The 56,044-nt window shown below is 60.0% G+C and carries 49 protein-coding genes and 1 riboswitch (1 of these 50 cut by a window edge); of the genes, 25 read left to right on the forward strand and 24 right to left on the reverse strand.

Annotated elements, in window-relative coordinates; all coding sequences use genetic code 11:
• Nucleotides 1-166, reverse strand: the 5' portion of a protein-coding gene (locus AC2I9W_RS11015) for a DMT family transporter (RefSeq protein WP_486410005.1). Its footprint begins 749 nt before the window's first position; 166 of the gene's 915 nt are visible here — the first part of the coding sequence; it begins with the start codon at nucleotides 164-166; its stop codon lies beyond the left edge, outside the window.
• 83 nt (nucleotides 167-249) lie between these two features.
• Entirely contained in the window at nucleotides 250-1,389 is a 1,140-nt protein-coding gene (locus AC2I9W_RS11020; protein ID WP_486410006.1) for an aromatic ring-hydroxylating oxygenase subunit alpha, read from the reverse strand.
• Nucleotides 1,390-1,808: 419 nt separating this feature from the next.
• Here AC2I9W_RS11020 and xseB point away from each other — a divergent pair, with 419 nt between their 5' ends.
• From xseB to AC2I9W_RS11045, 5 genes are all read left to right on the forward strand, one after another.
• Nucleotides 1,809-2,048, forward strand: coding sequence for an exodeoxyribonuclease VII small subunit (xseB, locus tag AC2I9W_RS11025; RefSeq protein WP_158392731.1), 240 nt, complete (start codon nucleotides 1,809-1,811; stop codon nucleotides 2,046-2,048).
• Nucleotides 2,049-2,095: 47 nt separating this feature from the next.
• The gene (locus tag AC2I9W_RS11030; RefSeq protein ID WP_486410007.1) at nucleotides 2,096-3,037 is read left to right on the forward strand and encodes a polyprenyl synthetase family protein; all 942 of its coding nucleotides are present in this window, start codon (nucleotides 2,096-2,098) and stop codon (nucleotides 3,035-3,037) included.
• 65 nt (nucleotides 3,038-3,102) lie between these two features.
• Nucleotides 3,103-4,977, forward strand: coding sequence for a 1-deoxy-D-xylulose-5-phosphate synthase (gene dxs, locus AC2I9W_RS11035; protein ID WP_486410008.1), 1,875 nt, complete (start codon nucleotides 3,103-3,105; stop codon nucleotides 4,975-4,977).
• A 179-nt stretch (nucleotides 4,978-5,156) separates the two neighbouring features.
• Nucleotides 5,157-6,239, forward strand: a complete 1,083-nt coding sequence (locus tag AC2I9W_RS11040; RefSeq protein WP_486410009.1) for a type 2 periplasmic-binding domain-containing protein — start codon at nucleotides 5,157-5,159, stop codon at nucleotides 6,237-6,239.
• A 187-nt stretch (nucleotides 6,240-6,426) separates the two neighbouring features.
• Nucleotides 6,427-7,509 carry a TRAP transporter substrate-binding protein gene (locus tag AC2I9W_RS11045; RefSeq protein WP_486410010.1) on the forward strand — a complete coding sequence of 361 codons (1,083 nt, stop codon included), beginning with the start codon at nucleotides 6,427-6,429 and terminating at the stop codon, nucleotides 7,507-7,509.
• A gap of 78 nt (nucleotides 7,510-7,587) precedes the next feature.
• Here the strand turns inward: AC2I9W_RS11045 and AC2I9W_RS11050 are convergent, their stop codons facing one another.
• From AC2I9W_RS11050 to AC2I9W_RS11065, 4 genes are all read right to left on the reverse strand, one after another.
• Entirely contained in the window at nucleotides 7,588-8,163 is a 576-nt protein-coding gene (locus tag AC2I9W_RS11050) for a hypothetical protein (RefSeq protein WP_486410011.1), read from the reverse strand.
• Between the two features lie 105 nt (nucleotides 8,164-8,268).
• Nucleotides 8,269-10,113: a TRAP transporter large permease gene (locus AC2I9W_RS11055; protein WP_486410012.1), complete on the reverse strand. Its 1,845-nt coding sequence runs from the start codon at nucleotides 10,111-10,113 to the stop codon at nucleotides 8,269-8,271.
• A gap of 19 nt (nucleotides 10,114-10,132) precedes the next feature.
• Nucleotides 10,133-10,753: a TRAP transporter small permease subunit gene (locus AC2I9W_RS11060; protein ID WP_486410013.1), complete on the reverse strand. Its 621-nt coding sequence runs from the start codon at nucleotides 10,751-10,753 to the stop codon at nucleotides 10,133-10,135.
• 470 nt (nucleotides 10,754-11,223) lie between these two features.
• The gene (locus AC2I9W_RS11065; RefSeq protein ID WP_486410014.1) at nucleotides 11,224-11,607 is read right to left on the reverse strand and encodes a nuclear transport factor 2 family protein; all 384 of its coding nucleotides are present in this window, start codon (nucleotides 11,605-11,607) and stop codon (nucleotides 11,224-11,226) included.
• A gap of 286 nt (nucleotides 11,608-11,893) precedes the next feature.
• Here AC2I9W_RS11065 and AC2I9W_RS11070 point away from each other — a divergent pair, with 286 nt between their 5' ends.
• The 5 genes from AC2I9W_RS11070 to AC2I9W_RS11090 all read left to right on the forward strand — a co-directional run bounded on the left by AC2I9W_RS11070 (nucleotide 11,894) and on the right by AC2I9W_RS11090 (nucleotide 21,946).
• Nucleotides 11,894-13,591, forward strand: coding sequence for an MdtA/MuxA family multidrug efflux RND transporter periplasmic adaptor subunit (locus AC2I9W_RS11070; protein WP_486410015.1), 1,698 nt, complete (start codon nucleotides 11,894-11,896; stop codon nucleotides 13,589-13,591).
• Between the two features lie 24 nt (nucleotides 13,592-13,615).
• The gene (locus AC2I9W_RS11075; RefSeq protein WP_486410016.1) at nucleotides 13,616-16,816 is read left to right on the forward strand and encodes an MdtB/MuxB family multidrug efflux RND transporter permease subunit; all 3,201 of its coding nucleotides are present in this window, start codon (nucleotides 13,616-13,618) and stop codon (nucleotides 16,814-16,816) included.
• On the forward strand, nucleotides 16,813-19,995 hold the full coding sequence (locus AC2I9W_RS11080) for an efflux RND transporter permease subunit (protein ID WP_486410017.1): 3,183 nt from the start codon (nucleotides 16,813-16,815) through the stop codon (nucleotides 19,993-19,995). Before AC2I9W_RS11075 ends, AC2I9W_RS11080 begins: the two co-directional genes overlap by 4 nt.
• 97 nt (nucleotides 19,996-20,092) lie before the next feature.
• Nucleotides 20,093-21,559, forward strand: coding sequence for an efflux transporter outer membrane subunit (locus AC2I9W_RS11085; protein WP_486410018.1), 1,467 nt, complete (start codon nucleotides 20,093-20,095; stop codon nucleotides 21,557-21,559).
• Between the two features lie 63 nt (nucleotides 21,560-21,622).
• Nucleotides 21,623-21,946, forward strand: coding sequence for a hypothetical protein (locus AC2I9W_RS11090; RefSeq protein ID WP_486410019.1), 324 nt, complete (start codon nucleotides 21,623-21,625; stop codon nucleotides 21,944-21,946).
• A 27-nt stretch (nucleotides 21,947-21,973) separates the two neighbouring features.
• On the opposite strand, the gene AC2I9W_RS11095 is transcribed toward AC2I9W_RS11090, so the two are convergent.
• Nucleotides 21,974-22,339, reverse strand: coding sequence for a hypothetical protein (locus tag AC2I9W_RS11095; protein ID WP_486410020.1), 366 nt, complete (start codon nucleotides 22,337-22,339; stop codon nucleotides 21,974-21,976).
• A gap of 115 nt (nucleotides 22,340-22,454) precedes the next feature.
• Here AC2I9W_RS11095 and AC2I9W_RS11100 point away from each other — a divergent pair, with 115 nt between their 5' ends.
• Nucleotides 22,455-23,126 carry an ABC transporter ATP-binding protein gene (locus AC2I9W_RS11100; protein WP_486410021.1) on the forward strand — a complete coding sequence of 224 codons (672 nt, stop codon included), beginning with the start codon at nucleotides 22,455-22,457 and terminating at the stop codon, nucleotides 23,124-23,126.
• 73 nt (nucleotides 23,127-23,199) lie between these two features.
• Here the strand turns inward: AC2I9W_RS11100 and AC2I9W_RS11105 are convergent, their stop codons facing one another.
• Nucleotides 23,200-23,478, reverse strand: a complete 279-nt coding sequence (locus tag AC2I9W_RS11105) for a PsiF family protein (RefSeq protein WP_486410022.1) — start codon at nucleotides 23,476-23,478, stop codon at nucleotides 23,200-23,202.
• 213 nt (nucleotides 23,479-23,691) lie between these two features.
• Between AC2I9W_RS11105 and AC2I9W_RS11110 the strand changes: the two genes are divergently transcribed.
• On the forward strand, nucleotides 23,692-24,516 hold the full coding sequence (locus AC2I9W_RS11110) for an undecaprenyl-diphosphate phosphatase (RefSeq protein WP_486410023.1): 825 nt from the start codon (nucleotides 23,692-23,694) through the stop codon (nucleotides 24,514-24,516).
• 252 nt (nucleotides 24,517-24,768) lie between these two features.
• Here AC2I9W_RS11110 and AC2I9W_RS11115 read toward each other — a convergent pair whose 3' ends face one another.
• From AC2I9W_RS11115 to AC2I9W_RS11130, 4 genes are all read right to left on the reverse strand, one after another.
• Nucleotides 24,769-25,671 (reverse strand): alpha/beta fold hydrolase, encoded by a 903-nt coding sequence (locus AC2I9W_RS11115; protein ID WP_486410024.1) that lies wholly within the window; start codon nucleotides 25,669-25,671, stop codon nucleotides 24,769-24,771.
• Between the two features lie 72 nt (nucleotides 25,672-25,743).
• Nucleotides 25,744-26,724: a proteasome-type protease gene (locus AC2I9W_RS11120; RefSeq protein ID WP_486410025.1), complete on the reverse strand. Its 981-nt coding sequence runs from the start codon at nucleotides 26,722-26,724 to the stop codon at nucleotides 25,744-25,746.
• A gap of 49 nt (nucleotides 26,725-26,773) precedes the next feature.
• Nucleotides 26,774-29,392 carry a DNA mismatch repair protein MutS gene (gene mutS / locus AC2I9W_RS11125; protein WP_486410026.1) on the reverse strand — a complete coding sequence of 873 codons (2,619 nt, stop codon included), beginning with the start codon at nucleotides 29,390-29,392 and terminating at the stop codon, nucleotides 26,774-26,776.
• Nucleotides 29,393-29,829: 437 nt separating this feature from the next.
• Nucleotides 29,830-30,750: an inositol monophosphatase family protein gene (locus AC2I9W_RS11130; protein WP_486410027.1), complete on the reverse strand. Its 921-nt coding sequence runs from the start codon at nucleotides 30,748-30,750 to the stop codon at nucleotides 29,830-29,832.
• A 261-nt stretch (nucleotides 30,751-31,011) separates the two neighbouring features.
• Here AC2I9W_RS11130 and AC2I9W_RS11135 point away from each other — a divergent pair, with 261 nt between their 5' ends.
• From AC2I9W_RS11135 to thiC, 4 genes are all read left to right on the forward strand, one after another.
• On the forward strand, nucleotides 31,012-31,812 hold the full coding sequence (locus AC2I9W_RS11135; RefSeq protein ID WP_486410028.1) for an RNA methyltransferase: 801 nt from the start codon (nucleotides 31,012-31,014) through the stop codon (nucleotides 31,810-31,812).
• 38 nt (nucleotides 31,813-31,850) lie between these two features.
• Nucleotides 31,851-32,705, forward strand: coding sequence for a serine O-acetyltransferase (gene cysE, locus AC2I9W_RS11140; RefSeq protein WP_486410029.1), 855 nt, complete (start codon nucleotides 31,851-31,853; stop codon nucleotides 32,703-32,705).
• A 257-nt stretch (nucleotides 32,706-32,962) separates the two neighbouring features.
• Nucleotides 32,963-33,622, forward strand: coding sequence for a nitroreductase (locus AC2I9W_RS11145; protein ID WP_486410030.1), 660 nt, complete (start codon nucleotides 32,963-32,965; stop codon nucleotides 33,620-33,622).
• Nucleotides 33,623-33,692: 70 nt separating this feature from the next.
• A riboswitch (TPP riboswitch) is annotated at nucleotides 33,693-33,814 on the forward strand.
• A gap of 267 nt (nucleotides 33,815-34,081) precedes the next feature.
• Nucleotides 34,082-36,025, forward strand: a complete 1,944-nt coding sequence (thiC, locus tag AC2I9W_RS11150; protein WP_486410119.1) for a phosphomethylpyrimidine synthase ThiC — start codon at nucleotides 34,082-34,084, stop codon at nucleotides 36,023-36,025.
• A 145-nt stretch (nucleotides 36,026-36,170) separates the two neighbouring features.
• Here the strand turns inward: thiC and AC2I9W_RS11155 are convergent, their stop codons facing one another.
• On the reverse strand, nucleotides 36,171-37,646 hold the full coding sequence (locus AC2I9W_RS11155; protein WP_486410031.1) for an MBL fold metallo-hydrolase: 1,476 nt from the start codon (nucleotides 37,644-37,646) through the stop codon (nucleotides 36,171-36,173).
• A gap of 386 nt (nucleotides 37,647-38,032) precedes the next feature.
• Here AC2I9W_RS11155 and AC2I9W_RS11160 point away from each other — a divergent pair, with 386 nt between their 5' ends.
• Nucleotides 38,033-39,427 (forward strand): DUF1329 domain-containing protein, encoded by a 1,395-nt coding sequence (locus AC2I9W_RS11160; RefSeq protein WP_486410032.1) that lies wholly within the window; start codon nucleotides 38,033-38,035, stop codon nucleotides 39,425-39,427.
• A 104-nt stretch (nucleotides 39,428-39,531) separates the two neighbouring features.
• Here AC2I9W_RS11160 and AC2I9W_RS11165 read toward each other — a convergent pair whose 3' ends face one another.
• The 3 genes from AC2I9W_RS11165 to yjgA form a co-directional block, all read right to left on the reverse strand.
• Entirely contained in the window at nucleotides 39,532-40,740 is a 1,209-nt protein-coding gene (locus AC2I9W_RS11165; protein WP_486410033.1) for an ABC transporter substrate-binding protein, read from the reverse strand.
• Nucleotides 40,741-41,111: 371 nt separating this feature from the next.
• A complete protein-coding gene (gene mog / locus AC2I9W_RS11170; protein ID WP_486410034.1) occupies nucleotides 41,112-41,717 on the reverse strand; it encodes a molybdopterin adenylyltransferase in 606 nt (201 codons plus the stop codon).
• Nucleotides 41,710-42,396, reverse strand: coding sequence for a ribosome biogenesis factor YjgA (yjgA, locus tag AC2I9W_RS11175; protein WP_486410035.1), 687 nt, complete (start codon nucleotides 42,394-42,396; stop codon nucleotides 41,710-41,712). The genes mog and yjgA overlap by 8 nt, the downstream gene beginning before the upstream one ends.
• 65 nt (nucleotides 42,397-42,461) lie before the next feature.
• Between yjgA and pmbA the strand changes: the two genes are divergently transcribed.
• Nucleotides 42,462-43,883, forward strand: coding sequence for a metalloprotease PmbA (gene pmbA, locus AC2I9W_RS11180; protein WP_486410036.1), 1,422 nt, complete (start codon nucleotides 42,462-42,464; stop codon nucleotides 43,881-43,883).
• Nucleotides 43,884-44,106: 223 nt separating this feature from the next.
• On the opposite strand, the gene AC2I9W_RS11185 is transcribed toward pmbA, so the two are convergent.
• Nucleotides 44,107-44,460, reverse strand: a complete 354-nt coding sequence (locus tag AC2I9W_RS11185) for a winged helix-turn-helix domain-containing protein (protein ID WP_158392574.1) — start codon at nucleotides 44,458-44,460, stop codon at nucleotides 44,107-44,109.
• Between the two features lie 93 nt (nucleotides 44,461-44,553).
• Between AC2I9W_RS11185 and AC2I9W_RS11190 the strand changes: the two genes are divergently transcribed.
• From AC2I9W_RS11190 to AC2I9W_RS11205, 4 genes are all read left to right on the forward strand, one after another.
• Entirely contained in the window at nucleotides 44,554-45,108 is a 555-nt protein-coding gene (locus tag AC2I9W_RS11190; protein ID WP_486410037.1) for a hypothetical protein, read from the forward strand.
• A gap of 164 nt (nucleotides 45,109-45,272) precedes the next feature.
• Nucleotides 45,273-46,163 (forward strand): EamA family transporter, encoded by an 891-nt coding sequence (locus AC2I9W_RS11195; RefSeq protein ID WP_486410120.1) that lies wholly within the window; start codon nucleotides 45,273-45,275, stop codon nucleotides 46,161-46,163.
• Nucleotides 46,164-46,460: 297 nt separating this feature from the next.
• Entirely contained in the window at nucleotides 46,461-46,658 is a 198-nt protein-coding gene (locus AC2I9W_RS11200; RefSeq protein ID WP_486410038.1) for a YgaP family membrane protein, read from the forward strand.
• Nucleotides 46,659-46,736: 78 nt separating this feature from the next.
• Nucleotides 46,737-47,093, forward strand: coding sequence for a carboxymuconolactone decarboxylase family protein (locus tag AC2I9W_RS11205; protein WP_158392568.1), 357 nt, complete (start codon nucleotides 46,737-46,739; stop codon nucleotides 47,091-47,093).
• A 144-nt stretch (nucleotides 47,094-47,237) separates the two neighbouring features.
• Here AC2I9W_RS11205 and AC2I9W_RS11210 read toward each other — a convergent pair whose 3' ends face one another.
• A complete protein-coding gene (locus AC2I9W_RS11210) occupies nucleotides 47,238-48,338 on the reverse strand; it encodes a tartrate dehydrogenase (RefSeq protein WP_486410039.1) in 1,101 nt (366 codons plus the stop codon).
• A 104-nt stretch (nucleotides 48,339-48,442) separates the two neighbouring features.
• Here AC2I9W_RS11210 and AC2I9W_RS11215 point away from each other — a divergent pair, with 104 nt between their 5' ends.
• Complete coding sequence (locus tag AC2I9W_RS11215) at nucleotides 48,443-49,357, forward strand: LysR substrate-binding domain-containing protein (protein ID WP_486410121.1); 915 nt, start codon at nucleotides 48,443-48,445, stop codon at nucleotides 49,355-49,357.
• A 132-nt stretch (nucleotides 49,358-49,489) separates the two neighbouring features.
• On the opposite strand, the gene AC2I9W_RS11220 is transcribed toward AC2I9W_RS11215, so the two are convergent.
• From AC2I9W_RS11220 to AC2I9W_RS11235, 4 genes are all read right to left on the reverse strand, one after another.
• On the reverse strand, nucleotides 49,490-49,936 hold the full coding sequence (locus AC2I9W_RS11220; protein ID WP_486410040.1) for a GatB/YqeY domain-containing protein: 447 nt from the start codon (nucleotides 49,934-49,936) through the stop codon (nucleotides 49,490-49,492).
• Nucleotides 49,937-50,169: 233 nt separating this feature from the next.
• Nucleotides 50,170-50,382 carry a 30S ribosomal protein S21 gene (rpsU, locus tag AC2I9W_RS11225; RefSeq protein WP_003052999.1) on the reverse strand — a complete coding sequence of 71 codons (213 nt, stop codon included), beginning with the start codon at nucleotides 50,380-50,382 and terminating at the stop codon, nucleotides 50,170-50,172.
• Between the two features lie 183 nt (nucleotides 50,383-50,565).
• Entirely contained in the window at nucleotides 50,566-51,843 is a 1,278-nt protein-coding gene (locus AC2I9W_RS11230; RefSeq protein ID WP_486410041.1) for a BaiN/RdsA family NAD(P)/FAD-dependent oxidoreductase, read from the reverse strand.
• Between the two features lie 50 nt (nucleotides 51,844-51,893).
• Entirely contained in the window at nucleotides 51,894-52,496 is a 603-nt protein-coding gene (locus AC2I9W_RS11235) for an SMI1/KNR4 family protein (RefSeq protein WP_486410042.1), read from the reverse strand.
• Nucleotides 52,497-52,617: 121 nt separating this feature from the next.
• Here AC2I9W_RS11235 and AC2I9W_RS11240 point away from each other — a divergent pair, with 121 nt between their 5' ends.
• On the forward strand, nucleotides 52,618-53,100 hold the full coding sequence (locus AC2I9W_RS11240; RefSeq protein WP_158392558.1) for an acyl-CoA thioesterase: 483 nt from the start codon (nucleotides 52,618-52,620) through the stop codon (nucleotides 53,098-53,100).
• 159 nt (nucleotides 53,101-53,259) lie between these two features.
• On the opposite strand, the gene cobA is transcribed toward AC2I9W_RS11240, so the two are convergent.
• Nucleotides 53,260-54,051 carry a uroporphyrinogen-III C-methyltransferase gene (gene cobA / locus AC2I9W_RS11245; protein WP_486410043.1) on the reverse strand — a complete coding sequence of 264 codons (792 nt, stop codon included), beginning with the start codon at nucleotides 54,049-54,051 and terminating at the stop codon, nucleotides 53,260-53,262.
• 9 nt (nucleotides 54,052-54,060) lie between these two features.
• Nucleotides 54,061-55,065: a DNA-binding protein YbiB gene (ybiB, locus tag AC2I9W_RS11250; RefSeq protein ID WP_486410044.1), complete on the reverse strand. Its 1,005-nt coding sequence runs from the start codon at nucleotides 55,063-55,065 to the stop codon at nucleotides 54,061-54,063.
• 185 nt (nucleotides 55,066-55,250) lie between these two features.
• Between ybiB and AC2I9W_RS11255 the strand changes: the two genes are divergently transcribed.
• A complete protein-coding gene (locus tag AC2I9W_RS11255) occupies nucleotides 55,251-55,961 on the forward strand; it encodes a DUF937 domain-containing protein (RefSeq protein ID WP_486410045.1) in 711 nt (236 codons plus the stop codon).
• Nucleotides 55,962-56,044 lie beyond the last annotated feature (83 nt).

Consider the following 56,044-nt stretch of genomic DNA (forward strand, 5'->3'; position numbering starts at 1 on the left):
CCAGCGTCACGCCGCTGCGCTTGGCCAGCCAGGCCAGCAAGGCCATGCTGACTAGGCCACGGTAAAAAATGATTTCTGCTGCATTGAAGTCCTGGGAGGCAAACTTCACACACACACTCATGGCCGCAAAAATCAACGCGGCCAATACCATCCACAGGGCTTGCATATCTCACTCAATTCAGCATAAAAAATAGCTGCTGCGCTTGTGGGGTAAGCGCTAGCAGCTATCAATTTTGAGGGTTTCCTCGTTCAGCGTTGGGGGACGCTGTCACCCATGATGCGGCGATACCACTCATGAAAGTGCTGCATGCCGTCTTCCATGGGGCTTTGATAGGGGCCGACTTCGTTGTCGCCACGCTCGTACAAGGCCTTGCGGCCGCCATCCATGCGCTCGGCAATCTCGTCGTCCTCGATGCAGGTTTCCATGTAGGCGGCCTTCTGGGCCTGTACGAACTCGGGCTCAAATGCCGCGATCTCTTCGGGGTAGAAAAATTCCACCACGTTCAACGTCTTGTCCACGGCCAGGGGGTGCAGGGTCGAGACCGTTAGCACATGCGGATACCACTCCACCATGATGTGCGGGTAGTAGGTCAGCCAGATGGCCCCGCGCTCGGGCATCTCGCCATTGCGGTAGGCCAGCAAAACGTCATGCCACTTCTTGTAGATGTCCGAGCCTGGGTTGGCAAAAGTGGGGGCAACACCCACGGTCTGCACCGAGTACTCGCTGGAGAACTCCCACTTCAGGTCGTCACAGGTGACGAAGTTGCCCAGTCCCGGGTGGAAGGGGCCGACGTGGTAGTCCTCCAGATAGACCTCGATAAAGGTCTTCCAGTTGTAGTTGCACTCGTGCATCTCGACATGGTCGAGCACAAAGCCGTCGAACTGGAGCTGCTCGCGCAGCTTCATGCCGGCCAGATCTGCCTCAATGTCCCGGCCATTGTCTTCAAACAGCAAACCATTCCATTCGCGCAGCTTGTAGTTGTTGAGGTTCAGGCAAGGGTCGTGGCTGAAGTGCGGTGCGCCCAGCAGTTCGCCACTGGTGCTGTAGGTCCAGCGGTGCAGGGGGCAGACGATGTTGCCGCCTGCGTGGCCCTTGCCTTCAGCCAGCAGATTGCCACGGCCCTTGAGCATGATGGCCTGACGGTGGCGGCAGACATTGGAGATCAGCTCTATCTCGCCCTTGGCGTTGCGAACCAGTGCACGGCCTTCTTTTTCCTGAGGCAGTGCGTAGTAGTCGCCTATCTCGGGGACGGCTAGCTGGTGACCCACATAGCGCGGGCCGTGCTTGAAAATGGTTTCCAACTCGCGCTGAAACAGCGCTTCGTCGAAATAACTTGAAACTGGTAGTTGGCTTGCGGCCTGCTGCAGTTGAAGACTTAAATCAGTCATGGATGACTTGACCTAAAGACTCCCCACAGGGAGGGTGCACGTGCGCACACGGTAAAAAACGAAACCGGCCTTGTCTGGACACGGGCTTCAGGCAAAGAGCAGGCAGTCGGATGACGGAGCGGCTCGCTTGCCCGACCAGAATGACCAGGCACGGGGCCGGCTTGACGGGAATGGGATTATAGGCTGTGGGGTTATTTCCGTTTTTCTGGTACGTGTATTGATTTGCCTGGCTTTCGGCAAGGCAAAGAGCCTTGTCAGCAAGCTGTTATCAAGGCCAAAGCCAGCGAGGGCATTGATGCGCTAGGGCGAGTCAGTACGTCGTACGGCGCTAAGCGTGACAGGGCTTTGCGGGCATTGCACGCTGCTGGTGCAGGGGCGCCTAAAATCGTCGCTTCCATCCAACATAGCCAACACCATCCATGCCCAAGGCCGCTGCCGCGAAAAAATCTGAACAGCCTGCCAGCTATGAAGCTGCATTGCAGGAGCTGGAACAACTGACTGCTCAGATTGAGTCGGGCCAGTTGCCGCTGCAGCAAATGCTCAGTGGCTATCAGCGTGCGGCCGAACTGCTGGGTTTTTGCCGCGCACAGCTGGAAGCCGTGCAAGAGCAGGTCAAGGTGCTGGACGAAGGCAAGTTGTCTGCCTGGACTCAGGACTGACGGAATGCCTGCGCTCTTGCACTTGCCTTGTGTTGAATACCCAGCCCATGAATGAATCAATGATTGCCGAACCTGCGACTCTTTTGAACGAGGGCAAGTCTGCCCTGGATTTCTCTGCCTGGATGACGGACCGCCTGGCGCGCACCGAAGCCGCGCTTTCGCGCTGGGTGGGGATCAATGCGCCTGCAGGGCTGGGAGAGTCCATGCGTTATGCCGTTCTTGACGGCGGCAAGCGACTGCGCCCCTTGCTGGTCTGGGCGGCGGCCGAGGCGGTGGGCGGTCATGCTGAGGCGACCTTGCGTGCGGGCTGCTCAGTGGAGTTGATTCACGCCTACTCGCTGGTGCACGACGACATGCCTTGCATGGACAACGACATTCTGCGTCGTGGCAAGCCCACCGTGCATGTGCAGTTTGGCGAGGCCTCGGCCTTGCTGGCGGGCGACGCGCTGCAGGCCCTGGCCTTTGAGCTGCTGCTGCCCGAGGATGAAGACATTCCATGCTCCATGCAGGCCAAGCTGTGCCGCCTGCTGGGCGCTGCCGCCGGCAGCCAGGGCATGGCTGGCGGTCAGGCGATTGACCTGGCCAGCGTGGGCAAGCAGCTCAATGAGACCCAGCTGCGCGAAATGCACCGCCTCAAGACGGGCGCTTTGTTGCTGGGTAGCGTGCTCATGGGGGCGGCCTGCAATGCGAACACGGATGCCAAGGCGCTGGCTGCGCTCAAGGACTACGGCCAGGCGCTGGGCGTGGCTTTTCAGGTCGTAGACGATATTTTGGATGTGGTGGCCGATTCGGCGACACTGGGCAAAACGGCCGGCAAGGACGCTGCCAACGACAAGCCGACCTATGTTTCTCTGCTGGGGCTGGAGGCTGCCCGTGCACATGCCGAGGAGCTGCGTCAACAAGCCCATGCAGCGCTGGCGTGCAGTGGCTTGCCTGATACACAGGCACTGGCGGCATTGGCCGACATGGTGGTGCAGCGTACGCACTGAATATCAGTCAAAACGCCCTCAAACCCAATGCTGGCAAGTGCGAGCAGCTACTAAAAATATAGATCATGTCCACGAACACTTACTCTTTGCTGCAGAACATTGACGATCCGCAAGCCATGCGAAGCCTGTCGCGTGCCCAGCTCAAGACCCTGGCGGCAGAGCTGCGAGCCTATGTGATCGACAGCGTTTCCAAGACCGGTGGTCACCTCAGCTCCAATCTGGGAACGGTGGAATTGACGGTAGCACTGCACACCGTGTTCAACACGCCTTATGACCGCATCGTCTGGGACGTGGGCCATCAGACCTATCCGCACAAGATTCTGACGGGGCGGCGCGAGCGCATGTCCTCGCTGCGTCAGTTGGGCGGGCTGTCGGGTTTCCCGCAGCGCGTGGAAAGTGAGTACGACACCTTTGGCACGGCCCACTCGTCCACCAGCATCTCGGCAGCTTTGGGCATGGCGCTGGCAGCCAAGCAAAAAGGCGAAGACCGCCGCGCCATTGCCGTGATCGGCGACGGCGCGATGACGGCCGGCATGGCTTTCGAGGCACTGAACAATGGCGGCGTTCATGACGCGAATCTGCTGGTCATCCTCAACGACAACGACATGAGCATCAGCCCGCCCGTGGGCGCGCTCAACCGCTATCTTGCGCAGCTGATGAGCGGCCAGTTCTACGCCAAGGCCCGCGATGTGGGCAAGAGTGTTTTGAAGCAGGTGCCGCCGCTGCTGGAACTGGCCAAGCGCCTAGAGCAGCAGGCCAAGGGCATGGTCGTGCCTGCCACCATGTTCGAGCAGTTCGGCTTCAACTACATCGGCCCCATCGACGGTCATGACCTGGATTCGCTGATCCCGACACTGGAGAACATCAAGAGCCTCAAAGGCCCGCAGTTTCTGCACGTGGTCACCAAGAAGGGGCAGGGATACAAGCTGGCCGAGGCGGACCCCATTGCCTACCACGGCCCCGGAAAGTTCGACCCCGCCGTGGGCCTGGTCAAGCCCGCCACGCCGCCCAAGCAGACCTTCACCCAGGTGTTCGGCAACTGGCTGTGCGATATGGCGGCCAAGGACCAGCGCCTGGTTGGCATCACGCCCGCCATGCGCGAAGGCTCGGGCATGGTGGAGTTCCACAAGCGCTTTCCCGGTCGCTACTACGACGTGGGCATTGCCGAGCAGCATGCGGTGACCTTTGCGGGCGGCATGGCCTGTGAAGGCGTCAAGCCCGTGGTGGCGATTTACTCCACTTTCCTGCAGCGCGCCTATGACCAGCTGATTCACGACGTGGCTCTGCAGAACCTGCCCGTGGTGTTTGCGCTGGACCGCGCAGGCCTGGTGGGCGCCGATGGCGCGACTCATGCCGGTGCGTATGACATCGCCTTTGTGCGCTGCATTCCGAACATGAGCATGGCCTGCCCGGCCGACGAGCGCGAAACGCGTCAGTTGCTGAGCACGGCTTATGAGCAAGACCATCCTGTGTGCGTGCGCTACCCGCGTGGCGCTGGCGTCGGAGTGGCTCCGCTGGAAGGCCTGGAAGGCCTGCCTTTTGGCAAGGGTGAAGTCCGCCGTGAATCGGCAAGCAAGAAGGTGGCGATTCTGGCTTTTGGCTCTTTGCTGTACCCGGCCCTGACCGCTGCCGAGTCGCTGGATGCCACGGTGGCCAATATGCGCTGGGCCAAGCCGCTGGACGAAGCGCTGCTGCTGCAGATTGCGGCCGATCACGAGCTGATCGTCACGCTGGAAGAGGGCTGCATCATGGGCGGTGCGGGCAGTGCGGTGCTGGAGTCGCTGGCCGCTCACGGACTGAACAATCCGGTGCTACAACTGGGCTTGCCCGATCAATTCATCGAGCATGGCGACCCAGCCAAGTTGCTGGCATTGCAAGGGCTGGATGCTGCGGGCATTGAGGCTTCTATTCGCAAGCGGCTTGCCCAGAGCGCTGCTTGAGATTTGCTTGCATCAAGGCCCTTCAGTGAAGGGCCTTTTTTCTGGCCGCTGCGTAAAGAAAGCTGACGGCGGCCGTGAATCACCACACATGCCTGACACGCATTCTTAGAATGCCTGTGGCCTGGACTCAGGCTGCTATAACGCTCTGATTACAGGCATTTTGTTGCGGAGAAATATTCATGGATCGTCGCTCACTCGTCAAACATGTGGGCATGGCTGGTGTACTGGCTGCTGGCATAGCACCGGCCGTGCAAAGCCAGGAGGTACAGCGCTGGCGTCTGGTGACGAGCTTTCCTAAAGTCCTCGATACCATCTATGGAGGGGCCGAGAAATTTGCCCAATCGCTGCGCCTGATGTCAGGCGGTCAGATCGAGGTCAGCGTGCACTCTGCAGGCGATCTGATGCCTGCCTTTGGCGTGATGGAGGGGGTGCAGGACGGTGTGGTCGAGATGGCGCTGACGGCACCGTATTACTTTACCGACCAGGACTACTGCTTCGCGCTGGGCTGCGCCGTGCCTTTCGGACTGACGGCGCGGCAGATGGATGCCTGGATGGAATATGGCGGTGGGCGCAAGCTCATGGATGACTTCTATGCGCAGTACAACATCAAAAGCCTGAGCGCAGGCAATACCGGAACCCAGATGGGGGGCTGGTATCGCAAGGAAATCAAGACCGTGGCCGACCTCAAGGGTTTGCGCATGCGTGCTGGTGGAGGCCTGCTGGGCGATGCGCTGCAAAAGCTCGGAGTGCAGGCCATCAACATGCCGATTGGAGACGCCCATCTGGCGCTGGAAAAGGGACGCCTGGATGCGGTCGAGTTCATTGGCCCCTATGACGATCAGAAGCTGGGTTTTGGCAAGCTTGCGCCTTACTACTACTACCCAGGTTGGTGGGAGGGCGGGGCCGAGCTGGCCTATTTCATCAATGCCAAGGTGTTTGCTGCATTGACGCCGGAGCTGCGCGCCATGGTGGAGGCGGCAGCAGCACTGGCCGCCAAGGATTTGACGGCCAAGTACCTGGCATCCAACCCGGCAGCGCTCAAAAAGCTGCTCAGCGAGCGTGTGCAACCCCGGGCATTTCCGCGCGAGCTGATGGATGCAGGCTTCAAGGCGGTGATGGCCACCATGGCCGAACATGAGGCCAAATCCACACAATTTAAAAAAATTCACAGAAGCATGCGCAGCTTTCAGCACGACCAGTTGCTGTGGGATCGCTTCTCTGAATTTCGCTATGCCAGCTATATGAGCGCAGTGCGGCTGTAGTGAATGTTTGCTTTCTGTGGCAATGCCCATTTGATGCAGCTCACTAGGTAGAACTTCTTAAGCGAACGATCACTTTTTAGAGGGAGTGAGCGTGTGGGCTCGTGTACATTTTGTGCCTGTTACATGAGTCAAGCTGGCATAGATCAGTGGTCTGTGTCAGCTTCGTTCTTTCCTTAAGGAGACTAAAGTGGATCGTCGTTCCATTCTGAAAAATGCCGGTATCGCCGGTGTTCTGGCTGCTGGCGCAGCGCCTGCCGTTCACGCCCAGGCCGCCGTGCGCTGGCGCCTGGCTTCCAGCTTTCCCAAGTCGCTGGACACCATCTTCGGCAGCGCCGAGAAGCTGTCGCAAGTGGTCAAGGCCATGTCTGGCGGCAAGTTCGAAATCTCGGTGCACCCCGCTGGCGAGCTGATGCCCGCTTTCGGTGTGGTCGATGCACTGCAGGGCGACACCATCGACATGGCGCAGACGGCGGCCTACTACTTCACGGGCAAGGACCCCATCTTCGCTTTCAGCTGTGCCGTGCCTTTTGGCCTGACCGCGCTGCAGATGAATGGCTGGAAGGATCACGGCAACGGCCGCAAGCTGCTTGACGCCTTCTTTGCCAAGTACAACTTCAAGACCGCTTCTGCCGGTAACACCACGACCCAGATGGGCGGCTGGTACCGCAAGGAAATCAAGACCGTTGAAGACCTCAAGGGTCTGAAGATGCGTCTGGGCGGCGGTGTGTTCGGCGAAGCCATGGCCAAGCTGGGCGTGGTGGCGCAGAACATGCCCGCTGGCGATGTGTACCAGGCGCTGGAAAAGGGCACGCTGGATGCGGTGGAGTTCGTGGGTCCCTACGACGATGAAAAGCTGGGCTTCAACAAGGTTGCGCCTTACTACTACTACCCCGGCTGGTGGGAGGGCTCTGCCGAGCTGGAGTTCTTCATCAACATCAAGAAGTACAACGCTTTGTCGCCCGAGAACAAGGCCATTCTGGATGCCGCAACCCGCGTGGCAGCCATGGACATGACCAGCAAGTACCAGGTGCTCAACCCCATCGCTATCAAGAAGCTGGTGGCCAACAAAACCCAGCTCAAGATGTTCCCCAAGCCTTTGATGGACGCCGGCTTCAAGGCTTCCATGGAAGTGTTTGCCGAGCACGAAGCCAAGTCGCCCGAGTTCAAGAAGATTCACCAGGACATGCGCGCCTTCCAGCGCGACCAGATTCTGTGGAACCGCTTCTCCGAGTACCCGTTCAACCAGTACATGGCAACCGCCAAGATCTGATGGACTTCAAGGTGCAGCGACTTGCTGCACCAGAAGCGCCCGAAGCCGCAAGCACATCTTGCGGCTTTTTTATGCCTGTCAGCTGCAGATGTTGTAGCCGCGCACCTGCTGTCTGGATAGGTCGCATTCGCAGACCACGCATACTTCTTCGGCATCACCATCCTCGCCCCAGAGCGACTGACCGATGTGTTGCGGAGGCGGGATGATGGCAACCAATTCGGCACTCTGCTGTGCGGGCAAATTGGGGTAGTGAGATGAGAAATCGTCCCAGCTTTCGCTGCGTGTCTGAGTCAGCCTCAAGGGCAGAAGCGGCAGCAGTGCGGGGTAGTTTTCGTAAGGCCAGTCCCCATTGGATTGAGAGGGGGAAATGTCCAGCAGCTGCACGGAGCTGGCGCTGTGCTGGTAGTCCAGCTCACAGCCCGGGTATTGAAATCCATAGAGCAAGGGCAGGCTGTGGCGGAGCATGGGCAACTGCGCAGGACTTAGCGTGGCGATGTGTTGCAGTGGCGCAGGACCAAAGCTGCAGCCGCTGAGGTTGTGACATAGAGGGCCGCCATAGACCGAGGTGGCATTGGCTGATACTGGCTCTTGCTCTCCAGCTTCAAAAAAGTAGGTCAGGTTCTGGTGGTGGATGACGATCAGTGTTTCCTGCATGGTGATGTGGCTGTGTGGTGCTTGAAGTGAGCCATGGTAAGCCGCTGCGCCATGAGAAAAGCCCTGATGCAATGCGTCAGGGCTTTGATGGCGGAGTACAGCCGTTTAATGGTTGGCTGGGGTTGCGTTCAGCGAGTCCAGCAACGCCTTGGCTGGATCATCGGAGCCATAACCACCGGCATCCGGTGTGGGCATCTCAGGTGTCGGCTGCTCTGCGCCAGGAGAGATCTCTGGGGCAAAGCCTTCGTCACCACCTGCGGGGGCTTCAAAAGGATTGTCTGCACCGTAGCCATCACCGGCGTCATTGAGCTGCTCCAGCATCTGGTTGCCCACCTGGTTCATGTCGACAACAACGGGCTTGTCCAGCGCGCCGGTCACAATGCCGGGGAAGGCGATCAGCGTGCCCACCATCACCAGCTGAATCAGCACAAAGGGCACGGCACCCTTGTAGATCTGCATGGTGGTGACAGGCTCGACGACCTTGTGCGTGACACGGTCCACGTATTGCTTGTCGGGCGCGACCGAGCGCAGGAAGAACAGCGCAAAGCCGAAGGGCGGGTGCATGAACGAGGTCTGCATGTTCACGGCCAGCAGCACGCCGAACCAGATCAGATCGATCCCCATCTTCTCGGCTACAGGGCCCAGCAGCGGAACCACGATGAACGAGAGTTCAAAGTAGTCCAAGAAGAAGGCCAGGAAGAAGATCATGAGGTTGACCACGATCAGGAAGCCCACCTGACCGCCGGGCAGGCCGGTCAGCAGATGTTCCACCCACTTGGGGCCGTCGGCCGCCTGGAAGACCAGGCTGAAGGTGGTGGCGCCGATCATGATGAACATCACAAAGCTGGCCAGCTTGGTGGTCGATGCCAGCGCCTGCTTGAGCAGCGTCATGTTCAGGCGCTTGCGGGCAAAGCCCATGATGAGCGCTGCCATGGCACCCATGGCGCCGCCTTCGGTAGGCGTTGCAATGCCCAGGAAGATGGTACCCAGCACCAGAAAGATCAGCAGCAGCGGCGGAATGAGCACAAAGGTCACACGCTCGGCCAGTTTGGACAGCAGGCCCAGCTTGAAGACGCGGTTGATGGAGGCCATCACAAAGGCGATGAAGGTGCCGCCGCACATGGCGGTGACGATCTTTTCGTCCGTGGGCACATCCAGCACTTCCTTGCCCTGCCACCAGGTGTGCAGATCGGCCATGTGGCTGGCCAGGAAGATGGCGACGATGGTGGACAGGCCCATGACCACGAACAGCGAGGTGTAGCCGCCGTTGCCATTGGCTTCGCGGTAGATGCGCGCCTCAATGGGCAGGGCAGGCACCATCTTGGGCTTGAAGATGGCCAGCAGCACCACCCACAGCACATACATGCCCATGAGCATGAAGCCGGGGATGAAGGCGCCCTTGTACATATCGCCCACGCTCTTGCCCAGCTGGTCGGCCATCAGAATCAGCACCAGCGATGGCGGAATGATCTGGGCCAGCGTGCCTGACGCCGCAATCACGCCTGCAGACAGGCGGCGGTCATAACCATAGCGCAGCATGATGGGCAGAGAGATCAGGCCCATGGAGATCACCGAAGCAGCGACGACGCCGGTGGTAGCGGCCAGCAGCGCGCCCACAAAGATCACGGCCAGCGCCAGACCACCGCGGATGGGGCCGAAGACCTGACCGACGGTGTCGAGCAAATCCTCGGCCATGCCGGAGCGCTCCAGAATCAGGCCCATCAAGGTGAAGAAGGGAACGGCCAGCAAGGTGTCGTTGGCCATGATGCCGATCAGGCGCTGAGGCAGCCAAGCCATCACGGAAGAAGGAAAGACCCCCAGCTCTACGCCCAGAAAGCCGAAGGCCAGGCCCGCAGCGCCGAGACTGAAAGCAACAGGAAAGCCCAGCAGCAAGAAGCAGATCAGCCCCGCAAACATGATGGGGGCGTAGTTGGTAGCGATGAATTCCATAGATGTCTCCCGCTACTTCTTATGCTTTGGCCTGAGCGGTCAGCGCTTCAGCCTGCTTGCGTTCGGCTTCGGCGCGCAGCGCCTCGGCCAGTTCTTCTTCGGCGCTCTTGTCTGCCAGCTTGCCCATGGGGTCGGGGCCATGGCCGGTCAGAAAGGCGATGCGCTTGATGAGTTCAGACCAGCCTTGCAGCATCAGCAGCGTGATGCCCACCGGGATGGCAGCCCAGACGGGCCAGCGAATCAGGCCACCAGGGTTGCCCGACATTTCGCCGGACTGGTACATCTGAATCACTACCGGCATGCTCAGCCACAAAATGGTCAGGCACAGGGGGGTGAGGAACAGGGCAAAGCCGATGATGTCGATCCAGACCTGCGCTGTTTTAGATAGCCGTGAGTTGATGACGTCAATGCGCACATGCTCGCGGTGCAGCAGGGTGTAGCCGGCGGCAATCAGAAACGACCAGGCGAACAGATACCACTGCACTTCCAGAAAGCCGTTGGAGCTGGTGTCAAAAACCTTGCGAACGATGGCGTTGGCGGCGCTGATGAAGGTGGCGGCAAATATGAGCCAGATGGAATATTTGCCGATGAAGGCATTAAGCCTGTCTATGGCCCTGGACAGGGCGAGTAAAGCCTGCATGGTGTCTCCAAAAAATAGGCTGTCTATGCGTCGCACGGTTGGGGCTGGTAAGCCTTGGGGCGATCTGAGTTCTTAAACCGAGTTTGAGATTCTACGGATGCAGGCAGGGTGTTTTTTACAAAAAAGTACGCAAATGTGGTGATTGAATATCAGCGCTTTTTGCTATTTGATTAGTAGCTGTAAGTGATTGCTGGGCATGGTTTATTTTTGAATTTGAGTGGAAATTGAATGGCTATTTGCGCGCCCCGGTGTAAGTGGGTGCAATCTGTTTTGGCGGGCTTGATCGGATCAACCTAGGGTAAATACGTGGCAGTTTGAGCAAGGTCAAGACGGCAGGCAAGGCTGGAGAAGTGGCTGGGAGGCTTCAGTCTTGCTGCGAGGCGCCGAGACCAACAACATGTTCTGAGGCGGAATAAAAAAGCCCTGCCGGTGAGGGCAGGGCTTTGATGCAAAGTGAGCAGACCGTCAGATTACTGAGGCTGAGCGTGGAAGGCTTTGTTGGCAATCTTCCAGCCTTGCTCGGTCTTGAGCAGTACAAAGTAGTCGGTAAAAGTCACCGCACCGTGGTAGAGCGTGACCTTGGCCATGGCGGCTGTGCCCACGATGTCCAGAGAGTCGATCACGCGGCGGCGGGTAGCTTCGTCAGCGGCGGGCTGGTTCTTGAAGCGCTGGCAGTAGAAGTCCACATCCCATGATGTCAGCGGGCCTTCGCGCACAGACTCCAGGCGGGCGGTGGGCATGAAGGCGGCGCGCATATGGTCGGCGTTGTCTTCGGCGTGGCCGCGCATGTACAGCTCCAGCGGCACGCGCACGGCAGCTTCTTCGGGGTGATTGGTCAGTCGTTCGGTGGTCATACAGCTATCTCCTTGGGGGCGGGTCCTGGCCCGGTCGCTCAGTTCTCCACATGGCTCCACACGGGAGGCGTTAACCGACAAGCATGAAGCACAAACAGGCAGCGATTGCTGCGGTGAAAGTCAGCACTGTTTCAGCCCGGTTGCCGGTTTGCCGGCAAGCCCGGCAGGTAAATCCAAGGTAAAGCCGGAGTAAATGCGGGCAAAGGTCGGCCCGATAGTGCCTGCTTGTAAATGCTAATAGCTACCATTGGCGGCAATCTAGGCTAGATCTTCCTGCGCTCACACCATGCTGCATACCCATTTTTTGACTTCTTCCTCCTTGTTCACCCAGCGTGGTCAGACTCGGCCCGCCGTTCTTGTCAGCGTCGCTTTGGCGCTGGCTGCCGCAGGTGGTGGATATTGGTGGTATCAGCAGAAACAGGGTGCAGCGCAGAACCCGTCAGCGCAGTCTGCTACTCAATCAGGAGCAAGTGCAGGGCGCCCAGGGCGGGGCGGACGCATGGGGCCGGGCGGCCCCGGTGGCATGGGCCAAGCCCAGCCGGTCTCCGTCGGCATCGTGGAGCAGCGCGACATGCGCGTGCTTATCAGCGCCATCGGCACCATGAATGCCAGAGCCACGGCGGTGGTCAGGGCCAAGGTTTCGGGGGAGCTGATCAAGCTGCACTTCAAGGAAGGCGATGAGGTCAAGGCCGGTCAGTTGCTGGCGGAGATTGATCCGCGCAGCTTTGCCGCCTCGCTGGCGCAGGCGCAAGGCTCGCTGGCCCGGGATCAGGCCCAGCTCAAGAATGCCGAGCTGGACTTGAAGCGCTATCAGGATTTGCTGGCGCAGGACTCCATTGCCCGTCAGCAGGTGGAGACGCAGCAGGCGTTGGTGCGCCAGCTCAAAGGCACGGTGGCAGCCGATCAGGGGCAGGTGGATGCCGCCAAGCTACAGCTGAGCTACACCCGGGTCACGGCGCCGATCTCCGGGCGATTGGGTTTGCGCCAAGCGGATCTGGGCAATGTGGTCAACGCATCGGATGCCAACGGGCTGGTAACCATTACGCAGATTCGCCCCATTGATGCCGTGTTCTCCATCCCCGAAGCCCATGTCAGCCAGCTGGCAGAGCAACTGCGCGCAGGAAAGGTGATGCCTGTAGAGCTGTGGGACCGCGAACAAAAGCAGATTCTGGCCAAGGGCCAGCTCAATGCGTTGGACAACACCATCGACACGACGACGGGCACCGTCAAGGCCAAGGCCGCGTTTGACAATGCGGATAGCCGTCTGTTTGCCAACCAGTTCGTCAACGTCAAGCTGCAGATGCGCCAGCTCGATCAGGTGCTGGCGGTGCCCGCCAACGCGGTGCAGAACAACTTTGTCTATCTGGTCAAGCCTGACAACACGGTCACGCAACGCAAGATCACCGTGGGAGTGACGGATGGCGACTATGTCAGCGTGCGTGGCGAGCTGGAGCCCGGCGACAAGGTGGTGACCGATGGCATTGACCGCCTGCGTGAAGGTGCGCAGGTGACGGTGGTGGATTCTGAAAAGGTCAAGAAGGTCGATCAGGCCGTGCAGGATGCCGCCAGCCAGCCGCGCGGCATGATGCGCAACCTCAGCCCTGAGCAGCGGGAGAAGGTGTTCAAGATGACTCCCGAGGAACGCAAGGAATTCTTCCAGAAGCTGCGCGCCGAGCGTGGGGTCAATGGCGGCAAAGAAGGTGGCCCTGGTGCAGCACCGGCTGCGCGAGCGCCTGAAGCGAAAGACTCTCGCCCGGAGGCCAGACCCGAGCCCAAGGTGGATGCAAAGCCTGATGCAGCAGCGCAGTCGCATGGCGAGCGTGCAGAACCACGAGGCGAAAAAGGCGAAGGTCGAGGAGATCGCCCGCAACTGACACCCGAGCAGCGTGAAAAGATGGAGTCCATGTCGCCCGAAGAGCGCCGCGCCTTCTTCCAGAAGCTGCGTGCCGAACGTGAAGCAAGTGGCACCGGCGCAGGCCGCTGAGACGAGTCAGAGCCAGCGTCCATCATGAATCTCTCGCGCCTCTTTATCCTTCGGCCCATTGCCACCAGCTTGCTGATGGTGGCGGTGCTGATCTCGGGCATTCTTGCCTACCGTCTGCTGCCCATCTCGGCTCTGCCTGAGGTGGACTACCCCACGATTCAGGTCACCACGCTGTATCCGGGCGCCAGCCCCGATGTGATGACTTCCAACGTCACCGCTCCGCTGGAGCGCCAGTTTGGCCAGATGCCGGGACTGGACCAGATGTCGTCCACCAGCTCGGGCGGTGCCTCGGTCATCAGCTTGCGCTTTGCGCTGGATATGTCCATGGATGTGGCCGAGCAGCAGGTACAGGCCGCCATCAACGCGGGAACCAATCTGCTGCCCAGCGACCTGCCCATGCCCCCGCTGTACAGCAAGGTCAACCCGGCCGATGCGCCGGTGCTGACGCTGGCCATCAGCTCGCCTTCGCTGCCCGTCATCAAGATCAATGATCTGGTGGAAAACCGCCTCGCGCCCAAGCTCTCGCAGGTCAAGGGTGTGGGTCTGGTGGCCATTGCCGGTGCGCGCCGCCCGGCCGTGCGCATTCAGGCCAATCCCGCAGCGCTGGCCAGCTTTGGCATGACGCTCGATGATGTGCGCTCTGCGATCTCGGCTGCCAACGTCAAGACGGCCAAGGGCAGCTTTGACGGCCCTAACCGGGCATCGACCATCGATGCCAACGACCAGATGCAGTCGGCGGCCGAGTACCGCAACCTCATCATCGCTTTCAAGAATGGCAACCCCGTGCGCCTGTCGGATGTGGCGCAGACCGTGGACGATGCCGAAAACACACGTCTGGCCGCCTGGGCGGGTACGCCTGAGAGCGGCTCCAAGTCGGCCGTGATTCTCAATATTCGCCGTCAGCCCGGCGCGAACGTGATCGACACCGTCGATGCCATCAAGAACCTGCTGCCCCAGCTCAAGGAGACCTTGCCAGCCTCGGTCGATGTGCAGGTGCTGACTGACCGCACAGTCACCATTCGCGCCTCGGTCAAGGACATGCAGTTTGAGCTGGCGCTGGCCATTGCACTGGTGGTGATGGTCATCTTCCTGTTTCTGCGCAGTGCCTCGGCCACGCTGATTCCCAGTGTGGCGGTTCCGCTGTCGCTGATAGGCACTTTCGGCGTCATGTATCTGGCGGGCTTTTCCATCAACAACCTCACGCTGATGGCCCTGACCATTGCCACGGGCTTTGTGGTGGACGATGCCATCGTGATGATCGAGAACATCGCCCGTTATGTGGAAAAAGGCGAGCCGCCCATGCAGGCCGCCCTCAAGGGGGCCAAGCAGATCGGCTTCACCATCATCTCGCTGACCATCTCGTTGGTGGCGGTGCTGATTCCGCTGCTGTTCATGGGCGATGTGGTGGGTCGTCTGTTCCATGAGTTTGCCATCACCATGACCGTGGCGATCCTGATCTCCGCTGTGGTCTCGCTCACGCTCACGCCCATGTTGTGCGCGCGCCTGTTGCGCCACCAGCCCGAGGCCGAGAAGGAAAAGGCAGAGTCCAAAGGTCTGGGTGCCGCCATGGCCCGTTTTTTCGACAAGGTGATTGCCGAATACGGCCGGATGCTGACCTGGGTGCTGGATCACAGCAAGCTGACCTGGCTGGTGTTCATCGCCACGCTGGTGGTGACGGTGCTGCTGTACTTTGTCGTGCCCAAGGGCTTTTTCCCGGAGCAGGACACCGGCACGATTGCCGCAACCACCGAGGCTGATCAGTCCATCTCTTTCGCCGCCATGGCAGAGCGCCAGCAGGCGCTGGCCGAGCATCTGCTCAAAGATCCGGCCGTGGCATCGATTTCCTCGTTCATTGGCGTGGATGGCACCAACACCACGCTGAATACGGGGCGTATTCAGATCGACCTCAAGCCCCACGATCAGCGCGACCGCCTGCCCGTGGTGCTCAATCGGTTGGCCGATGATGCGCAGGCCGTACCCGGCATTCGCCTGTATGCCCAGGCTGTGCAGGACTTGACGATTGAAGACCGTCAGGCCCGCACGCAGTATCAGTTGCTGCTGTCCTCGCCCGACATGGAGCAGCTCACGACCAGCACCAAGCAACTGGTAGAGCGTCTGCAGCAGCTGCCCCAGTTGCAGGATGTGAGCAGCGACTTGCAGAACCAAGGGCGTCAGGCTTATGTGCAGATTGACCGTGCGCAGGCCAGCCGCTTGGGCGTAACTGTGTCTTCGGTGGACTCGGCCCTGTACAACGCATTTGGCCAGCGGCTGATCTCCACCATCTTCACGCAGTCCAACCAGTACCGCGTGGTGCTGGAGGTAGCGCCGCAGTTCAAGGTGGGGCCGGAGGCGCTGCAGAACATCTACGCCGCATCCAGCAATGGTGCGCCGGTTCCGCTGTCTTCAATTGCCACGGTGAGCGAGCGTCCCATGGCGCTGGCCGTCAACCATGTGGGGCAACTGCCTGCGGCAACCATTTCCTTCAATACGGCACAAGGCGTATCGCTGGGCCATGCGGTGGATGCTGCGCAGGGGGTGATCCAGCAACTGCGTGATGAGGGGCAGATTCCTCTGTCGGTGGATTCCGAGTTTCAGGGGGCGGCGCTGGCTTTTCAGGCTTCGCTGTCCAGCACCTTGCTGCTGGTGCTGGCCGCCATCATCACCATGTACATCGTGCTGGGCGTGCTCTACGAGAGCACGATTCACCCGATCACGATTCTCTCCACCCTGCCATCGGCGGGCGTGGGGGCGCTGCTGGCGCTGCTGCTGGCGGGGCTGGATCTGGACATCATCGCCATCATCGGCATCATCTTGCTGATCGGCATCGTCAAGAAGAACGCCATCATGATGATCGACTTCGCGCTGGACGCTCAGCGTGAAGAGGGCATGAATGCACGCGACGCCATTTATCAGGCCTGCCTGCTGCGCTTTCGCCCGATTCTCATGACCACACTGGCCGCCTTGTTCAGTGCCTTGCCCATGATGCTGGGCACCGGCGTGGGCGCAGAGCTGCGCCAGCCGCTGGGCGTGACGCTGGTGGGCGGTCTGCTGGTCAGCCAGCTGCTGACGCTGTTCACCACGCCGGTGATCTATCTCACGTTTGAGAGCTGGGCCGAGAATTGGCGCGTCAAGCGTGGTCTGCCTGCCGTCAAGCATGTGCCGCACTCCGAAGCCGAGGTGCTGGGTGCAGAAGGCCGTGATGACGGTCATGGAGCCGGGCGATGAGCATCTCCACGCCCTTCATCTTCCGCCCCATTGCCACCATGCTGCTGACCATCGGCATGGCGCTGGTGGGCGGCATGGCTTACTTTCTGCTGCCCGTAGCCCCGCTGCCGCAGGTGGACTACCCGACCATCTCCGTCACGGCCAGCCTGCCCGGCGCAGCGCCAGACACCATGGCAGCCACCGTGGCCACGCCGCTGGAGCGGGCGCTGGGCGCGATTGCGGGCGTCAATGAGATGACGTCCAGCTCCAGCATGGGCAGCACGCGCATCACGCTGCAGTTTGACCTGACGCGCACGGTGGACAGCGCGGCCCACGATGTGCAGGCCGCTATCAACGCGGCGCGCACGCTACTGCCTTCGGGCATGCCGGGCAATCCGACCTATCGAAAGGTCAACCCGGCCGATGCCCCCATCATGATTCTGGCGCTGACGTCCGAATCCCTCACACGCGGCCAGATGTATGACGCGGCCAGCACCGTGCTGGCGCAGAAGCTGGCCCAGGTGGAAGGCGTGGGCCAGGCCTCCATCAACGGCGGTGCGTTGCCAGCTGTGCGGGTGGAACTGGACCCGGTGCGGCTGGCGGCCAACGGCGTCTCGCTGGACTCGGTGCGCAATGCCATTAGCGCTACCAATGCCAATCGCCCGCTGGGTGCGGTGGAGCGTGAAGACCATTACTGGCAAGTCGCTACCAACGATCAGGCCCGTACCGCCGCCGAATACGCGCCGCTGGTGCTGCGCTGGAACAATGGCAATGCCGTGCGCCTGTCCGATGTGGCGGAGGTTACCGATTCCGTGCAGGACATACGCAACTACGGCGTGATGAACGGCAAGCCCGCTGTGCTGCTGCAAGTCTTCAAGCAGCCCGACGCGAATATTCTGCAGGCCGTGGACAAGGTGCGGGCCATGCTGCCCCAGCTCAAGGCGTCCATCAATCCGGCCATTGATGTGACGGTGATCTCGGACCGCACGCCCACGCTGCGCGCCTCGGTCAAGGAGGTGCAGAACGCGCTGCTGATCTCGATAGCGCTGGTCATCATGGTGGTGTTCGTCTTTCTGCGCCGCCTGCGCGCCACGCTGATCCCGGCCGTGGCCGTGCCTGCTTCGCTGATGGGCACCTTCGGCATCATGTATTTGTGCGGCTATACGCTGGACAATCTCTCGCTGATGGCGCTGACCGTGGCCGCGGGTTTTGTGGTGGACGATGCCATCGTGGTGCTGGAGAACGTGATGCGCCATATGGAGCGCGGCAAGACCGCCATGCAGGCCGCCATCGAAGGTGCACGCGAGATCGGTTTTACCGTGGTCTCCATGAGCCTGTCGCTGATCGCCGTGTTCGTGCCCATCCTGTTCATGGCCGGCATCGTGGGACGGTTCTTTCGCGAGTTTGCAGTGGTCATGTCGGCGGCGATTCTGGTCTCCATGATCATCTCGCTGACCACCACGCCGATGATGTGTGCAGCCCTGCTGCGCACGCCTGAGGAAGAAGAGCGCCGCCGAGCCGAGCGGGCCAAGCGCCCGTTTGCACGCCGCTGGGATGCGTTCTGGCTGCGTGTCTCGCAGGCCATGGATCGCTTTGAAGACCGCATCACGACGCTGTACCGCCGCACGCTGGCATGGGGGCTGCGTCATCAGCCTGTGGTGCTGCTCAGTCTGGTCGCGGTCATAGGCCTCAACATTCACCTCTACCAGACCATTGACAAGGGATTTATGCCCAGCGAGGACACGGGCCGCGTCATGGGCTTTATCCGCGCCGACCAGTCCACGTCTTTTCAGGCCATGGAGCGGCGCATCAAGCGTTTTCTCGATGTGGTGCAGCAGGACCCAGCGGTGGAATACGTGACCGGCTTTACCGGCGGCGGTCAGGCCAATTCGGCCAATATGTTCATGTCGCTCAAGCCCATGGCAGAGCGCAAGGTCTCCAGCGATGAAGTCATCAACCGCCTGCGCGAAAAGCTCAAGAACGAGCCGGGTGCGCGCCTGTTCATGATGACCCAGAGCGATGTGCGCATTGGAGGGCGGCAAAGCATGTCTTCCTATCAGTACACGCTGCAGGCCGACGACACGGCCGAGCTGCGCCTGTGGGAGCCGCGCATACGCCAAGTGCTGTCCACCCTGCCGGAGCTGACGGATGTGAACAGTGACGTGCAGGACAACGGCACGCAGACCATGCTGGTGATTGACCGCGATCAGGCTGCACGACTGGGCCTGACGGTCTCGCAGATCGACAACACCTTGAACGACGCCTTTGGTCAGCGTCAGGTGGGCGTGATCTACAACCCGCTCAACCAGTACCGCGTGGTGATTACGGCATCGTCCCAGTATCTGCAGAGCCCAGAGACGCTGCGTGGCTTCTTCTTTGTCAACAGTGCGGGCCAGCAGATTCCGCTGACGGCCTTTGCCAAGATCACGACATCGACCACGCCGCTGTCCGTGCAGCACCAGAGCGGAACACCAGCCAGCACCGTGAGCTACAACCTCGCGCCCAATGTCTCGCTGTCGCAGGCCAATGACGCAATCCGCAATGCCATGCTGGAGCTGGGTGTGCCTGTCTCCATTCGCGGCAGCTTCAGCGGCTCGGCCGGTGCCTTCCAGCAGGCGCTGGCGGGCCAGCCGCTGCTGATTCTTGCGGCCATCATCACCATCTATCTGGTGCTGGGTATCCTCTACGAGAATTTGGTGCACCCGCTGACGATTCTGTCCACGCTGCCTTCGGCCGGCGTGGGCGCGCTGCTGGCGCTGATGTGGTTCAAGACCGAGTTCTCGCTGATCGCTTTCATTGGCGTGATCCTGCTGATAGGACTGGTCAAAAAGAACGCCATCATGATGATCGACTTCGCGCTGGAGCGGGAAAAGGGCGGCCATGTCTCGGCGGTCCAGGCCATCTACCGCGCCTGCCACCTGCGACTGCGCCCCATTTTGATGACCACCATGGCGGCTCTGTTTGGCGCGCTGCCGCTGGCGCTGGGCAAGGGCGATGGTGCCGAGCTGCGCCAGCCGCTGGGCATTGCCATTGTGGGCGGCCTGCTGCTGAGCCAGCTGCTCACCCTCTACACCACCCCCGTGGTCTATGTGCTGCTCGACCGCGCCCGCCGCCGCGTGCTGCGCAGCTGGGCGGCGCGGCCTGCGTGGCTGCGTCGCCATCAGGCGGCTGTCCCCCATCCGCTGCCCGCTGCGAAGTGAGAAGAATATGCAAGCATTGTTTTTGAATCAAAAAGGCTTCAAGCCCAATCACGGTAACCGCCAGCAGCTCACTTTTATGAAGCATTCAGCCCGCGCAATGCCACGCCTCTTGCCGGTGGTGGCGGCGGTGCTGCTCACGGCTTGCTCGCTGCAACCGGTCTACAAAGTGCCTGCGCTGGATGTACCGGCCCAGTTCAAGGAAGCCACGCCTGAAGCTGCCAGGCAAGGCATCTGGCAGCCTGCGCAAAGCGGCTCCAGCTCAACGGCTGCCGTACCACCAGAGTGGTGGAAGGTGTATGACGACGCCACCCTCAATCAGTTGCAGGACGAGGCTGCGGCAGGCAATCCCAGCGTGGAGCAGGCCGTGGCACGGCTGCGCTCGGCGCAGGCCGCTGTGTCCACCAGTCGCGCAGCGCAGTTGCCCACGCTCGGCACCACAGGCAGTGGCTCGCGGGCATTGACGGGCGGCGGCACCTACAGCAACACCAATGGCGAGAACGTGGCGCGCAGTGGCAGTATCAACAACAACTTCTCGCTGGGCTTGAATGCCAGCTGGGAGCTGGATCTGTGGGGCAAGCTCTCGGGCGCAGTCGATGGCGGCAAGGCCACGGCACAGGCCACGCAGGATGACCTGGCAGCAGCCCGCCTGTCTGCGCAGGCATCGGTGGCGCAGACCTATTTTTCGCTGCGTGCGGCAGAAGCCCAGATACAGTTTCTGCAAGAGAATCTGAGCAACTATGAGCAAAGCCTCAAGCTCACGCAAAACCGCTACCGGGCTGGTGTGGTGTCATCGGCCGATGTGGCCCAGGCCCAGTCCCAGTACAAAAGTACACAGGCCAGCCTGATTGAGGCGCAGACCACGCGCGCCCAGTACGAGCACGCGCTGGCCGCCTTGCTGGGCAAGGCCCCGGCGGCGTTCAGCCTGCCCGTGACTGGAAAGCTGCCCGCCCCGCCTGCCGTGCCGGAGATGCTGGCCTCGACCTTGCTCGAGCAGCGCCCCGACATCGCAGCCGCAGAGCGCCGCGTGTATGCGGCCAACGCCCAGGTCGGCGTGGCGCGGGCAGCCTTCTTCCCGTCACTCACGCTGTCGGCCAGCGGGGGCTATCGCAACTCGCAACTATCCGAGCTGCTGAGTGCGCCCAATCTGTTCTGGTCGCTGGGCCCGGCGCTGGCCTTGAGCCTGTTTGATGGCGGTGCGCGTAGTGCGGCCGTGGAGTCAGCCAGGGCGGCGCTGGATTTGGCCGGAGCCACCTACAAGCAGACCGTGTTGACGGCGCTGCAGGAGGTGGAAGACAACCTGGTCGCTGCCAGCAATCTGGCGCAGGAGCAGCAGGTGCAAGCCGAGGCGCTGGCGGCTGCACAGAAGTCACTCACCGTGGCCAACAACCAGTACAAGGCCGGGATGGTGGCGTACCTGAATGTGCTGACGGCCCAGAGCAGCGTCATCAGCGCGCAAAACAGCCTGATCAATGTGCAAAGCCGCCGCCTGACGGCAGTGAATACCTTGCTTAAAAACGTGGCAGGGCGCTGGCAGCCGCTGGATGCGACACCCCTCAAAAAGTGAGCGGGCCATGCAGGCTTGCGGTCTGGGTTACAACCGCAGCTGTTTTGTTGTGAAGATCAAACCATGAGCATTGCTGTTTTCTACCTGCGCAATTTCGAGCTTGAAGGCCAGACACCGGTCTGGCAGCCGCAATGCCAGGCCTTTACCGATGCACAGATGAGCGAGGCGCTGGCCGTGTGCCAGCAGCTGCGCAAGGATGAGCGCCATGCCCATGTGGTGATTTCATCGGAGCTGCGCGATATGGTCGGGCCCGTGGGCGTGTCGGCGGTTGAGGACGGCAAGACCCCGGACGGTTTTGATTACCAGTGGAGCAAGGCCGGCCGCGCCGGTGCCAGCCGCAAGAATGCGGCTGAAGCGCCCAAGCGCCGCGAAGAGATGGACAACTGAGGGCGGCAGAGAGCGGTGCGGAGCCGCTCAGTCATCCAGCGCGAATTTTTCGCGCAGCGCATCACCAAACTGGGCGGAGCCGGAAAGCGAGAGATTGACCGTGGTGCGTCCAGTGGCCGATGTCTGCAGTGTCAGCATGCCGGCCGCCTTGTCAAAGCGGGCGTTCAGCGGCTGGCCATCATCATCCTGGGCCTGCAGGTCATAGTCCCAGTCAAAGCCGTCTTCCACCGCACCCTGGCGGCCCGCAAACTTCTGGCTGGCCCAGCTCAGCAGGGTTTCAATTTCTGCGGCCAGTGCAGGTACGCGCTCTGCCTTGACACTGGCCATGGCATCCCAGGTGCCCGTGCCTTCTTCATCTTCGCTGTAGTCAAATTCCAAATAATCCAGAGTCATGGCATATTGCGCTTCTTCAAGGGGACGCCATTGTGCCTGCAGCGGTGATATATGCCTGCCAGCAGGTGTTTAGCGAAATCAGCCTTAAACGCATACTGAAAAAGGGTTGGTAGCTATGAAAATTGAGGTTGACGATCACTGTGTCACACCCTGTATGGCACAGGCCCTGCAGGTGAGCTTTGGTTATCCGGGGCTGATGGTGGCTCGTGAGGTGTCGCATTGCTGGACAGCCGGACTGTGCTTGCTGCAAGGCGATGAAGGCAGCGGCAAAACCAGCTGGCTCAAGGCACTTGCTGGCCAACTGGCATTGAGCCGCGGGATGCTGCACTACCCGTTTTCGGAAGACGGCAGCCTGAGGGCCAGTGCCTGCTTTTGGAAGGACCCGCGCCAGCCGCTTGGTGAGGCGTATGGGCACATGACCGTGACGAGCTGGGTGGCACTGCAAAGCGCGTTTTACCCCAAATGGTCGTCTCAGCAGTTTCAGCTGCATGTGCAGGGCTTCGGGCTGGAGCCGCATGGGTATAAGCCGCTGCAGGCGCTTTCCAGCGGCACGCTGCGCAAGCTGTGGATGGCCGCAGGCTGGGCCAGTGGCGCTGAGTTGGTGTTGATCGATGAGCCACTGGCGGCATTAGACAAGTCTTCGCAGTGCTATGTGCAGCAGGCGCTGGCAGCCATGGCGCAAGACTTGAAACGGCCCGAGCAGCCACGCTGCGTGATTGTGGCCCACTGGGATGCGATGGACGGGGTGGACTGGGACAATGTCATGCAACTGACGGCAATGGCTTGAGTGGCATAAACAGCATCAAAAAACGCCATGAATTCCATGGCGTTTTTTGATGCTGTGAAGAATCCCTTGTTCGTCAGTCTTTTTTCAGGCATTCGCTCATGAAGGCCTTGCGCTCATCGCCCTTTTTGCCGGTGGCATCGGCGTTGCAGCTTTTCATGCGTTCTTGCTGGCGCTTTTTGCCGTCGGACAGACAGGCTTTCATGAACTCCTTGCGTTCATCGCCTTTTTTGCCAGTGGCTTCGGTGTTGCAAGTGCCCATGAGCTGCTGCTGGGCGGTTTTAGGCTTGTCGCCAGCTGCCATGCTCATGCTGCAAGCCAGGGACACGACAGCCAAGACTACAAATTTTTTCATGATGGTGTGTTTTTTGAAAAAACGCCGACAGCCGACGCGCATCCATTGCAGCACAGCTTGGAGGTCTTGCCCACGACGGACAAGCATGTCTTGTAAAAGTTTGCGATTGTCTGGCGATTCGCGCCGTGAAAGGGTCTTGCGGCCGTGAGAGCGAAAGTGACGAGCGGATAATGGGCGGCTTTGTTTCAACCCTGCATCCAAAGGACGTTTCGAGTGGATACTTTATTGCTGGTCAAGGCCGCCATCATGGGCATTGTGGAGGGGCTGACCGAGTTCCTGCCCATCTCTTCCACAGGTCACCTGATCCTGGCGGGCTCGCTGATGGGCTTTGTCGGAGGCAAGGCCAAGGTGTTTGAGATCGCCATTCAGACCGGCGCCATCTTTGCCGTAATGCTGGTGTACTGGCAAAAGATTCGCAGCACCTTGGTGGAGCTTCCCAGCAGCCGCCAGGCCCAGAAGTTCGCACTCAACGTCATCATCGGCTTTTTGCCTGCGGTAGTGCTGGCACTTTTGTTCGGCAAATACGTGCAGGAGCATTTGTTCACGCCCGTCATCGTGGCAACCACCTTTATTTTGGGTGGCTTCGTGATTCTCTGGGCCGAGAACCGTCCCGCAGCCGCCACCCGCGTGCAGTTGGTGGACGATATGACGGCACTTGATGCGCTCAAGGTCGGCATTGTTCAGTGTTTTGCCCTGGTGCCCGGCACCAGCCGCAGCGGCTCCACCATCATCGGCGGCATGCTGATGGGGCTGTCGCGCAAGGCCGCCACGGATTTCTCCTTCTTTCTGGCCATGCCCACGCTGATCGGTGCGGGTGTCTATAGCCTCTACAAAGAGCGTCACATGCTCAGCCTGGCCGATGTGCCGCTGTTCCTGGTGGGCCTGTTTTTCGCTTTCATCAGCGCCTGGCTGTGCGTGCGCTGGCTGCTGCGCTTTATCTCGACCAACAGCTTTGTGCCCTTTGCCTGGTACCGCATCGTCTTCGGCGTTATCGTGCTGGTGACGGCCTATACCGGCGTGGTGGATTGGCACCATTAAGAGCCGCCAGCACAGCCCTTGAGAAGTCGTTGCTTCGCCTTGTCGTACAGTTTGTACTGCCTGCGGCTTAGCGACTCGTCTCAACCGCAAATCTTCGATTTGCTGGGCGGTGCTAGCTGCTCTAAGTGATTCACCGAGCTTTCGATAAAAGCCACTTGTGCAATAGCAAGTGGCTTTTTTTATAGCTTCCAGCGCTCGTCGAATATGGATTTGAGTGTGATTAGGGCTTGAAATCGTTCAGCTGCAAGCCCCTCAAGCTCTTAAAGCATGAGCAAGAGAGGTCTGGCCACTGGAGTCCTGCTTTTGCAAGATGCTCTGCTCCATGTTCAGCAGTGACGCCTCGATGGCTGCCGCCGTGGCCTGTGGGCGCTCCATGGGGAACAGGTGGCCGCCGTCCAGCATCATGATGCGGCCCTTGGTCATGCGCTGCGTCATCTCCATGCCCACTTGGCGCATTTCCACGGAAGAGCGCCCGCCGATAAAGGCCACGGGGCAGCGCAGCGGGCTGCGCCTGAGCTGGTTGTTCAGGTTGCTGGGCAGGGTGTTGTAGATGGCGGTTTCCACCTCGCGGGTGAACAGCAGGCTGCGCTTGCCGTTGGCGTCGTCCACCAGACCGTGCTCCACATAGTCCTGCAGCACCTGTGGGTGCCATTGGGCAAAGGTTTTCTTGCTGCGAAAGTGCTGCAGCGCTTCCTCATTGCTGGCCCAGGTCGTGCGCCTGCGCTGGCTGATTTTGCCTGGAGAGACGGAGGCCACGATGGGCGTGCGCTTGGCCAGATCGACGGCATTGGCCTTCCAGCCGCCTAGCAGGGGCGAGTCGATCAGCAGTACGCCCCGAGCCAGGTCGGGGCGTTTGGTGGCAGCCTGAAAGCTCAGAATTCCGCCCAGAGAATGGCCAACCAGATACAGGGGCTGGCCGTGTTGCTGCACTTTTTGCTCGGCAAACTCAATCAGCTCATCGACCAGATGCGGCCAGTGGTTGGTGACGGGGCGTGCCGGGTCATGGCCAAAGCGCTCCACGCCACTGGCTGCAATGCCGCGCTGGCGCAGCAGGGAAAACAGCATGCGGTAAGTGCCCAGCGGAAAACTGTTGGCGTGGGCGAACACAATAGGCAAGGTGTTCTCAGGGCTGGCACTGGCAGAGGTCTGGGGCATGGAAGGCACGCAGTGTGAAAGTCAGGCGGACAAGAGAGGAGCGCCCCCTGCTAGTCAGGGGGCTGCTGCAGTTTACCGGCTGGACAGTGAGACCTGCTTTTGCAGGCGCCCCTGCTCTTCCGCTGACTGCAGACGCTGATATTCGCTGGCCATGCTCAGGCCTGCTTGGGCTGGCACGACCGGCTGGCGCAGTGCCTGCGGCGGCATATGGCCTGAACCATTGCTGGGCTGGGTGGGTGCAGTCGGCGCACCCACCTTGGCCAGCGGGTGGGCGCGAGGGCTGTGCACACGAATCGGCGTGGCGGTCTGGCCGCCATCCCAGGCCGGGTCGTCGATGCTGTCGAACACATGGCGCAGCCGCTCGCCCCAGCTGTCGTGCAGCATGCGCAGATAGGGGTTGTCGGCATCCAGGCAGACAATGCGATCGGTGGCAAAGCGGTTGTTTTCGTAGACGATCAAATCCAGTGGCAGGCCCACCGAGAGGTTGGACTTGAGCGTGCTGTCCATGGATACCAGCGCGCATTTGGCGGCTTCGTCCAGCGGGGTTTCAGCAGTGATGACGCGGTCCAGCACGGGCTTGCCGTATTTGGACTCACCGATCTGGAAGTAAGGCGTCTCGCTGGTCGCCTCGATGAAGTTGCCGGCCGAGTACACCTGAAACAGGCGCATGCGCTCGCCCTGTATCTGGCCGCCAAAGATCATGGAGACATTGAAGTCAACGCCCGCGCGCTGCAAGGCAGCGGCCTCGCGATCGTACACATGGCGCACGGCCGCGCCCAGCACGCGTGCGGCATCGAACATGCTGCGCACATTCCAGATGGTCAGCATCTCGTCCGTGGTTGTGTCGTGCAGCTGAAAGCTCTCCAGCAACTCGCGCACCGACTGGGTGATGGCCAGATTCCCGGCGGACTGCAGCACCATGAAGCGCTCTCCGGGCTGCTCGTACAGCATGACTTTGCGAAAGGTGCTGATCTGGTCCAGTCCCGCGTTGGTGCGGGAGTCGGACAGAAACACCAGGCCGGCGTTGAGCTTGAGGGCGACGCAATAAGTCATGGCTGAAGGCAGTGCGTTAGAGAGGAAAGTGTAGTGGCTGTGCTTGAGCTTAGCTGTTGCGGCCCGCCACTTGCTTGAGCTGGTAGAGCGCTTCCAGCGCCTCGCGTGGACTCAATGCATCAGGATTGATAGCAGACAGCGCTTGCTCCAGTGGGCTAGGGGACGCAATATCGTCCGATAGTTCAGGCGCATCAAACAGATTGACCTGCAGATCGTTCTCGCCGGCCTGACTCTCCAGCGCTTCCAGCGCGTGGCGCGCATGGTTGAGCACACCGGCGGGCATGCCGGCCAGCTTGGCCACCTGAATCCCGTAGCTGCGGCTGGCGGGACCGGCTTGGATTTCGTGTAGAAACACGATGTCATTGCCGGACTCTGCTGCGCCCACGTGCACGTTGACGGCGGCCTTGGCCTTGGCGGGCAGCTCGGTCAGCTCGAAATAGTGGGTGGCAAACAGCGTGAAAGCCTTGGTCTTGTCATGCAGCTGGCTGGCAATGCCGCTGGCCAGGGCCAGACCGTCAAAGGTGCTGGTGCCGCGGCCGATTTCGTCCATCAGCACCAACGAGTGGGGCGTTGCCGCGTGCAGAATCTGCGCGGCCTCGGTCATCTCCATCATGAAGGTGGATTGGGCATTGGCCAGATCGTCAGCCGCGCCAATGCGGGTGTGAATGGCGTCAATCGGGCCCAGGCGGCAGGCGCTGGCGGGCACATAGCTGCCCATGCTGGCCAGCAGCACGATCAGCGCCACTTGGCGCATATAGGTCGATTTACCGCCCATGTTCGGGCCGGTAATGATCTGCATGCGCGTATTGAGGTTCATGCGCGTGTGGTTGGCGATAAAGCTGCCGCTGGAGGTCTCGGCCATGCGCGCCTCCACCACGGGGTGGCGACCGGCTTCGATCTCGATACAGGGCTGGCTGACGAACTGCGGCGCGGCCCAGTTCAGCGTCAGCGAGCGCTCGGCCAGCGTACACAGCACATCGAGTGCGGCAATCGCCTGCGCCACGCGCGTGAGCTGGGGCACATGGGGCTGCAGCTGGTCCAGCACCTGTTCGAACAAAAACTTCTCGCGCTGCAGGGCCCGCTCCTGGGCAGACAGGGCCTTGTCCTCAAAGGCCTTGAGCTCGGGCGTGATGAAACGCTCGGCGTTCTTGAGGGTCTGGCGACGGCGAAAACGCTCGGGCACCGCATCCTTGTAGCTGTTGGTGACTTCGATGTAGAAGCCGTGCACCTTGTTGAACTGCACGCGCAGATTGGGAATGCCGGTGAGCAGCTTTTCCTTGGCTTCCAGCTCCAGCAAAAACTCGTCACAGTTGGTCTGAATGGCGCGCAGCTCGTCCAGCTCTGCATCAAAGCCCGTGGCAATCACACCGCCGTCGCGCACCAGCGCGGCGGGCTCTTCCATGATGGCCTGGGCCAGCAACTCGGCACAGCCTTCGGGTGGAATCAGGTCGCTGAAAATTTGGGTCAAATAGGCCGATGGCGCTTGCCCAGACTGCGCGAGCAGCTTCGCTTTTTCTAGCGTTTTGGACAGACCTACCAGCTCACGCGGGCGCACTTGGCGCAAGGCGGTGCGGGCGGTAATGCGCTCCACATCGCTCACGCCCTTGAGCTCGGCACGCAGCGCCTGCCATGGCGCCATGCCCGCGCCAGCACCGCGCAGCACGCCAATAGCGTCCAGGCGCTCCATGGCGGACTTGCGATTACGCTCGGGCTCCAGCAGCCAGGTCTTGAGCAAGCGGCTGCCCATACCGGTCATGCAGGTGTCCAGCAGCGAAAACAGCGTGGGCGAATCCTCGCCGCGCAGCGTCTTGACCAACTCCAGATTGCGACGCGTAGCCAGCGGCAGAGCGATCAGATCATCGTCGCGCTGCACAGCAATGGCGTGGATATGAGTGAGGTTGCGGCCCTGCGTGTGCTCGGCATACGAGAGCAATGCAGCGCTGGCGCCATGGGCCAGCGGCAGGTCTTCGGCCTCCCAGGCTTTGAGGCTGGCAGCGCCCAGAAGTTCGAGCAGCTTGCGCTCGCCCAGGCCCGAGTCGAACTGCCAGTCGGGGCGGGGCGACAGCGGGCAGGTGATGGCACCGCTGTGCTTGACGGCAAACAGGGCTTGTTCAAAACGCTCGGTCACGCCAGCGCTGTAAATCACTTCGCTGGGCGCGATGCGTGACAGCCAGCTGCCCACCTCATCAGCCGCGCATTCAGCCATATGAATGCGGCCCTGTGTCACAGCCATCCAGGCCAGGCCCACGCGTTGGCGGCCAGCGGTGTGCAGCGCCACCAAAATGGCTTCGCTCTTGTCCGAAAGCAGTTCGCTGTCGGTGAGTGTGCCGGGGGTGACCACGCGCACCACCTTGCGCTCGACCGGGCCCTTGCCCACGCCAATCTCGCCCACTTGCTCGCAAATCGCTACCGATTCGCCCATTTTGATGAGGCGGCCCAGATAGTTTTCCAGCGCATGAAAAGGCACGCCCGCCATTGGAATAGGGATGCCTGCCGTCTGGCCGCGAGAGGTCAGCGTGATATCCAGCAGGCGCGTGACCTTTTCAGCATCGCCAAAGAACAGCTCGTAAAAATCGCCCATGCGATAGAAAACGAGGGTGTCCAGGTAGTCTTTTTTGATTGACAGGTATTGCGCCATCATTGGCGTGTGACCTGTCAAATCGTTCATATCAGGAAATGGGGCCGGCGACGGGGTATCGGTGCTTGTCTGGGTCATCGCTTCAGCGTTATGCAAAACAGGGGGCGCTGCGCCAGAGTCTGGGGCGCCAAACCGGTCATTATCCGTGAAGCCCAATAGCAGGGTGCTTTGCCGCTTTTTGCCGACTTGAACAGCATGGCCAGTACGCATGGCGTGCCACATCAGCGGTGCCGTTATCTTCTTTTGCTCTCGCAGGTTGGCTGTCTGCTTCTAAAGAGAAGCTTCCTGGCCGAGCTTGCTGGATAAGACTTTGCGGGGTAGTCAGGTAGCACCCGATGTGGGTATCGGTTTGGGATCGCTCAGATATCTGCTTGAGGGCTGGTGCGTAATGAAGGGCTAGGAGTCAATAAAAAAGGCCAGGCTCACATGAGCCTGGCCTTTTCGCAGTCGTGGGGCGACCGCCTTTTTTATTCAGCGTCTTTCTTGGTTTCTTCTGCAGCAGCCTCAGCACCTTCTTCGGCCACTTCTTCGAATTCACCGGTCTTCACGGCTTGGCGCACAGTGGCCTTTTCGCCAGCGCTGGCAAATTTGCTGTACTTGCCCAGCACGGGGATCAGCGAGCCATAGATGCGCGGGTTGGCAGCCAGAATTTCCTTTTGTTCGAGGAAGTCGGCTTCGCCCGTGAAGTTGCCCACCAGACCACCGGCTTCGCTGACCAGCAGCGAACCCGCTGCCACGTCCCAGATGGACAGACCGGACTCAAAGAAGCCATCGGCAAAACCTGCAGCTACATAGGCCAGATCCAGCGCGGCAGAGCCGGGGCGGCGCACGCCAGCGGTGCGCTGCATGACTTCGCCCAGCATCAGCATGTATTGCTTGAAGTTGTCGCCACGGCGGAAGGGGAAGCCGGTGGAGATCAGGCAGTCACGCAACTGAGTGCGCTTGGAGACGCGGATGCGGCGCTCGTTCAGATAGGCACCACGGCCCTTGGTCGCAGTGAACAGGTCGTTGCGGCTGGGGTCATAGATCACGGCATGCTCGATCTTGCCCTTGTAGGCCAGAGCGATGCTCACGCAGTACACGGGGAAGCCGTGGATGAAGTTGGTGGTGCCGTCCAGAGGGTCGATGATCCAGACATGGTCGGAGTTCTTGGAGCCGTGCTCGCTGCCCGATTCTTCGGCCAGGATGGAGTGCTGGGGGTAGGCGTTGAGCAGCGTCTCGATGATGATGCGCTCGGCGGCCTGGTCTACCTCGGTCACAAAGTCGTTCACCTGCTTTTGCGCAACGCGCACCGATTCCACATCCAGGGCGGCACGGTTGATGAGGGCGCCAGCGGCGCGGGCAGCCTTGATGGCCACGTTAAGCATGGGGTGCAGGGAGTTCGACATAAATTGTGAGTGCGTTGGCGGCTGCAGCCCGGCAAAGGCGGGCTGAACTACGCGGGTAAGAACGTCAAAAGCCGCGACCGGCGATGCGGGGCGGCGACAATAGTGGCAATTCTACCCAGCCTTCGTTTTTTTTGCTTGTGCAGCCCAGTGAGTCATGGGCTTTTTTGTCTGGCTTGCTCTGCAGGCCACAGCGAAGAAACGACAGGCCTGACCTGTTTTGTCAAGGCCACCAATGAGGCCTTTTGTATTGATTCTGCGCTGATGAAAACCCGATTCGTACTGATTGAAACCAGCCATGCTGGCAATGTGGGCGCGGCTGCCCGAGCACTCAAGACCATGGGTTTTGATGACTTGGTGCTGGTGCGCCCGCGCTACAAGAATGTGCTGCGCAAGGAAGAGACCATTCAGCGTGCCAGTGGCGCCCTGGATGTGCTGGACAAGGCCCGTATCGTGGACACGCTGGAGGAGGCGCTGGATGGCATCAGTCACATGTGTGCCACGGCCATGACTCCGCGTGATTTTGGTCCTCCCACGCGCACGCCGCGCCAGCATTTTGAGTTGCTCCTCAAAGGTGAGCTGGATGTGCGCTCTGAACCTGCAGTTGATGGCAATTTGACTGATAACACGCCCACGCCTGGCGCCGTCTGCAACCAGAAGGGCGTAGCCTTTTTGTTCGGTTGCGAGCGCTTTGGTATGAGCAATGACGATGTCTACCGCTGCGATGTGGCGCTGTCGATTCCGTCCAATCCTCAGTTCGGCTCGCTCAATCTGGCCTCGGCCATTCAGGTCATTGCCTATGACTGGCGCGAAGCGCTGGGCGGATTTCCCGTGGTGGAGCACACGCCCGAAGTGCACCGCGCCGATATGGCACAGGTACAGGGCATGCTGGGCCACTGGGAGCAGGCGCTGGCCCATATCGGCTTTTTGGACCCGGCTGCGCCCAAGAAGCTCATGCCCCGGCTTAACCAGCTTTTCAATCGCGCGCAGCTGACTGAAGAGGAAATCCATATTCTTCGCGGTGTTGCAAAAGCCATGCTCAAGAGCGAGCGGCCAACCCGCTAGACTTCGCAAGCTAACCATTTCCTCACGTTGATAATTTGATGCTTGATCGCCTGCGCTCCGACATCCAGTGCATTCTCGACCGCGACCCTGCGGCCCGCAGCACCTGGGAGGTCATCACCTGTTACCCCGGCCTGCATGCCATCTGGCTGCAGCGGCCGGCGCACTGGTGCTGGACGCATGGCTTCAAATGGCTGGGTCGCTTCATCTCGCACATGGGGCGCTGGCTCACCGGCATTGAAATTCATCCCGGTGCCGTGATCGGCAAGCAAGTCTTTATCGACCATGGCATGGGCGTCGTGATCGGCGAGACTGCAGTGGTCGGCGACGGCTGCACGATTTATCACGGCGTGACCTTGGGGGGAACCTCTCTGTATAAAGGCGCCAAGCGCCACCCCACGCTCGGCAAGAACGTGGTGGTCAGTGCTGGTGCCAAGGTGCTGGGCGGCTTCGAGGTGGGCGATGACGCCAAGATCGGCAGCAATGCCGTGGTCATCAAGCCCGTGCCCGCAGGTGCGACCGCAGTGGGCATTCCGGCGCGCATCATTCCCAGCAAGCGCGGGCAGAGCGCAGATGTGACCGAGCACGAAGCGGTGGCCAAGCCTGCGGCGAAGGCCGATGACAAACCCTCTGCTGTGCACGCGTCTGCAGTGGATGAAGACTGCGCCAAGCGCGGCTTTACGGCCTATGGCGTGACCTCGGAGGTCGACCCCGTGGCGCTGGCCATGCGCTCGCTGTCCGAAGGCGCTGCCGGTCATGAAAAGCAGATTGCGCTGCTGTGGGCTGCGATTGAGAAGCTGTCGATCCAGGGCAAGGTCGATGACTGCATGCCCTGCGAGTCAGAGCGTCCTGAGGCCTTCCAGAAGGACAAGATCGATCAAATAATGGGTAAATAAGCCTATTGTGCTTATGGGGTAAGCGCCTGAAGCTTCTGTTTTGATAGTGATCTGATCGAAAAGCCAGCCACCGTGCTGGCTTTTTTCATGGGGCTTGCCCGTAGTCGATCTGGAGGGAGAGAAGAAGAGGTCAGCGCGCCGAGACTGTTGTTCTCTGCGGGAGGCGCTGCTTGGAATGCATCACGTCTCCAGAGTGGCTCAGGGATATGTGATTAGCTTCTACACTGCAGTGCAGCATTTTTAGAAAGACAAAAGAGATGGACATTCGTCAAGCATTGCAGCAGCGCCGTTCGGTGCGTGCTTTTTTGCCCCAGACTGTGGATGGGGCCACGGTGCGCGAGCTGCTGGAGACCGCCTCGCAAGCCCCATCGGGCGGCAATATGCAGCCCTGGCGTGTAACTGCCGTGGGCGGGCAGGCACTCAAGGACTTGAGCGCTCGTGCCAAAGAAACCGAAGCCGTGCAGCGCCCCGGCCTGTCTTATCCGCCCGGCCTGTGGGAGCCTTACCGCAGCCGCCGCTTTGAAAACGGCGAAGACTTGTACCGCGCTCTCAATATCGGCCGTGAGGACAAGGCAGCACGTCTGGAGCAACTGGCCAAGAACGGCCAGATGTTTGGTGCGCCCGTGGGCATTTTTGTGGCCGTGGAGGAGCGCATGGGCTATGCCCAGTGGGTGGATCTGGGGATCTATCTGCAGTCCTTCATGTTGCTGGCCGTGGAAAAAGGCCTGGCTACTTGCGCACAAGGCTTCTGGCGCATGTACAACGACATGCTGATCGAGCAGCTATCCATGCCTGAGGGTTACCAGATCGCTTTTGGTATTGCGCTGGGCTATGAAGACAAGAGTGCGGCGATCAACCAGTGGCGCTCCAGCCGCGCGGCCAGCCATGAATGGCTGGCGTTGCAGGGCCTGGACTAAACGACGGAGCCTGCACTAGGGTTTGCCTGTGTGGCACTTCCTGGTGAGCGTGCAAATCCGGCCTATACTGAATCCAGCTCCGGGGTGTGCGAAAGCGCTGAGATGCGAAAGGTGGTTGCAAAACTGCTGATTAGCGAACCCGACGAACTTGATCCGGTTCATACCGGCGGAAGAAGAGCGGGACCCTGACGCAGGGCCAGTGACTTGAGACAACAGCTGGATTCAAACTCAGCGCCTCAAGTCACAGGCACAGCAAACCCCAGGCGCCTCGCGCACTGGGGTTTTGTCTTTTCTGGACGACTTGGCAGTGTGCGAGACGCGTTGAAATCCAAGGATTTCAAAGGCGCAGACGCAGCACCAGATAAAAGTGCAGTCAAAAAAGCCCGGGGATACATCAGAAACAGGGCCTGGCACTCCACGGAGCGATTGATGACCTTCAACCGCTTTTTGGAGACTGCGATGAATGCCCCTGATTTGATCTTTACGCCCGCCGCTGGCAATGCCCCCGACGCTACCCGCTTTGCCGAGTTGCTGGCCCAGTCGCGCCAGCCCTTTCCGGCTTCGACCAAGAGCTATCTGAGCGGCTCCATTCACCCCGAGTTGCGCGTGCCGGTACGCGATATCGCGCTGACCAATGGCGAGCAGGTCAGCGTCTACGACACCTCAGGCCCCTACACCGACTCGTCCGTCACCATCGATGTGCGCAGCGGCCTGCCCAGCATTCGCGGCAGCTGGATTGAAGCGCGTGGCGACAGCGAGTACTACGTGGGCCGCCAGCGTGTGGCCTTGGACGACGGCGGCAAGCGCGGTGAAGAAGATGCCCGCGTGGAGCAGCTGCGTGCCGAAGCCGCTGCGCTGCAGCGTCAGCCGCGTCGTGCCAAGAGCGGCCAGAATGTGACCCAGATGCACTACGCCAAGCGCGGCATCATCACGCCCGAGATGGAATATGTGGCCCTGCGCGAAAATGGTCGCCGTGAATGGATGGCGCAATACCAGCAAGATGCTGCGCGTGAAGCCCGTCTGGCCGGCAACAGCATGGGCGCGGCCACCCCCAAGATCATCACCCCCGAATTCGTGCGTGACGAAGTGGCCCGTGGTCGCGCCATCATCCCTGCCAATATCAACCACCCTGAAATCGAGCCCATGGCGATTGGCCGCAATTTCAAGGTCAAGATCAACGCCAACATTGGCAACTCGGCTGTGACTTCCAGCATCGAGGAAGAAGTCGAAAAGCTGGTCTGGGCCATCCGCTGGGGTGCGGACAACGTCATGGACTTGTCCACCGGCAAGAACATCCACACCACGCGCGACTGGATTGTGCGCAACTCGCCCGTGCCGATTGGTACCGTGCCCATCTATCAGGCGCTGGAAAAAGTCGGTGGCATTGCCGAAGACCTGACCTGGGAAATCTTCCGCGACACGCTGGTCGAGCAGGCCGAGCAGGGCGTGGACTACTTCACCATTCACGCCGGCGTGCGCCTGGCCTATATCCACCTCACGGCCCAGCGCCGCACCGGCATCGTCTCGCGCGGCGGCTCCATCATGGCCAAGTGGTGCATGGCCCACCACCGCGAGAGCTTCCTGTACGAGCACTTTGAAGACATCTGCGACATCATGAAGCAGTACGACGTGAGCTTCTCGCTGGGAGATGGGCTGCGCCCCGGTTGCGCATCGGACGCCAACGATGAAGCCCAGTTTGCCGAGCTGGCCACGCTGGGCGAGCTGACGCAAGTTGCCTGGAAGCACGATGTGCAGACCATGATCGAAGGCCCAGGCCATGTGCCCATGCACATGATTCAGGCGAACATGACCGAGCAGCTCAAGCACTGCCACGAAGCGCCGTTCTACACCCTGGGCCCGCTGACCATCGACATCGCCCCCGGCTACGACCACATCGCTTCGGCCATCGGTGCGGCCATGATTGGCTGGTTCGGCACGGCCATGCTGTGCTACGTCACGCCCAAGGAGCACCTGGGTCTGCCCGACCGCGACGACGTCAAGCAAGGCATCATCGCGTACAAGATTGCGGCTCATGCCGCCGATGTGGCCAAGGGACACCCCGGTGCCCGTTCGCGTGACGATGCGCTCTCGCAAGCGCGCTTTGACTTTCGCTGGCAGGACCAGTTCAACCTGGGTCTGGACCCCGATACGGCCCAGGCCTATCACGACGAAACCCTGCCCAAGGACAGTGCCAAGGTGGCGCACTTCTGCAGTATGTGCGGCCCCAAGTTCTGCTCCATGAAGATCACGCAGGAAGTGCGCGACTTTGCCAAGCAGCAAGGCGTGGCAGCCGAGCAGGGCATTGCTGTGGGCATGCAGGCCAAGGCCGAGGAGTTCAACAAGGCCGGCGGGGATTTTTACATTCCCATCGTCAATGCATCGACCGACACCACGGCGCGGTGATTTGATATGAAATAGGGCTGCAGCGCTTTACAGATAAGCGCTGGCAGCTATCAAAATAAAAAGGCAAGCGCTATGGCTTGCCTTCTTTGATGAAGATTCAGGCCCTGATGTATCCAGAAGGAGGATCGCAAGGCCTCTCTCTCAATCACTGCTTGGCGTTTTTCAGCTGGCTCTTGAGGTTGAGCATATGCTCGATATACACCGTCAACTCCTGCGTGGGCAGGCCTGGCTTGATGCGTGCGGCATAGGCGTCCAGCGCGGTTTGCAGAACAGCCTTGTTGTTTGGGGCAGCAAAGTAGGCAATATCGGCCAGTTGGCAGGCCAGGGCGGGGTCGCTTTTGCTCAGTTCGCGGATTTGTGCGCTGACATTGTCAACTCCGCCGCTCATAGCCACGATCTGCTGGCTGAAGGTCTGGCGGGAGGCAGGGTCCCACTCCGAGGGAATGCCATTCCACCAGCCGCCGTATTCCTTGATCACCATTTTGGCGACATCCTGGAAGCGCACATAGGTCTCCACCATGTCCTTGCGGCCACGCAATCTCTCGGGAAGCTGCACGGAGGCCACGATTTCATCGGGGCGCTTGTTGGCGTTCAGTCCAGTGATGACCTGGTCTACGGCAGAGCTCAGCATGTCGGCCGATGCCAGCAGTTTGTCCTGCACCTCGGCAGCACTGGTCAGCGCGGGGCCGTGCATGGGCAGCATCAGGGTGGCTTTGGTTGCGGCCATATCGCGCAAGGCCTGTGCCCATTCGGCGACATGGCGCTGGCGACGCTTGCCGTTGCCCGCATTGAGCAAGAAGGGCTGCCAGTAGTCTGCAGTGACCACGACCTGGCGTGTGGGCACATGCACCCATAGCTGGTCTGCAGACTCCCCACGGGCGTGAGTCAGCACAAACTCGTCATCGCCAATCTTCAGCGTCTTCTGGCCGGTAAAGGTCTCTGTGGGAAGGATTGCATCATCGAGCTTGCGGGGCACATCGCGTGGGTCCTGGCTGTTCAGGTGCACCATGGAGAAGTTGGCTGTGCGCGTATCCAGCGCCATCTCGTCCAGGTATTCCTTGGTGGTGATGATGCGGGGCTTCTCGCCCGCGTCCAGCAGCGACCAGGCACCAAAGCCGTGATCTGCATGGTGGTGGGTGATGATGATGGTGTTGACGGGCTTGTTGCTGATCTTGCGCAGCGTCTCCAGCAGAGCAGGGCCGGCGGGCGCATAGCCGGCATCCACCAGAACCAGGCCTTCCTTGGTCTCGAATACGGCGATATTGACGTAGGGCAGGCGCAGCAGCCAGGTGCCGGTGCCATGCGCCTCAACCTTCAGCTTGGCGCGGGCATCGGCAATGGCCTCGGCATTGGTGCGGCTGTACATGTGGTTGGCAATGGCGATGGACTGATCGCCGCCAAAGCCTGCATTGGCATTGCCGGCCAGAACATTGAGCACATTGGGGTATTGCTGCATCAATTCTTTGCGCAGCTCGAATTTTTGAATGGCCTGGGGGTTCGGCTTGCTGCCGTCGGTGGCTGCATTGATGGAACATGCAGACAAGGTAATACCTAATGTGAATGCGGCTTTTTTAAAAAAGCTTTGAATCACGGAGTCTTCCTTGAATGTTTTGTATTGCATTTATAGAGATTAAACAAAAGAAAAAAATGAATTTTTATTCTTCAATAAATAAGAAGTTTTTATTTAGTCCGTCGGGACTAGGGACTATCACTGTCGTAATAGTTTGTTTTAGGATTAAATGATTATTTGAAATTAATATTTTTATTCTATGTTGTTGATTTTAAATTAATTTATTAATTTTTAAGGGTTTTCATGGGGGATTTTTTTAATTGATTTGGCAAGTATTTTTTAGGGTGTGATAAATTTTCGCAAATAGTCCTAAAAGACGATGTGTGAACTTTCGAGCTGAAAAAAACTCGGATTTGTCATTTCCAAATATGTTGATGAATATATTTGTGTGACATAAAAGTAATTGTTTAATTTGTGTTTTAAATTCGGGGTTTTGAATGAAAAGAAAGTCAGGTTTAGGCGCAGTTTCGGCTTTGAGCACAGCAGTCTTGCTGGCGATTGGGGGAGTAGGGGCTGCCTGGGCCAAGGCAACGCCTGAAGAGTTGAGCAAGCTGGGCAACAGCCTGACTTGTACAGGGGGCGAAAAAGCGGGCACGGCAAGCGGCGTGCCTGAATTCACAGGCAAATGGCTGGGCGTGCCGGACGGCATGAAATATGAGCTGCATACAGGCCAGCACCCGATTGATCCTTATGCCAGTGAAAAGCCGGTGTTCACGATCACTGCAGAAAATCTGAGCAAATACGCAGAGCGTCTGACCGAAGGTCAGAAGGCCATGTTTGCCAGGTACCCCAAAACCTTCCGCATTCCCGTCTATCAAGGTCACAGGGATTTCCGTTACCCCGACTTTGTCTGCGCTTCTGCCAAGAAGAATGCAGAAAACGCCACATTGAATGCCGATGGCCTTGGGGTCAGCAATGCGGTCAAGGGTGCCATGCCTTTTCCCATTCCCAAGACCGGGCTGGAGCTGGCATTCAACAACCTGCTGCCTTTCCGCTCCTCCACAGAGCTCACCTTGCGTGACAGCGCCAACGTGCTGCCCGATGGCAGCATTGTCTGGGGCCGTGCTGAAAACAGCAGCATGAGCTTGCTTAATCGTCCCGATGTAGCAGGTCAGCCTTTGGTTGGCGCCATGGCGCAGGGCATGAACATGACCAAGCTGCCCGAGCGTGAAAAAGGAGGCGTCAGCGTCAGCATGGAGCCGGTGGACTTTGGCAAGGACAAGCGTCTGGGCTGGAGTTATGACCCCGGTACACGCCGCGTGCGCCAGATTCCAGAGTATGGCTTTGACCAGCCCATGGCCGGTACCGGCGGCAAGATGACGATTGACTCTGACCGTCTGTTCAATGGTTCGCCCGAGCGCTACAACTGGAAGATGCTGGGCAAGCGTGAAATTTATGTGCCTGCCAACGCCTACAAGGTGCATGGCAAGAATGTGAAATACGCGGATCTGATCAAGCCCAATCACGCCAACCCCGACTTCATGCGCTATGAGCCGCGCCGCGTCTGGGTGCTGGAAGCCAGTCTGAAAGATGGCTATCGCCACCTGTACTCCAAGCGTGTTCTGTACCTGGATGAGGACACAGGGCAGGCGCTGGTGGGCGACTACTTTGATGGCCGCGGTCAGCTCTGGCAGCATGCCTTCATCAACCATTACTACGCGTTTGATGCCAATGCCTGGCATGCAGGTACGGCCTTCTATCACGACCTGAACTCGGGTGGCTATCTGGCCTACAACCTGTTCCAGGAGCGTGAGAAAGGTCCGATCTTGAACAAGAACGACATGACGCCTGCCATGTTCACGCCTCAGGCGGCTCGCTCCGCTGGCAACTGAGAGTGCTAGCTTTGTGAAGGATGCGCTAGCATCTCCCACTATGAAAAAAAGGCTTGCCGCTGGGCAAGCCTTTTTGCGTTTAACCAGCGATCAACCTGTGATTTTCAGCGCCAGTACTGGCACTTGCTCTCTGCCTTGGTGGTCCAGATCTGGTCGGCAGGCAGCTTCTTGATGATCTTGTAATAGTCCCAGGTACCCTTGGATTCGGACGGCGACTTGACCTGCATCAGGTACATGTCGTGCACATAGCGGCCGTCTTCGAGGATATAGCCTTGGCCGAAGAAGTCGTCGATCTTCATGCTCTTCCAGGTGGCCATGACCTTGTCGGCATCCAGCGTGCCGGCTTTTTCAACGGCCTTGAGGTAGTTCATGGTGGCCGAGTAGTCGGCGGCCTGGATTTCGCTGGGGCGGCGCTGGGTCTTGGCCATGAACGCATCAGCAAACTTGCGCGATGCGTCATTCATGTCCCAGTACCAGGGCGCGGTGAACTGCATGCCTTCGGTGTTCTTCAGGCCCAGGCTGTGGATGTCCGAGAAGAAGACCAGCAGGCCGGCCAGCTTCATGTTCTTGGTCACACCAAACTCCTTGGCCGCCTTGATGGAGTTGATGGTGTCGCCGCCCGCATTGGCCAGGCCTAGGATCTGCGCCTTGCTGTTCTGGGCTTGCAGCATGAAGCTGGAGAAGTCGCTGGCGTTGAGCGGTGTCTTGACCGAGCCCAGCACCTTGCCGCCACGCGCCTCGATGATCTTGCTGGTGTCGGCCTCCAGGGCGTGGCCGAAGGCATAGTCGGCCGTCACGAAGAACCAGCTCTTGCCGCCCGTATCTACCACTGCGCCGCCCGTGCCCTTGGCCAGGGCCACGGTATCGAAGGCGTAGTGCACGGTGTAGGGGCTGCACTGTTCATTGGTCAGGGCTGAGCTGCCCGCGCCGTTGTCGATGAAGACGCGTTTTTTCTCCTGCGCGACCTTGGCCATGGCCAGAGCCGTGGCCGAGTTGGTGCCGCCAAACACCAGGCTGATACCTTGCGTATCAATCCACTCGCGCGCCTTGCTGGCCGCGATATCGGCCTTGTTCTGGTGGTCGGCCGTCAGCAGCTCGATGGGCTTGCCCAGCACCTTGCCACCAAAGTCGTCAATCGCCATCTGAATGGCGACGGCACCGTTCTTGCCTTCCACATCGGCATAAAGGCTGGACATATCGGTGATGAAGCCGATCTTGACTTTCTCCTGGGCCAGGGCAGGGGCCGCAAAGGCGGCGGCCAGAGTCAGCGAGAGCAAAGAGGCAGAGAGCGCAGACGGGGACGAGCGGTGCATGGAGTCTCCTGAAAATTTTGAAAATATGGAGAGAGCGTGCAGCGGGTGGCAGCGCGTGGCCGCTTTCGCTGCAGGGCAACAAACATGCTAGGACTGGCAAAGCCGCATGGCATCGGGGCAAGCACTTGCGGGAAATCCCACGCCAGCTATCAAATTAGATAGCTGGTTGCGCTTGATATTTATTGATTTCGCATGGATTCATCACTGAAATAAAGCAATGACAAGCGCCTCAAGCTTTGCATTTGATAGCAATAGCAGAGAAAACACAGGCTGTGCGCTGCCCGCTGCAGGCATGAAAAAAGCAGCCCAGGGGCTGCTTTTGTGACTGTGCTGGCGCTTTTGGCACCTTGAGCTTGCCGATGGATTGCGGCTTATGCAGTGCGCGGTGCGCGAATGGCGGTCTTGGGGCGGAAGGCCTTGCAGACCTCGTCATGCGTTTCAAGGTAGGGGCCGCCAATCAGGTCGATGCAGTAAGGCACAGCGGCAAAAATGCCGTTGACCTTTTGCTGGCCGTCGGCATCCTTCAAACCTTCCAGCGTTTCGGCAATCGCTTTGGGCTGACCGGGCAGGTTGATGATGAGGCTGCTGCCGCGAATCACCGCCACCTGGCGCGAGAGGATGGCTGTGGGCACAAAGCTCAGGCTGATCTGGCGCATCTGCTCGCCAAAGCCCGGCATTTCCTTGTCGGCCACGGCCAGCGTGGCCTCGGGCGTCACATCGCGCAGCGCAGGGCCGGTGCCGCCGGTGGTGAGAATCAGCGAGCAGCCAGCGTCCACCAGTTCGATCAGCGCGGCGCTGATGCCGGCCTGCTCATCGGGGATCAGGCGGGCTTCAAAGGTGACAGGATTCTTCAGCGCGCGGCTCAGCCACTCCTTGAGTGCGGGCAGGCCCTTGTCTGCATAGGTGCCGCTGCTGGCGCGGTCGCTGATGGAGACAATGCCGATTTTTACGGCGTCGTGCAGTATTGGCTCACTCATCGTCGTCATCTTCTGCATCTGCAGCGCCGGCCTTGCCTGCGTTTGCCAGTTGCTCGCGCACCAGCTGGAAGAGGTCGCGGTAGGCGCGGCCCTTGCTGATTTCCTTGGGCTCGGCGCCGGGGCTGGCAGCAGCCGCTGCGGCGGCAGCTTGCTCCTTGGCCTTTTCGATGTCCTTGCGGGACTGGCGGATCAGCGAGCGCAGCTGCTGCACATCGGTGTCGGGGAAGTGATCGAGCCAGATGGACAGGGCTGTTTCCTCAAGCACCAGACGGTCGCGCCATTGCTCGGCAATTTGCAGCGACATTTTTTCGCTGGGCGAGCCGTTGCGCTGCTCGTCCAGTGCCTGCTTGACGGCGGCGACCTGCTCTTCGGTCAGCTTGCGCATGAGCTTGCCGACATATTGGAACTGGCGGCGCTTGCCTTCAAAGTTGGTGATGCGCTTGGCTTCGGCCAGCGCGTCGACCAGCTGGTCGGGCAGTTGCAGGCGCTTGAACAGGTCGCTGCGCAGCGTGGTCAACTCCTTGCCCAGATCCTGCAGCGCATCCATCTCGCGCTTCAGGTCGGTCTTGGTGGAGTCGTAAGTGCCTTTGAGTTCGGCCTTGAGTTGCAGATCCAGCTCGCTGCCTTCGGCGACGAACTTTCCGCGAACAAAATAGCCTTTGGTGGGTTTGCGTGACATGGTAAGGGGGCAATATCGGTGGCAGCACAGAGGGCGCTGCAGTGGCGGCTATCATATCCGCCGCTATGAAAAAACCTCGCTCCAGCAATACAAGCACTTCCAGTGCAAAGGCCCAATCCACACCGCAAGCCGGTTTCAGCTTCAGCCAATCCTTTTTTGAAGGCCTGGTGGACCAGGCGCTCAAGCACGCCAAAAAGCTGGGTGCGACGGACGCGGGCGCCGAGGCTTCCGAAGGCTGCGGCCTCTCGGTCAGCGTGCGCAAGGGCCAGCTGGAGACCGTGGAGCGCAACCGCGACAAGTCGCTGGGCGTGACCGTGTATCTGGGCCAGCGCCGCGGCAATGCCAGCACTTCGGACTTCTCCGAAGCCGCCATCCAGCAAACTGTGCAGGCCGCTTACGACATCGCGCGCTTCACCGCCGAAGACCCGTTTGCCCGCCTGCCCGACAGCGCCGACATCGCGCTGCCCGGCACGCACCGTGATCTGGATCTGTTCCACCCCTGGGACATCACAAGCGAGCAGGCCGCCGAGATGGCGCTGCGCTGCGAGGAAGCCGCTTTCAAGACCCACCGCCGCGTGAGCAACAGCGAAGGAGCCGGTGTTTCGGCACAGCAGAGCCATTTCTTTTCGGCCCATACCAATGGCTTTCGCGGCGGCTATGCCAGCTCGCGCCACAGCCTGTCGGTGGCACCCATTGCCAAGCTGCCCGGCAAGAATGGCGAGATGCAGCGCGACTACTGGTACAGCTCCATGCGCAATGCGGCCGACCTGGCCTCGCCCGAGGCCGTGGGCCGCTACGCCGCAGAGCGCACGTTGAGCCGACTGGGCAGCCGCAAGATTCCTACCGTGGAATGCCCGGTGCTGTTCGAGTCACCCCTGGCAGCCGGTCTGCTGGGCGGCTTTGTGCAGGCCGTCAGCGGCGGTGCGCTCTACCGCAAGAGCACGTTCTTGCTGGACTCCATGGGCAAGCCCGTCTTCCCCAAGCACATCGATATCGAAGAAGACCCGTTCATCCTGGGTGGCAAGGGCAGCTCGCCGTTTGACGAAGAAGGCGTGCGCGTGCAGGCCCGCAAGGTGGTGGATGCTGGTCGCGTGGAAGGCTACTTCCTGTCCAGCTACTCGGCGCGCAAGCTGGGTATGAAGACCACGGGCAATGCTGGTGGCTCGCACAATCTGGTCATGACTTCGCGCCGCACCAAGGCGGGCGATGATCTGGACGCCATGCTCAAGAAGCTGGGCACGGGCCTGTTCGTGGTCGAGCTGATGGGCCAGGGCGTGAACTATGTGACCGGCGACTATTCGCGCGGCGCCAGCGGTTTCTGGGTGGAGAACGGCGAGATTGCCTTCCCCGTCGATGAAATCACCATCGCCGGCAATATGAAGGATATGTTCAAGGGCATCGAAGCCATCGGCGCGGATGCCTATAACTACGGCGCCAAGACCGTGGGCTCCATCCTCATCAACCGCATGAAGGTGGCGGGCAGCTAAGTCAGACGCTTTCGGTGGTTACAGCGGTAGCGGCGGTCATCAGGCCGCTGCAGGCGCGACATCAAAAAAGGCGAAGTGCAGAAGTACTTCGCCTTTTTTGTCGCTTGTAATGAGTTTTTTAATAGCTGCATGCCTGCGTCTTTAAAAGACTTCAGGCACTTTTTATGCTGAGATCAATGAGTGGCAAGCGGTATCAGCTATCAAAAAAGATCAGCGAAGAATATCAACGCTGGGCGGCGGCATCCACAATGCATTGCGAGAGCTTCTCAAAATGCCGGTGGGCGGCGGGACTGAGCTCGATCTGCTTGCGCCGTGCATCTTCGGTGTCGGCCAGCAGCACCCAGCCTTTTTGGCGCATGGATTTCAGGCGCGTGTGAATGGTGGCGGGCGAGCCCAGTTCACGCTGCGCCATCAGATCGCGCACACAAAGGCGCTGCTGGCGCGACCCTGCATTGGCGATCTGCGTGAGCAGTCGCTCTTCAAGCGGATCAAGGGCGGGCAGTACTGGCAGGTTGCGAATGGTGGCCGCCAACTCCAGAAAGCGCAGGTAGATGTCGGCAGACAGTGACGTTGACATGAAAAGACGATGACGTGTGGGAAGGTGCCGCAAAGCAGCGAACAACAGCGCTCATAATACTGCGCAGCCAATAAGCAGAGTCCGCGATAAAGCATGAAGAACCTTTTGACACAACTTGTGATGATGTTGATCACCATCACGTTGTTTCTGTTCATGCTGGTGCTCAACGAGTGGCTGTTCTCCTCGCTGGAGTTTGTCCGGGGCGTGAACTGGATCTATCTGCCTGCCGGAGTTCGGCTGCTGTGCACCTTGCTGTTTGCCGAGGCCGGTGCAGCAGGCTTGCTGATCGTCTCCTGGCTGGTCTGCTTTCTGTATTTCTTCCCCGATGACTGGATTCGATCCTTTGGCGGCGGCATTGTGGCAGCGCTCGCACCCTATGGGACGTTCTGTGCGGCGCGCCGTTATTTTGGGCTGGGTGCCTCGCTGGCCCAGCTCACCCCGCAGCGGCTGCTGTGGCTGAGCGTTGTTTATGCGCTGGCCAATGCCTTGCTTCACCTGGCCTGGTCCGTGTTGCGCGGCGATGGGCTGCCGATGGACAAGTTCGCCGTGATGATGCTGGGTGACTTCAGCGGAACCTTGATCGTTCTCTATGGCTTCAAGGCCTTGCTGATGCTGCCTGCCAAGCTCAATCGCTATGAGCTGAAATAGGCGCTGGCAGTCTTGACTGGGTACAGGCTGAGGTCTGCAAGGCGACAGTCTGGGTCCTCTTCTCGCTGAGCGGCAAGGATTGCAGCGTCATACTCTGGGGTTACATAAAAGCACTTGCCCCGACAATTCCTCCCATGAGCTCTCCTACACCATCCGCAGCCGGCATGAGCCGTCCCGACTGGATCAGCGCCCTTGTCGTCATCGTGGTCTGGGGGCTTAACTTCGTGGTGATGAAGTGGGGACTGGACACCCTGTCGCCTCTCCTGTTGTGTGCACTGCGCTTTGCGGCAGCCTCATTGCCGCTGCTGCTATTTGTGCGCAGGCCCCAAAACCTGAGCTGGGGGCTGCTGGCAGCCTATGGCCTGGTGCAGGGCGTAGGTCAGTTTGGCTTGCTGTTCACGGGCATGAAACTGGGCATGCCAGCGGGCATGGCATCGGTGGTGCTGCAGACGCAGGCCTTTATCACCTTGCTGATGGCGGCCGCCTTTTTGCAGGAAAAGCCGCAGCGCTGGCAGTGGCTGGGCTTGCTGATTGCTTTTGCAGGCCTGGTGCTGATTGGCGCTGCGCATGGCGAGGGCGCGACGGATATGACGCTGACAGGCTTTGTGCTGACGGTGGGTGCTGCGGCCATGTGGGCAGGCTCCAATTTGCTGACGCGCGTGGCAGCCAAGCAGGGCTCTTACGAGCCGGTGTCTTTTATTGTCTGGACTAGCATCTTTCCCATCATTCCCCTGCTGCTGCTGTCGTGGTGGATGGAGGGCGGCGACGCCATGCTCGTGCAACTGCAAGCCATGGGCTGGCGCGAGCTGGGTGTGATTGCCTATCTGGCCTTCTTGTCCACTTTGCTGGGCTATGGACTGTGGACGCGTCTGCTGCAGCGCTATGCCGCCAGCACGGTGGCACCTTTGTCACTGCTGGTGCCGGTGATTGGCCTGCTGTCAGCCATGGTGCTGTTGGGAGAGTCTCCCAACGGACTGCAGTGGCTGGGAACGGCAGGCGTGTTGCTGGGCATGATGGTCAACCAGTTTGGCGGCCACTGGATGAAGCGCGGCTAGCTATTCAGTGGCTCAGCCTCTGGCGCAGAGGCTGCTGAAGCCATCAAGAGGGACCTCTGGCCTAGCCTTTTTAGCCGGAGAGCCCACGCTGCAGCTGTGCAGCGGGCGGGGCTCGCTCAGCCTTCATGGAGGCTGTTCATTTTTCAGACGACCTCTTCAAACAGATGCTGTGCGAGCCGGCTGAGTGCTGGGCGGCTTGCGCATGCCCTGTGCAGCCTGAATGCAAAGATATTTTCTATCTTTTAATATTATATAAATATATATATCGTTTAATGAGGACACAGAAAGAGGTGAACCATGAAAACCAATGTAGGTGGGCTGGATAGGGCTGTGCGCGTAGCAGGCGGTTTGGCGCTGATGGTGCTGGCTGCGCTGGATGTGATTGGCGCATGGGGATGGCTGGGCGTGATTCCACTGCTGGCGGGGCTGTTTCGCTATTGCCCGCTGTACAGCCTGCTGGGCATCAGCAGCTGCTCTGGCAGCTGCAAGCGCTAAGCGCGAGTCATTTTTTTGCTGCGGTGCTGTCATGGCCCGAGCACCATGATTTCTGAAAGAAACTGAAAGTACACAACGATGAGCACTTTTGAACATGAGCATTTGACCCGTGACATCAATACGGCACTGACGCCGTTTCGCAAGTCACAAAGCGAAGTCATGAAGGGCTTTGCACAACTGGCCCAGGCCTCCATGGCGGAAGGCGTCATCAGTGCCAAGAACAAGGAGCTGATTGCGCTGGCGATTGGCGTGACGCAAAAATGCTCGGGCTGCATTGGCTTTCACACCAAGGCCTTATACAAGCTGGGTGCGACGCGTCTGGAGCTGGAGGAGATGCTGAATATCGCCCTCTTGATGGGCGGCGGACCGGCTTTGATGTATGCCTCTGAGGCGCTGGCCTACTGGGACAAGCTGAGCGCTCCCGAACAGGCCTGAGCGCCTGAGGCAGGCAGAGGCTGAGGCTGAAGCAATCACACCTTGCCCGCCTCCCGGCTGTTGCCGAATCTCCCCCCTCCGGCAGCTTGCATCCGAAACCAGGGCGCAAGCTGCCATTTTTTTGCCAACAGCCGCAGCAAGAAGTCAGCCTTGCGCCTGAGCCTTGGTGATGGCTGCTGCAATGGCCTCGCCCACCTGCGTGGTGTTGGCGCTGCCGCCCAGGTCGGGCGTCTTGGGGCCGGTTTTGATCACTTCCTCAATCGCGCTGACGATGGTGTCGTGCGCGGCGCGCCAGTCGCCTTCGCTGTGGCCCAGGAAGTCCAGCATCAGCGCGGCAGACCAGACCATGGCGATGGGGTTGGCGATGTTCTTGCCGTAAATGTCTGGCGCCGAGCCGTGCACGGGCTCGAACAGGCTGGGGAAGTTGCGTTCGGGGTTCAGGTTGGCCGAAGGTGCCAGGCCAATCGTGCCGGTGGTGGCAGGGCCCAGGTCGCTGAGAATGTCGCCAAACAGATTGGTGGCGGCCACCACATCAAAGCGGCCCGGCTGCAGCACAAAGCGCGCGGTCAGGATGTCGATGTGCTGCTTGTCCAGCGTGACTTCGGGATAGGCCTTGTGCATGGCGTCTGCCTGCTTGTCCCACCAGGGCATGCTGATGGCAATGCCGTTGGACTTGGTCGCCAGCGTCACATGCTTTTTGCTGCGGCTTTGGGCCAGGTCGAACGCGTATTTCAGCAGGCGCTCGGCACCGTGCTTGCTGTAGACCGATTCCTGGATGCAGATCTCGCGGTCCGAGCCTTCGAACATGATGCCGCCAAGAGAGGTGTACTCGCCCTCGGTGTTCTCGCGCACCACGTAGTAGTCGATATCGCCAGGCTTGCGGCCGGCCAAGGGGCAGGGCACGCCTTCAAACAGGCGCACGGGGCGCAGATTGATGTACTGGTCAAACTCGCGGCGGAACTTGAGCAGCGAGCCCCACAGCGACACATGGTCGGGCACGGTGGTAGGCCAGCCCACGGCGCCGAAGAAGATGGCGTCCATGCCTTGCAGCTGCGCCTTCCAGTCGTCCGGCATCATCTTGCCGTGTTCGGCGTAGTAGTCGCAGTGCGCCCAGTCGAAGTGGTGAAACTCCAGCGGCAGCTTGAAGCGCTTGGCTGCGGCTTCCAGTGCGCGCAGGCCTTCGGGCATGACTTCCTTGCCGATGCCGTCGCCGGCGATGACTGCGATTTTTTTGGGGCTGCTCATGGCGTGAACTCTCTTGGTGTGTGCGATAGCTGCCTATTTTGCAGTGCAGGCTGTTGCATACAATCGCCATATCGTGGCCTGATTGTTTACAGATCGTGCAGAAAATGCCCTCGCCCGAAGACCTGCGCGTCTTCATCACCGTGGTGCGCAAAGCCAGCTTTGGCGAAGCGGCAGCGGCGCTCCATGCTTCGCCCGCCTTCGTCAGCAAGCGCATTCGTTTGCTGGAGGAAGAACTGGGTGTGAAGCTGCTACACCGTACCACGCGCCGCGTGGCGGTGACGGAGCAGGGCGAGCGCATTTACCACTGGGCGCAGCGCATTCTGGATGAAGTCGAGCATTTGCTGCAGGAAGTCGATGTCACGCAGCGCCAGCCGCGCGGGCTGCTGCGCGTGTCCACCAGCTTTGGCTTTGGCCGCAATGTGGTCGCGCCCGCGCTGTCGCAGCTGATTGCGCAACACCCGGCGCTGCAGCTGCGGCTGGAGGTGTTTGACCGTATCGTCGATGTGGCGGCCGAAGGCTTTGATCTGGATGTGCGCGTGGGCGACGAGATTGCGCCGCATCTGATTGCAAGGCACTTGGCCGACAACCACCGCGTGCTGTGCGCCGCGCCCGCCTATTTGCAGCGGCGCGGCAGCCCGCGCACGCTCGATGAGCTGGCGGCGCACGACTGCCTGGTCATCAAGGAGCGCGACCACCCGTTTGGCGTGTGGAAGCTGCGCGCAGGCAGTCAGGAGCGCAGTGTGAAGGTAACCGGGCTACTATCCACCAACCACGGCGAGATGGCCGTGCAGTGGGCGCGCGATGGGCATGGCATTGTGCTGCGCTCGGTCTGGGATGTGGCTGCCGATCTGCAATCGGGCGCACTGGTTCAGGTGCTGCCAGAGTGGCGTCAGCCGGCCAATATCTGGGCGGTGTACCCGACACTGCTGGAGCGTAGCGCCAAGGTGCGCGTCTGCGTGGAATTTTTACAGCAGTTTTTTCAGAATCAACAGCCGATGAATCTGCGAAAGAGCTATTAAAAAAGAAGCTGCCAGCGCTTAATATCTGGCAGTTTCAGATGGATTAATCTCTAAAACCTAAGCAGATACTGCGCTAGCAGCTTCTTATTTGATTGCAGTTCTACTAATTAGCGCTGCAGTCTGGCGGGCAAATTATTGGCTCAGCGCAGCCTTCACAGCGGCAGACACCATGCTCATGTCGGCCTTGCCAGCCAGCTTGGACTTCACGGCGCCCATCACCTTGCCCATGTCGCCAGGGCCTGCGGCGCCGACTTCGGCCACGATGGCTTGCACAGCGGCGGTGATTTCGGCTTCGGACATGCGCTCGGGCAGGTAAACCTTGAGCACTTCCAGCTCGGCCTTTTCCACATCGGCCAGATCCTGGCGGTTGGCGGCTTCGTAGGCGGCGATGGAATCCTTGCGCTGCTTGATCAGCTTGTCCACGATGGCGACGATGGCCACGTCGTCCAGCTCCACGCGCTCGTCCACTTCCTTTTGCTTCATCGCGGCCTGCAGCAGGCGGATGGTGCCCAGGCGTGCGCTGTCCTTGGCACGCATGGCAGTTTTCATGTCTTCGGTAATCTGGGCTTTCAAGCTCATAACTCTCTCCTGGTGAAGGGCCAAGGCGAAATCGTGCGATGACTTTGTCGCCTGTGCTTGCCGTACTTGTTGTACTGTCTGCGCACAGGCTTCGCGTCCTCGCGCGATTGCGCCATGGCTTGAGCGGTCACTGCGCGATGGTGCGGCAGTGGCCAGAAAACAAAAAACCCGCGCTTGGCGTCCCTAGCGCGGGTTTGCGGCGTTTTTACGGCCGGCTCGTCCTAATCAAGAGATTAGTACAGCTTCTTAGGCAGTTGCATGCTGCGAACGCGCTTGTAGTGACGCTTCACGGCAGCAGCCTTCTTGCGCTTGCGCTCGGCTGTAGGCTTCTCGTAGAACTCACGAGCACGCAGATCGGTCAGCAGACCCAGCTTTTCGATGGTGCGCTTGAAGCGGCGCAGGGCAACTTCATAGGGCTCGTTTTCTTTGACGCGGATGGTAGTCATTTAATTTCCAGATATATCTGTGCTGACAGAGGGTTCTCGGGAAGATCGGGCCTGAGAGCCATGAACAGCGGTTTTCCCCGCCACTTTGTAACTAGTATGGCCGACGGGGTAATGCCAGCAAAGTCGAGCATTATAGCCTTATCTCAAACCCTCGCAATGCCACGCATGCGTGGCATAGGCGTCTCAGTTCGCGGCAAGGTCTGCGCAGGCACACATGGCCTGTGCGCAGGCGGCTGCACTGGCCCAGGCCCATTGAAAGTTGTAGCCGCCCAGCCAGCCGGTAATGTCCACCACCTCGCCAATGAAGTACAGGCCCGGCTGGGTCTTGCATTCCATGGTTTGCTGCGAAAGCACCTTGGTGTCCACGCCGCCCAGCGTGACCTCGGCTTTTTTATAGCCTTCGGTGCCTGTGGGCGTAATTTCCCAGCGCGTCAGCTGCTCGGCCAGCTTGGCCAGGGCCTTGTCGCTGGCTTCGTTGATGGGGCGCTGCAGCTCGGGCATGCGGCTGACCCAGGCGTCGGCCAGGCGAGCGGGCAGGTGCGCGGCCAGCTCGTTGGCCACCAGCTTGCGCGAGCTGAGCTTGGCCTGCGCCAGCAGCTCGGCCATGTCTACGCCGGGCAGTAGATTGATTTGCAGCGGCGTTCCAGGCTTCCAGTAACTGGAGATTTGCAGCACCGCCGGGCCGGACAGGCCACGGTGGGTGAAGAGCAAGTCTTCATGAAACGTCATGCGCTCTTTTTTGCTGCCGGTGCTGATCTCTACGGGCAGGGCCAGACCGGCCAGACTGGCATAGGGCTGCCAGCCTTCGCCGTCAAAGGTCATGGGCACCAGACCGGGTGTGCGTTCGATCAGCGGCAGATTGAACTGCTGGGCCAGGCGGTAGCCAAAGTCGGTCGCGCCGATCTTGGGAATGCTCAGGCCGCCGGTGGCAATCACCAGATTGGGCGCTTGCACCAGTCCGCGATCTGTCTCAATTTGATAGCTGCGGGCGCTTGATACATCTGCGTTAGCGGCTGAAAATGCTATTTTTTTGACGCTGCAGGGTTGCCAGCGCTGCACACCGCCCGCAGCGCACTCGGACAGCAGCATGGCGATGATGTCTTCGGCCGAGCGGTCGGCAAACAACTGGCCCTTGTGCTTTTCGTGGTGGGCAATGCCGTGCTTGTCCATCAGTGCGATGAAGTCGGCGGGCGTGAAGCGTGAGAGGGCCGAGCGGCAGAACTGCGGGTTCTGACCGACAAAATGCTTGTGCGGCGCGCGCACGTCCAGATCGCGGTTGGTGAAGTTGCAGCGGCCGCCGCCCGAGATACGGATTTTCTCGGCCACTTTCTCGGCGTGATCAATCAACAGCACCTTGAGCCCGCGCTGGCCAGCCTGGGCGGCGCAGAACAGGCCGGCGGCACCGGCGCCGATGATGATGGCATCAAAAAGCTGGGGAGAAACCTGGGTAGAGGAGGACACGGCGGGCAGTCATGGAGAGCGGGAACAAGGCGGCGATTGTCCCAGATGGCTCAAATTTCCTGCTCGTCCACGACAAAGCCCCAGAAGGACTCATCGCAGTAAATGCAGTGCGCGGTAAAGCTGCGCATGTCGCGGGCGTGGAACCAGGCCAGACCCGCCAACTCGTCGCACAAGGCATCGGCCTGCTCGGCCAGACTCAGCGCGGCGATGTGCTCCAGCTCCATATCGGCGAGAAATTCCTGCAGGTCTTGCGCACCGGCAAACAGGTCGTGATCGAGGCTGGCGATCTTACCCTTGTGCTGGCCGTGCAGCACTTCGACAAAGGGGTTGCCTGCCGGGTCGCAGCCGATGTTGAAAAACCAGTTGGCCAGTAAGAATTCGGCCTGTTCGGACTCCAGATCGTAATAGGGGTCTTGCGCAGCAAAGCTATGGAGTGCCCGCAGATTGGCATGACGCTCCTCGCTTTGATGCGGACTGGGACGAGTGTGTGTAGTGATGTCGCCGGACTGCTCCATTGCCAGTATGGAAAAGCCGTTTTGCGTGCGCAGAAAATCGGCATAGGCATCTGAAAAGCCGATATGGGCCTGCAAGGCAAGAAGCTCTGCCTCAGAGGGGGCATGGGCGCCAAAGGGGTTGGGAAACAGGATTTGCATGGCAGGAGTGGTAGCGGGAAGTTCTGGTCTGAATGAGGGTTGTGGCGGGTGGCCTATCAAGCTAGCAGGGTATGCGCATTGACGCAGCGAAAGCCTATGATCGCTCCTAGAATCGCGCCCCATGAATACACCATCCCACCAGCTGAGCATGACCGTGCTCATGTCGCCCGACATGGCCAATTTTTCGGGCAATGTGCATGGCGGCGCCATTCTGAAATTGCTGGATCAGGTTGCCTATGCCTGCGCCAGTCGCTATGCCGGTCGCTATGTGGTGACGCTGAGCGTGGATCAGGTGATGTTTTTGCAGCCCATTCATGTGGGTGAGCTGGTGACCTTTCTGGCCAGTGTGAACCACACGGGCAAGTCGTCCATGGAAATCGGCATCAAGGTGATTGCCGAGGAGATTCGCAGCCAGGTGGTGCGCCATGTGAACAGCTGCTTTTTCACCATGGTGGCCGTCGATGACGACAAAAAAGCAGTCCCGGTGCCACAGCTGCAACTGGAGACGGATGAGGAAAAGCGCCGCTGGGATGCGGCCATCATCCGCAAGGAGCTGCGCAAGGAACTGGCGGAGCGTTTTGCGAAGACTAGGACCACCCCCTGAGGCGCTACGCGCCTTCCCCCTCTCTGCTTCGCAGAGGGGGACGACAGCTTCGCTGCGCGGCGGCGCTTGCTCGCTGTCTCTAAAGTGGGGCATGCCTGTTTTAGGATTTGTCTGATAAATAAAAGGCCGCAAATGCGGCTTTTTGCTGGGGCTGTTTTTTTAGGCAACCCGGCGCAGGGCTTCTTCGGCTTGCCATGCAGCAATGCCTTGCACCACGTCGCCGACGACGATGATGCTGGGGCTGCCCAGTTTTTCATCGGCAATGCACTGCGGTAAATCTTTCAAAAATGTGAGCGCATGGCGCTGATGGGGCAAGCTCGCGTGCTGAATAATGGCCACAGGTGTGCTGCCGGGCAGGCCGGTCAGCAACTCGTCGCGGATGCGTTGCACGCCGCTGACGCCCATATAGATCACCAGTGTCAATTTGGCGGCATGGGCGGTGGTGGCAATCAGGCGCCAGTCCGGGCCGCTGTCGCCGGGCTTGGCGTGGCCGGTCATGAAGAGCACACCATGGGCGCGATCGCGGTGGGTCAGTGGTGCGCCCAGGCTGGTCAGACCGGCAAGGCCTGAGGTGATGCCGTTGATGACGTCAACCTCTATGCCTGCCTCGCGCAGATGCTCAACTTCTTCACCGCCACGGCCAAAGATAAAGGGGTCGCCGCCTTTGAGACGCACCACATGCTCGCCCTCATGCACGGCGGCAATCATCAGCTTTTCGATAAAAGCCTGAGGCGTGCTTTTGCAACCGCCGCGCTTGCCCACGTAGACGATGCGTGCAGAGGGGCTGGCATGGCTCATCACGCCATCGCTGACCAAGTCATCCACAAACAGCACGCTGGCCGCCGCAATCGCCTTGACCGCTTTGAGAGTCAGTAGTTCGGGGTCACCGGGGCCCGCGCCGACCAGGGTGCAAGAGCCGCGTTGCGGAAAGGGCTGAGGAAGAGCTGTCATGGCAGGGTCTCAATCGGAGCTGCGGTTAAAGGCTTGCAGCGCTGCGCGATGGGTGGCTGCGCCAGCCTTGCTGGCCTTCATGGCTTGGTGCAGGGCTTGTATTTGTGCGACTTGCTGTGCAATCGGCGCAGGTATGGGCCGCTGGCCGTTCAGAATTTCCAGCGTGAGCTGTGCTGTTTGCAGAACATTCAAATCTTGCTCAACAATGCTTTTCTCTTGGCCAGTACTGAGCTGGCTGCTATGAATGGGGGAGCGCTCAAAGCAAACTTCACCGGCAATCAGGCCCATGCTGGCAGGTTCGCGATGAGGGGCGGCGACGGGTTCGCCTTCTGTTCCTCGCATCAGCAAGGCGCTGGTTTCACGCAAAGCCAGGGTCTGGGCCATGGGCTGCAGATAAGCAGGATGGGTATAGCTGGCCAGCACCAGACCGGATTGGGCGGTGCCAGTGCCATGAATAGGGTCCAGCAGCTTGACGATGGTGTGTGCCGGGTTGCGCAACCCCATCTGGCGGCGCACTTGCAAGAGACGATCCAGAGGTGGCAGCAGATGGCGGGTTGCCATCCAGACCTTGTCGCCAGCCTTTAACGCAGTGGGTTGGGTAAGGCTTGACCAGCCGAGTTGCTGCCAAATCTCCGCAGTACCCAGGCGCTTGTCATCAGTGTTGCTGCCGTGCACCAGAACGGGCAGGCCTTGGTGTGCCAGCAGGCCAGCCAGCAAGGGCGTGAGGTTGGCCAGCTTGCGTGCGCCGTTATAGCTGGGGATGACCACGACGGGCAGCGCTTGTTCAGCTTGGGGCCAGGCCGGCAGGCGCTGCTGGGTAGCATCGAGAAAGCCTGCCAGTTCTTCGGCGCTTTCACCCTTGAAGCGCATGGCAATGCAAAAGCCGCCCAGCTCCAGATCGCTGACCTTGCCATCGAGTACCAGCCCCATCAAGTCGCAAGCCTGTGCACGCGATAAAGAGCGCGCGCCCTTGGTGCCGCGACCGATTTCCTTGATGTAGTGGCTGATGCTCATGGTGAGCTTATTGTCGTTATAAAAGACTCATCTCATAAGACGATTTGGTTATATGTAAATCGCAATGAATCAGTCTGACCGGGGTGGTGCAGGGATGGGAAAACTTGGTGAGATGCTGACCATTGATCACATTGTCTTCAGCCTGATCCGCGTACCATGTGCACTGTTTTTCAGGAGTAATCGACATGAGCACTAACGCATCTTTGACAGACGAACTGATGGGCCAGCTGAAGGGCGCCCCCTTGCAAGGTCTGGCCCAGCAGCTGGGGATTGACTCTGTGCAGGCGGAGCAGGCCGTGGGCGTGGCCCTGCCCATGCTGTTTGGTGCGCTGGGGCAGAACGCGGCTCAGCCTCAAGGCGCAGCTGACTTGTTGGGCGCACTGCAGCGTGATCACAGCAGTGCCAATGGTGCGCTGGATCTGGGTGGACTGCTGGGCGGCCTGCTCGGTGGTGCGAGTGGTGCGGGTGCCGGTGCCGGAGCAGCAGGGGGACTAGGCGGCTTGGGCAGCATTCTGGGCTCGGTGCTGGGCGCAGGCTCTGCAGCGGGTGGCTCGCAGCTAGATGCGGGCGCCATTTTGGGCAATATCTTTGGTGGCCAGCAGCAACAGGCTGAATCCAAGCTGGGTCAGGCCACCGGACTGGGTAGCAATGCTGGTCAGTTGCTGGCCATGCTGGCTCCGTTGGTCATGTCTTTCCTGGCCAAGCGCGTACAGGCGCAGGGCATGGGGGCCAATGACCTGGGTAACGCTCTGGGCCAGGAGCGTAGCCAGATTCAATCGCAAGGTGGCATGGCTGGCGGCATTCTGGGCAGCTTGCTGGACCAGAACGGCGATGGCAAGCTGGATGCGGGCGATCTGTTCAAGCTGGGCGCAGGTTTGCTGGGCGGCAAGCGATAAGTCCGTTAGCCCGTTGTGACGGCATCAAGGCAGCGCAAGCTGCCTTTTTTGTTTTTGTCTACGGGCATAGCCTGATTGCCGCA

This window comes from Comamonas sp. FUJ_7 (assembly GCF_057369555.1).

What these genes read in the sequence shown, in the direction of transcription:
- AC2I9W_RS11020 (WP_486410006.1), bottom strand. Translation starts at nt 1,389, where the DNA reads ATGACTGATTTAAGTCTTCAACTGCAGCAGGCCGCAAGCCAACTACCA.
- xseB (WP_158392731.1), top strand. Translation starts at nt 1,809, where the DNA reads ATGCCCAAGGCCGCTGCCGCGAAAAAATCTGAACAGCCTGCCAGCTAT.
- AC2I9W_RS11030 (WP_486410007.1), top strand. Translation starts at nt 2,096, where the DNA reads ATGAATGAATCAATGATTGCCGAACCTGCGACTCTTTTGAACGAGGGC.
- dxs (WP_486410008.1), top strand. Translation starts at nt 3,103, where the DNA reads ATGTCCACGAACACTTACTCTTTGCTGCAGAACATTGACGATCCGCAA.
- AC2I9W_RS11040 (WP_486410009.1), top strand. Translation starts at nt 5,157, where the DNA reads ATGGATCGTCGCTCACTCGTCAAACATGTGGGCATGGCTGGTGTACTG.
- AC2I9W_RS11050 (WP_486410011.1), bottom strand. Translation starts at nt 8,163, where the DNA reads ATGCAGGAAACACTGATCGTCATCCACCACCAGAACCTGACCTACTTT.
- AC2I9W_RS11055 (WP_486410012.1), bottom strand. Translation starts at nt 10,113, where the DNA reads ATGGAATTCATCGCTACCAACTACGCCCCCATCATGTTTGCGGGGCTG.
- AC2I9W_RS11060 (WP_486410013.1), bottom strand. Translation starts at nt 10,753, where the DNA reads ATGCAGGCTTTACTCGCCCTGTCCAGGGCCATAGACAGGCTTAATGCC.
- AC2I9W_RS11065 (WP_486410014.1), bottom strand. Translation starts at nt 11,607, where the DNA reads ATGACCACCGAACGACTGACCAATCACCCCGAAGAAGCTGCCGTGCGC.
- AC2I9W_RS11070 (WP_486410015.1), top strand. Translation starts at nt 11,894, where the DNA reads ATGCTGCATACCCATTTTTTGACTTCTTCCTCCTTGTTCACCCAGCGT.
- AC2I9W_RS11075 (WP_486410016.1), top strand. Translation starts at nt 13,616, where the DNA reads ATGAATCTCTCGCGCCTCTTTATCCTTCGGCCCATTGCCACCAGCTTG.
- AC2I9W_RS11080 (WP_486410017.1), top strand. Translation starts at nt 16,813, where the DNA reads ATGAGCATCTCCACGCCCTTCATCTTCCGCCCCATTGCCACCATGCTG.
- AC2I9W_RS11085 (WP_486410018.1), top strand. Translation starts at nt 20,093, where the DNA reads ATGCCACGCCTCTTGCCGGTGGTGGCGGCGGTGCTGCTCACGGCTTGC.
- AC2I9W_RS11090 (WP_486410019.1), top strand. Translation starts at nt 21,623, where the DNA reads ATGAGCATTGCTGTTTTCTACCTGCGCAATTTCGAGCTTGAAGGCCAG.
- AC2I9W_RS11095 (WP_486410020.1), bottom strand. Translation starts at nt 22,339, where the DNA reads ATGACTCTGGATTATTTGGAATTTGACTACAGCGAAGATGAAGAAGGC.
- AC2I9W_RS11100 (WP_486410021.1), top strand. Translation starts at nt 22,455, where the DNA reads ATGAAAATTGAGGTTGACGATCACTGTGTCACACCCTGTATGGCACAG.
- AC2I9W_RS11105 (WP_486410022.1), bottom strand. Translation starts at nt 23,478, where the DNA reads ATGAAAAAATTTGTAGTCTTGGCTGTCGTGTCCCTGGCTTGCAGCATG.
- AC2I9W_RS11115 (WP_486410024.1), bottom strand. Translation starts at nt 25,671, where the DNA reads ATGCCCCAGACCTCTGCCAGTGCCAGCCCTGAGAACACCTTGCCTATT.
- AC2I9W_RS11120 (WP_486410025.1), bottom strand. Translation starts at nt 26,724, where the DNA reads ATGACTTATTGCGTCGCCCTCAAGCTCAACGCCGGCCTGGTGTTTCTG.
- mutS (WP_486410026.1), bottom strand. Translation starts at nt 29,392, where the DNA reads ATGAACGATTTGACAGGTCACACGCCAATGATGGCGCAATACCTGTCA.
- AC2I9W_RS11130 (WP_486410027.1), bottom strand. Translation starts at nt 30,750, where the DNA reads ATGTCGAACTCCCTGCACCCCATGCTTAACGTGGCCATCAAGGCTGCC.
- AC2I9W_RS11135 (WP_486410028.1), top strand. Translation starts at nt 31,012, where the DNA reads ATGAAAACCCGATTCGTACTGATTGAAACCAGCCATGCTGGCAATGTG.
- cysE (WP_486410029.1), top strand. Translation starts at nt 31,851, where the DNA reads ATGCTTGATCGCCTGCGCTCCGACATCCAGTGCATTCTCGACCGCGAC.
- AC2I9W_RS11145 (WP_486410030.1), top strand. Translation starts at nt 32,963, where the DNA reads ATGGACATTCGTCAAGCATTGCAGCAGCGCCGTTCGGTGCGTGCTTTT.
- thiC (WP_486410119.1), top strand. Translation starts at nt 34,082, where the DNA reads ATGAATGCCCCTGATTTGATCTTTACGCCCGCCGCTGGCAATGCCCCC.
- AC2I9W_RS11155 (WP_486410031.1), bottom strand. Translation starts at nt 37,646, where the DNA reads ATGCAATACAAAACATTCAAGGAAGACTCCGTGATTCAAAGCTTTTTT.
- AC2I9W_RS11160 (WP_486410032.1), top strand. Translation starts at nt 38,033, where the DNA reads ATGAAAAGAAAGTCAGGTTTAGGCGCAGTTTCGGCTTTGAGCACAGCA.
- AC2I9W_RS11165 (WP_486410033.1), bottom strand. Translation starts at nt 40,740, where the DNA reads ATGCACCGCTCGTCCCCGTCTGCGCTCTCTGCCTCTTTGCTCTCGCTG.
- mog (WP_486410034.1), bottom strand. Translation starts at nt 41,717, where the DNA reads ATGAGTGAGCCAATACTGCACGACGCCGTAAAAATCGGCATTGTCTCC.
- yjgA (WP_486410035.1), bottom strand. Translation starts at nt 42,396, where the DNA reads ATGTCACGCAAACCCACCAAAGGCTATTTTGTTCGCGGAAAGTTCGTC.
- pmbA (WP_486410036.1), top strand. Translation starts at nt 42,462, where the DNA reads ATGAAAAAACCTCGCTCCAGCAATACAAGCACTTCCAGTGCAAAGGCC.
- AC2I9W_RS11185 (WP_158392574.1), bottom strand. Translation starts at nt 44,460, where the DNA reads ATGTCAACGTCACTGTCTGCCGACATCTACCTGCGCTTTCTGGAGTTG.
- AC2I9W_RS11190 (WP_486410037.1), top strand. Translation starts at nt 44,554, where the DNA reads ATGAAGAACCTTTTGACACAACTTGTGATGATGTTGATCACCATCACG.
- AC2I9W_RS11195 (WP_486410120.1), top strand. Translation starts at nt 45,273, where the DNA reads ATGAGCCGTCCCGACTGGATCAGCGCCCTTGTCGTCATCGTGGTCTGG.
- AC2I9W_RS11200 (WP_486410038.1), top strand. Translation starts at nt 46,461, where the DNA reads ATGAAAACCAATGTAGGTGGGCTGGATAGGGCTGTGCGCGTAGCAGGC.
- AC2I9W_RS11205 (WP_158392568.1), top strand. Translation starts at nt 46,737, where the DNA reads ATGAGCACTTTTGAACATGAGCATTTGACCCGTGACATCAATACGGCA.
- AC2I9W_RS11210 (WP_486410039.1), bottom strand. Translation starts at nt 48,338, where the DNA reads ATGAGCAGCCCCAAAAAAATCGCAGTCATCGCCGGCGACGGCATCGGC.
- AC2I9W_RS11215 (WP_486410121.1), top strand. Translation starts at nt 48,443, where the DNA reads ATGCCCTCGCCCGAAGACCTGCGCGTCTTCATCACCGTGGTGCGCAAA.
- AC2I9W_RS11220 (WP_486410040.1), bottom strand. Translation starts at nt 49,936, where the DNA reads ATGAGCTTGAAAGCCCAGATTACCGAAGACATGAAAACTGCCATGCGT.
- rpsU (WP_003052999.1), bottom strand. Translation starts at nt 50,382, where the DNA reads ATGACTACCATCCGCGTCAAAGAAAACGAGCCCTATGAAGTTGCCCTG.
- AC2I9W_RS11235 (WP_486410042.1), bottom strand. Translation starts at nt 52,496, where the DNA reads ATGCAAATCCTGTTTCCCAACCCCTTTGGCGCCCATGCCCCCTCTGAG.
- AC2I9W_RS11240 (WP_158392558.1), top strand. Translation starts at nt 52,618, where the DNA reads ATGAATACACCATCCCACCAGCTGAGCATGACCGTGCTCATGTCGCCC.
- cobA (WP_486410043.1), bottom strand. Translation starts at nt 54,051, where the DNA reads ATGACAGCTCTTCCTCAGCCCTTTCCGCAACGCGGCTCTTGCACCCTG.
- ybiB (WP_486410044.1), bottom strand. Translation starts at nt 55,065, where the DNA reads ATGAGCATCAGCCACTACATCAAGGAAATCGGTCGCGGCACCAAGGGC.
- AC2I9W_RS11255 (WP_486410045.1), top strand. Translation starts at nt 55,251, where the DNA reads ATGAGCACTAACGCATCTTTGACAGACGAACTGATGGGCCAGCTGAAG.